Source organism: Pseudoalteromonas sp. TB64 (assembly GCF_000498095.1).
In the GTDB taxonomy this organism is placed as follows: Bacteria; Pseudomonadota; Gammaproteobacteria; order Enterobacterales; family Alteromonadaceae; genus Pseudoalteromonas.
The window spans coordinates 1-44,901 of the sequence record NZ_AUTQ01000061.1; the positions used below are offsets into that span (position 1 = coordinate 1).

Annotated in this window: 44 protein-coding genes and 2 pseudogenes; 18 read left to right on the forward strand and 28 right to left on the reverse strand. The window is 39.5% G+C overall.

The features are described from left to right. The 5 genes from L647_RS0102280 to L647_RS0102300 all read right to left on the reverse strand — a co-directional run. The coding region (locus L647_RS0102280; protein ID WP_024609746.1) for an IS4 family transposase at positions 1–840 on the reverse strand (840 nt) is incomplete at its 3' end. A gap of 129 nt (positions 841–969) precedes the next feature. After that, complete coding sequence (gene rluB / locus L647_RS0102285; RefSeq protein ID WP_024609757.1) at positions 970–1,842, reverse strand: 23S rRNA pseudouridine(2605) synthase RluB; 873 nt, start codon at positions 1,840–1,842, stop codon at positions 970–972. Next, the gene (gene scpB, locus L647_RS0102290; protein ID WP_024609758.1) at positions 1,839–2,429 is read right to left on the reverse strand and encodes an SMC-Scp complex subunit ScpB; all 591 of its coding nucleotides are present in this window, start codon (positions 2,427–2,429) and stop codon (positions 1,839–1,841) included. The genes rluB and scpB overlap by 4 nt, the downstream gene beginning before the upstream one ends. Before the next feature lie 151 nt (positions 2,430–2,580). Then, a complete protein-coding gene (locus tag L647_RS0102295) occupies positions 2,581–3,102 on the reverse strand; it encodes a calcium-binding protein (protein WP_024609759.1) in 522 nt (173 codons plus the stop codon). A 266-nt stretch (positions 3,103–3,368) separates the two neighbouring features. Further along, complete coding sequence (locus tag L647_RS0102300; protein ID WP_024609760.1) at positions 3,369–3,800, reverse strand: hypothetical protein; 432 nt, start codon at positions 3,798–3,800, stop codon at positions 3,369–3,371. A gap of 239 nt (positions 3,801–4,039) precedes the next feature. Here L647_RS0102300 and xthA point away from each other — a divergent pair, with 239 nt between their 5' ends. The 3 genes from xthA to L647_RS0102315 are packed head-to-tail and all read left to right on the forward strand — an operon-like array spanning position 4,040 to position 6,313. Continuing rightward, entirely contained in the window at positions 4,040–4,852 is an 813-nt protein-coding gene (gene xthA, locus L647_RS0102305; protein ID WP_024609761.1) for an exodeoxyribonuclease III, read from the forward strand. A 1-nt stretch (position 4,853) separates the two neighbouring features. After that, entirely contained in the window at positions 4,854–5,501 is a 648-nt protein-coding gene (locus L647_RS0102310) for an energy-coupling factor ABC transporter permease (RefSeq protein WP_024609762.1), read from the forward strand. Beyond that, positions 5,498–6,313 carry a putative RNA methyltransferase gene (locus tag L647_RS0102315; RefSeq protein WP_024609763.1) on the forward strand — a complete coding sequence of 272 codons (816 nt, stop codon included), beginning with the start codon at positions 5,498–5,500 and terminating at the stop codon, positions 6,311–6,313. The genes L647_RS0102310 and L647_RS0102315 overlap by 4 nt, the downstream gene beginning before the upstream one ends. On the opposite strand, the gene yfbV is transcribed toward L647_RS0102315, so the two are convergent. Next, entirely contained in the window at positions 6,310–6,756 is a 447-nt protein-coding gene (gene yfbV / locus L647_RS0102320; RefSeq protein ID WP_024609764.1) for a terminus macrodomain insulation protein YfbV, read from the reverse strand. The genes L647_RS0102315 and yfbV overlap by 4 nt on opposite strands. A 283-nt stretch (positions 6,757–7,039) precedes the next feature. Between yfbV and L647_RS0102325 the strand changes: the two genes are divergently transcribed. The 7 genes from L647_RS0102325 (at position 7,040) to L647_RS0102355 (ending at position 13,708) form a co-directional block, all read left to right on the forward strand. Beyond that, positions 7,040–8,254 (forward strand): acetate kinase, encoded by a 1,215-nt coding sequence (locus L647_RS0102325; RefSeq protein ID WP_024609765.1) that lies wholly within the window; start codon positions 7,040–7,042, stop codon positions 8,252–8,254. A 1-nt stretch (position 8,255) separates the two neighbouring features. Further along, positions 8,256–10,409, forward strand: a complete 2,154-nt coding sequence (pta, locus tag L647_RS0102330; protein ID WP_024609766.1) for a phosphate acetyltransferase — start codon at positions 8,256–8,258, stop codon at positions 10,407–10,409. 234 nt (positions 10,410–10,643) lie between these two features. Then, positions 10,644–11,030, forward strand: a complete 387-nt coding sequence (locus L647_RS0102335; RefSeq protein ID WP_024609767.1) for an ACT domain-containing protein — start codon at positions 10,644–10,646, stop codon at positions 11,028–11,030. A 3-nt stretch (positions 11,031–11,033) separates the two neighbouring features. Beyond that, the gene (locus L647_RS0102340; RefSeq protein WP_024609768.1) at positions 11,034–11,531 is read left to right on the forward strand and encodes a PTS glucose transporter subunit IIA; all 498 of its coding nucleotides are present in this window, start codon (positions 11,034–11,036) and stop codon (positions 11,529–11,531) included. 4 nt (positions 11,532–11,535) lie between these two features. After that, positions 11,536–11,883 (forward strand): ArsC family reductase, encoded by a 348-nt coding sequence (locus tag L647_RS0102345; RefSeq protein ID WP_024609769.1) that lies wholly within the window; start codon positions 11,536–11,538, stop codon positions 11,881–11,883. After that, entirely contained in the window at positions 11,880–13,010 is a 1,131-nt protein-coding gene (dapE, locus tag L647_RS0102350; protein ID WP_024609770.1) for a succinyl-diaminopimelate desuccinylase, read from the forward strand. The genes L647_RS0102345 and dapE overlap by 4 nt, the downstream gene beginning before the upstream one ends. Further along, positions 13,010–13,708, forward strand: coding sequence for a M15 family metallopeptidase (locus tag L647_RS0102355; RefSeq protein WP_024609771.1), 699 nt, complete (start codon positions 13,010–13,012; stop codon positions 13,706–13,708). The genes dapE and L647_RS0102355 overlap by 1 nt, the downstream gene beginning before the upstream one ends. A gap of 11 nt (positions 13,709–13,719) precedes the next feature. Here the strand turns inward: L647_RS0102355 and L647_RS0102360 are convergent, their stop codons facing one another. Continuing rightward, a complete protein-coding gene (locus L647_RS0102360; RefSeq protein WP_024609772.1) occupies positions 13,720–14,589 on the reverse strand; it encodes a DMT family transporter in 870 nt (289 codons plus the stop codon). A gap of 515 nt (positions 14,590–15,104) precedes the next feature. On the opposite strand from L647_RS0102360, the gene L647_RS0102365 reads away from it, so the two are divergent. The 4 genes from L647_RS0102365 (at position 15,105) to L647_RS0102380 (ending at position 18,181) form a co-directional block, all read left to right on the forward strand. Next, positions 15,105–16,469: an adenine DNA methylase gene (locus tag L647_RS0102365; protein ID WP_024609773.1), complete on the forward strand. Its 1,365-nt coding sequence runs from the start codon at positions 15,105–15,107 to the stop codon at positions 16,467–16,469. An 8-nt stretch (positions 16,470–16,477) separates the two neighbouring features. Next, positions 16,478–16,903, forward strand: a complete 426-nt coding sequence (locus L647_RS0102370; RefSeq protein WP_024609774.1) for a YcfL family protein — start codon at positions 16,478–16,480, stop codon at positions 16,901–16,903. An 11-nt stretch (positions 16,904–16,914) separates the two neighbouring features. Then, complete coding sequence (gene lpoB / locus L647_RS0102375) at positions 16,915–17,535, forward strand: penicillin-binding protein activator LpoB (protein ID WP_024609775.1); 621 nt, start codon at positions 16,915–16,917, stop codon at positions 17,533–17,535. A 178-nt stretch (positions 17,536–17,713) separates the two neighbouring features. After that, entirely contained in the window at positions 17,714–18,181 is a 468-nt protein-coding gene (locus L647_RS0102380; protein ID WP_024609776.1) for a glycine zipper 2TM domain-containing protein, read from the forward strand. 72 nt (positions 18,182–18,253) lie between these two features. Here the strand turns inward: L647_RS0102380 and L647_RS0102385 are convergent, their stop codons facing one another. Next, positions 18,254–19,471, reverse strand: a complete 1,218-nt coding sequence (locus L647_RS0102385) for a pyridoxal phosphate-dependent aminotransferase (protein WP_024609777.1) — start codon at positions 19,469–19,471, stop codon at positions 18,254–18,256. A 104-nt stretch (positions 19,472–19,575) separates the two neighbouring features. Further along, a complete protein-coding gene (locus tag L647_RS0102390; protein ID WP_024609778.1) occupies positions 19,576–19,920 on the reverse strand; it encodes an Hpt domain-containing protein in 345 nt (114 codons plus the stop codon). Positions 19,921–20,059: 139 nt separating this feature from the next. Between L647_RS0102390 and L647_RS0102395 the strand changes: the two genes are divergently transcribed. Continuing rightward, positions 20,060–20,656, forward strand: coding sequence for a tRNA-uridine aminocarboxypropyltransferase (locus L647_RS0102395; protein ID WP_024609779.1), 597 nt, complete (start codon positions 20,060–20,062; stop codon positions 20,654–20,656). A 24-nt stretch (positions 20,657–20,680) separates the two neighbouring features. After that, positions 20,681–21,466, forward strand: a complete 786-nt coding sequence (locus L647_RS0102400; protein WP_024609780.1) for a CLCA_X family protein — start codon at positions 20,681–20,683, stop codon at positions 21,464–21,466. 143 nt (positions 21,467–21,609) lie between these two features. Here L647_RS0102400 and moaE read toward each other — a convergent pair whose 3' ends face one another. The 11 genes from moaE to L647_RS0102455 form a co-directional block, all read right to left on the reverse strand. Next, the gene (gene moaE / locus L647_RS0102405) at positions 21,610–22,065 is read right to left on the reverse strand and encodes a molybdopterin synthase catalytic subunit MoaE (protein WP_024609781.1); all 456 of its coding nucleotides are present in this window, start codon (positions 22,063–22,065) and stop codon (positions 21,610–21,612) included. After that, positions 22,065–22,364, reverse strand: a complete 300-nt coding sequence (locus tag L647_RS0102410; protein WP_024609782.1) for a MoaD/ThiS family protein — start codon at positions 22,362–22,364, stop codon at positions 22,065–22,067. The genes moaE and L647_RS0102410 overlap by 1 nt, the downstream gene beginning before the upstream one ends. Further along, the gene (gene moaC / locus L647_RS0102415) at positions 22,342–22,812 is read right to left on the reverse strand and encodes a cyclic pyranopterin monophosphate synthase MoaC (RefSeq protein WP_024593775.1); all 471 of its coding nucleotides are present in this window, start codon (positions 22,810–22,812) and stop codon (positions 22,342–22,344) included. The genes L647_RS0102410 and moaC overlap by 23 nt, the downstream gene beginning before the upstream one ends. Position 22,813: 1 nt before the next feature. After that, a complete protein-coding gene (moaB, locus tag L647_RS0102420; RefSeq protein WP_024609783.1) occupies positions 22,814–23,353 on the reverse strand; it encodes a molybdenum cofactor biosynthesis protein B in 540 nt (179 codons plus the stop codon). Further along, a complete protein-coding gene (locus L647_RS0102425; protein WP_050581964.1) occupies positions 23,350–24,072 on the reverse strand; it encodes a molybdenum cofactor guanylyltransferase in 723 nt (240 codons plus the stop codon). Before L647_RS0102425 ends, moaB begins: the two co-directional genes overlap by 4 nt. A gap of 1 nt (position 24,073) precedes the next feature. Continuing rightward, the gene (gene moaA, locus L647_RS0102430) at positions 24,074–25,045 is read right to left on the reverse strand and encodes a GTP 3',8-cyclase MoaA (protein ID WP_024609785.1); all 972 of its coding nucleotides are present in this window, start codon (positions 25,043–25,045) and stop codon (positions 24,074–24,076) included. A gap of 16 nt (positions 25,046–25,061) precedes the next feature. Further along, the gene (locus tag L647_RS0102435) at positions 25,062–27,758 is read right to left on the reverse strand and encodes a nitrate reductase (RefSeq protein ID WP_024609786.1); all 2,697 of its coding nucleotides are present in this window, start codon (positions 27,756–27,758) and stop codon (positions 25,062–25,064) included. Between the two features lie 26 nt (positions 27,759–27,784). Continuing rightward, complete coding sequence (locus tag L647_RS0102440) at positions 27,785–29,308, reverse strand: FAD-dependent oxidoreductase (protein ID WP_024609787.1); 1,524 nt, start codon at positions 29,306–29,308, stop codon at positions 27,785–27,787. A gap of 239 nt (positions 29,309–29,547) precedes the next feature. Beyond that, complete coding sequence (locus L647_RS0102445; protein WP_024609788.1) at positions 29,548–30,741, reverse strand: alginate export family protein; 1,194 nt, start codon at positions 30,739–30,741, stop codon at positions 29,548–29,550. A 9-nt stretch (positions 30,742–30,750) separates the two neighbouring features. After that, positions 30,751–32,508 (reverse strand): bifunctional protein-serine/threonine kinase/phosphatase, encoded by a 1,758-nt coding sequence (locus tag L647_RS0102450; protein ID WP_024609789.1) that lies wholly within the window; start codon positions 32,506–32,508, stop codon positions 30,751–30,753. Between the two features lie 13 nt (positions 32,509–32,521). Continuing rightward, entirely contained in the window at positions 32,522–33,991 is a 1,470-nt protein-coding gene (locus L647_RS0102455; RefSeq protein WP_024609790.1) for a NarK family nitrate/nitrite MFS transporter, read from the reverse strand. A 288-nt stretch (positions 33,992–34,279) separates the two neighbouring features. On the opposite strand from L647_RS0102455, the pseudogene moeB reads away from it, so the two are divergent. Then, a pseudogene (moeB, locus tag L647_RS01000000123515) lies at positions 34,280–35,037 on the forward strand (molybdopterin-synthase adenylyltransferase MoeB). On the opposite strand, the gene L647_RS0102465 reads toward moeB, so the two are convergent. The 3 genes from L647_RS0102465 to modA are packed head-to-tail and all read right to left on the reverse strand — an operon-like array spanning position 35,038 to position 37,484. Continuing rightward, positions 35,038–36,066: an ATP-binding cassette domain-containing protein gene (locus L647_RS0102465; protein ID WP_024609791.1), complete on the reverse strand. Its 1,029-nt coding sequence runs from the start codon at positions 36,064–36,066 to the stop codon at positions 35,038–35,040. 1 nt (position 36,067) lies between these two features. After that, a complete protein-coding gene (gene modB, locus L647_RS0102470; protein WP_024609792.1) occupies positions 36,068–36,745 on the reverse strand; it encodes a molybdate ABC transporter permease subunit in 678 nt (225 codons plus the stop codon). After that, a complete protein-coding gene (gene modA, locus L647_RS0102475) occupies positions 36,732–37,484 on the reverse strand; it encodes a molybdate ABC transporter substrate-binding protein (protein WP_173399984.1) in 753 nt (250 codons plus the stop codon). The genes modB and modA overlap by 14 nt, the downstream gene beginning before the upstream one ends. Positions 37,485–37,529: 45 nt before the next feature. On the opposite strand from modA, the gene glp reads away from it, so the two are divergent. Next, positions 37,530–38,747 (forward strand): gephyrin-like molybdotransferase Glp, encoded by a 1,218-nt coding sequence (gene glp, locus L647_RS0102480; protein WP_024609794.1) that lies wholly within the window; start codon positions 37,530–37,532, stop codon positions 38,745–38,747. Between the two features lie 53 nt (positions 38,748–38,800). Here the strand turns inward: glp and L647_RS0102485 are convergent, their stop codons facing one another. From L647_RS0102485 to L647_RS0102510, 5 genes and pseudogenes are all read right to left on the reverse strand, one after another. Continuing rightward, on the reverse strand, positions 38,801–39,253 hold the full coding sequence (locus tag L647_RS0102485; RefSeq protein ID WP_024609795.1) for a DUF1311 domain-containing protein: 453 nt from the start codon (positions 39,251–39,253) through the stop codon (positions 38,801–38,803). A 127-nt stretch (positions 39,254–39,380) separates the two neighbouring features. Beyond that, a pseudogene (gene prpF / locus L647_RS01000000123520) lies at positions 39,381–40,552 on the reverse strand (2-methylaconitate cis-trans isomerase PrpF). A gap of 14 nt (positions 40,553–40,566) precedes the next feature. Next, positions 40,567–43,176: a Fe/S-dependent 2-methylisocitrate dehydratase AcnD gene (gene acnD, locus L647_RS0102495; protein ID WP_024609796.1), complete on the reverse strand. Its 2,610-nt coding sequence runs from the start codon at positions 43,174–43,176 to the stop codon at positions 40,567–40,569. 188 nt (positions 43,177–43,364) lie between these two features. Further along, a complete protein-coding gene (gene prpC / locus L647_RS0102505; protein ID WP_024609797.1) occupies positions 43,365–44,489 on the reverse strand; it encodes a 2-methylcitrate synthase in 1,125 nt (374 codons plus the stop codon). A gap of 45 nt (positions 44,490–44,534) precedes the next feature. Next, positions 44,535–44,901: isocitrate lyase/phosphoenolpyruvate mutase family protein (locus tag L647_RS0102510; RefSeq protein ID WP_024609798.1), on the reverse strand; the 367-nt coding region annotated here is incomplete at its 5' end.

Sequence of the window (44,901 nt, forward strand, 5' to 3'; positions counted from 1 at the left end):
ATAAAGAACCAGTCTGGCCTGCCAGCACTCAGGAAGCGAAGGGTCTTGTTTTCTGGCATGCGCAGATACACTCATCTCTACTTTGAAGTCATGCTCAGAGTAAGATTCAATGACGGTGTATTGCGTGTTGCTTTTAATCGGGACCATCCAGTGCGACTGTGGGTGTTGCTTACGCCAATTAATCAGTAGCTCAGCGCTGAGATAACATCGGTCAAAAATAGTTAGACTGTTATTACTTACATGACTAAATAACTGCTTTGCGTAGTTCACCTCACCTTGATAACTGGGCCCGAAGGCAACGTGGTGTATCAACCGGCTACGCAAGGAGCTTAAGGCGCATAGGCGTACAATAGGATATTCTGTATGACGGTTTTTACTGTGCTTAATATAGTGAAAGTGCTCAGCAAGAGCAGGTGTATCAGGTGCACGAAATTGCGTTCCATCGACAGAAAATAACCGGAGTCCATACCACGTATCATCAGCATCTTCTTCTTGTGTCCAATGGGCTGCACATAGGTGAAATAAGGCTTGGAGGGGGTCGCTACTGAGGCGCTGTCTCGCTTGAGGAATAGCACTTGGAGCAACCGTATCGCCCAGGGTATCAGTGAGTGTTAAATCTAACTTCTCAACAATGTCACTAATAGAGCGGTCGCGAAAAAGACCCATTGCAATGATAAGCCAGACGACAAGCTCAGCAGGTAACTTACGTTTGCGAATACTTGCTTTATCGGTCTGCTCGAGCACATTAGAAATCCACTCAAGAGGGATATGTTTCTGAAATGTAGATAAAGAGTCAGGAGTGGCGAATATATCCGTATCAAGTAACCAATGACTAAGCATAAAAATACCCTCATAATCAAAAGATGATAAGGGTATTGTGAAGCAACCAAAAGATCGGTCAACCGATCAAAAATACCTTAACTGATCGGTGTTAGCTTTTAAAAGCGGCTTTTCATTTAATTCTTAATACTATTTTCGTTTAGTCGGTTTAACACGTTGATTGTGTTTTTTAACTGCTTTACGAATCTGATTAATTTTAGCACGTTTATCTTTGCGCTTTTCAGGCATAACAGAAAGCTTAGTTTGTGTTTCACGACCTAATTTAACTGTTTTACGTAAATAGTTAACGGTTTCTAAATCGTATTCTACCCATCCGCCTTGTGGCACGCGCTTATCTAATTCTAATTTGCCATAACGGATACGAATAAGACGAGATACTTCAACATCTTGTGATTGCCACAAACGACGTACTTCACGGTTACGTCCCTCGTTTAAAGTTACATTATACCAACGGTTTATACCTTCTCCGCCCATTGGATTAACGCTCATAAACTTAGCAGGACCATCTTCTAACTCAACACCACGGGTTAAGTTTTTAATCGTTTCGGCAGTCACTTCACCAAATACACGTGCAGAATATTCACGCTCTACTTCGTAACTTGGATGCATTAAACGATTTGCTAATTCACCATCGTTGGTAAAAAGCATTAAACCCGATGTATTAACGTCTAGTCGACCAACAGCAATCCAACGCTCGCCATCAATACGAGGAAGTCGGTCAAATACAGTACGTCGCCCTTCAGGGTCTTTACGGGTACTTAACTCACCTTCTGGTTTGTTATACATAATTACACGACAGATTCTGTCTGCTTTTTCTTCAATTTTTACAGTGTGTCCGTCAACACGAATTAAATCAGTTTCCTCAACACGGTCACCTAGCTTTGCCACTTTACCATTTACACTAACGCGGTTTGCATCAATGTATTTTTCCATTTCACGGCGTGAGCCTACGCCAGCACGGGCTAGGACTTTTTGTAACTTTTCACCTTGTATAATACTCATTCGGATGGTTCTCTCACAGAAGGATCACTTAATAACTGGTTTATTTTACTCTGCTGTTGCTCTGGCAAGGCAGGTAAGTTATCTAAACCCATTATCGAAAAATAATCTAAAAATTGCTTAGTAGTTGCATATAAAGCCGGTTTACCCGGAACCTCTTTATGCCCTACCACTTTAACCCACTCTCTTTCGAGTAAGGTTTTAATAATATTTGAGCCGGTTGTTACACCTCTTACTTGCTCAATTTCGCCACGTGTAATCGGTTGTTTATATGCAATAAGCGATAACGTTTCAAGTAATGCGCGCGAATACTTAGGCGCACGTTCTTGCCAAAGGTTATTTAACCATGGGCTTAAACTACTACATGCTTGAAAACGATAGCCACTGCCAACTTCAACTAAGCGAATACCACGGGTTTGAAAATGTACTTGTATTGTTTCAATGGCATCGTTAATTCGCGCCATCGTAATAGCCAAATCAGCTAAAACAGTGTCTTTAAGGTGACGTTTACTGACAGGTTTATCTGCAACAAAAATCGCCGCTTCAATGATTTCAATTAATTGCTCATCACTAATTCGCCGACCCGCCATACACACTCTAAACAAATAAAAATACACAGCCATCTATTATGCCAGAACAACACTAAACTAGGAAAATATATCTATCAATTTACCTAATTTAAAACACAAAAAAGCCAGTGAGTGTCACTGGCTTCTAACTTACTCTTTAAAACAACAAATATTAACTGTGTTTAATCGCTTCTAATGCGTCATCTTCAGCTACTGCGTTACCGTATTTTTTAATGTAACCCATAAACTCGCTCTTGCTGATGCGCTTATCTTGGTTTTTATCCATATAACCAAAATGATTTGAAATATCATCATCATTGCCTTCAACTACAGAGATATAACCATTACTGTCGTTATCTAAGCTTGAAAAGCTGCTTTCAATTTTATCAAATTTAGCAATTTCTGCTTTAAAAGCCGATTCGCTAACCTCAGAATCAGTTGCTACTTTTCCAGTATTAAGCTTCATGTAAGCATTAAATTCTTTGCGGCTTATTTCGTTATCCATGTTGGTGTCAATATTTGAAAAATGACCCCAAATGCTATCGTCATCGGCTTCAACTTTAGAAATAAAACCATCGCTATCGTTATCTAAACTTGCAAAGTCGCTGTCTATTTTCTCAAGACCTTGATTAGATGAACAAGCTGCTAAGCTTAAAGACGCTAAAATAGTGGCTGCTAATGTTAACTTTTTCATAAGACGTATCCTTCGTAATTAATTAAATGTCACTCTATTTAATACAAGTCTGATGCCAATTTAAAATTGGTCAATAAAATCAGTTGGATAGCATTAGTAAGGTTATTTATCAAACAAACTCATATACTTACATAATGAAAGGTTTGCAGAATGTCTTGTAATTTTTGCAAAAAAATACCCAGTACATAAATATATACTGAGTATTGTTTTTATTTAATGATGCTAATTAACTTAAAATCTGATTAATAAATTAATTGGAGCATTTATTAGATAGCAGCGTTATGGTAGCGCTTAACAAAGTCGGTTACCTTTTGACCATTACATTTTAATGAGTCTAAGTTGCCTATTTTTTGACGAACTGGCGCTAGACCTTGCTTTAAAGCAGTCATACATAATTGTGTTTCTTGTTGAGCATCTTTTGCAAACACTTCAACCTTAGTCGTTGTTACTTTATTAAAAGTTTCTTTTTTAGCGATATCCCGAATATCTTCACCGTTACACAAAATGCTTTGTGAAAAGCGTGATAAATACACACCATGAAGAGCAGCTTCTTTACGAGCAGCAGTAAAACCTTCATTTGCGCTCAATACGCATAACTTAGATTCAATTTTATTGTCTTCGCTAAAGTAAGTATTGCTTTGTGCAGAAACAGTCGTTGATGCTAAAAGTGCAGCGGCTAAAATTAGTTGTGTTTTCATGAGAGATCCTATTTGAACGAGCTAACTAAGTAATTTCGCGCATTATATAGCCAACAATTAACATTTCAACTGAATTTTTTATTTATTTAAAATATTAATACTGCATTAACAATGTTTGATCTTTAAACACCATTTGATCAACATTTACGCAGCTATTTCCTCATTTCAGCCATGTTATGTAGGTGTATTTACTGATACAATTTATCTTATTAAATAGAACTAATTTAAAGGTAAATTCTATGAAAGTGATTTCTTTCAATATCAATGGTCTGCGTGCTCGTCTTCATCAATTACAAGCTATTATCGATAAACATCAACCAGACGTTATTGGGTTGCAAGAAATTAAAGTTCATGACGAAGCGTTTCCACTAGAAGATGTTCAAAAAATGGGATATCACGTTTATTTTCATGGGCAAAAAGCGCATTACGGTGTAGCTATGTTATGCAAAAATGAACCTAAATCGGTCTTAAAAGGCTTTGCAACCGATACAGATGAATCACAAAAACGTATGATCAGTGTCACTGTAGAGCAAGAAAATGGTCGTGATTTAACCGTAATGAATGGTTATTTCCCGCAGGGCGACAATATAAATCACGAAACTAAGTTCCCCTATAAACGCCAATTCTATAAAGACTTAATGACACACCTTGAAACCAACCATACGCCAGAGCAAGACGTCATTGTTATGGGCGATATCAACATATCACCTACTGATTTAGATATTGGTATAGGCGATGTAAATGCTAAACGTTGGTTAAAAACAGGTAAATGCTCTTTCCAACCAGTAGAACGTGAATGGCTAGCTACACTGCTTAATTGGGGCTTTAAAGATACCTTTAAAGAACAAAATCCAAATACAGACGATCAATACTCTTGGTTTGACTATCGCTCAAAAGGTTTTGTAGATAACCGTGGTCTTAGAATAGATGTAGTGCTTGCGACTAACGAATTAGCTGCGCGCTGTATTGATACCGGAATTGATTACGAATTACGTGGTATTGAAAAGCCTTCAGACCACGCGCCTATTTGGTCAACATTTAAAAATAATTAATATGTTGAGCTTACAAGTACAAGGACTGCTTTGGGCTGTTGTTGCTATAGCTAGTTTACTCAGCTTTGATAAGGCTACCTATAAAGCACTTTATAGTACACCTGTTCGCCAAACAGGTGTACTTGCGTGCGCGCTCGTGTTTGCCATTTTATGGCGAATAAAAGCAGGCATACTAACAGGGCTAGATTTACATATTTTAGGCGTAACCGCAGCCACATTAATACTAGGCTGGCGCCTAACTATTTTAAGTAGTTTACTTGCCACTGCCCTATTAGCTAGTTTTGGGCAAATTGAGCCCGAATTACTGCCAGTGCAAATACTTATTGGTGCATTTATACCTATAGCATTGAGCTATTTAGCTTTTATTGTTAGCTATCATTATTTACCACGCCACTTTTTTGTTTATATTTTTGTTTGTGCTTTTATAACAGCAGGATTCATAGCATGTATTAAAATTGCTTTAGGTGCGTTATTTTACCTTTCTATTGGTCAATATAATTGGCAAGAACTTACAGATAACTACGTTTATTTAAGTGCAATAATCTGGTTTCCGGAAGCGATGTTAAATGGAATGGCTATTACTATAATGATCACTTATCGCCCGCATTGGGTAAAAACTTTTTACGATAAGGACTACCTAGACTCATGAGCCTTGAATATCGCTGCCCTCTGTGTAGCAACCCTCTTATAAGAACAAGTAACACACTTAGCTGTGAAAACAGACATAGTTTTGACTTTGCAAAAGAAGGGTATGTAAATTTATTACCTGTGCAACAAAAAAACTCTAAACAACCAGGCGACTCACTAGAAATGGTTCAGGCTAGGCGTGCATTTTTAGAATGTGGCTTTTACGCATTTTTACAAAGTGCACTAGGTCAAATAATTAATACACTAAATGCCGACAATATTATTGATTTAGGATGTGGTGAAGGATTTTATACTCAAGCAATCGCAGCAAACACACAAGCTAATGTGTATGGTGTAGACATATCAAAGTCTGCAATTAAATACGCCGCAAAACGCTATAACAATTGCCATTTTAGCGTTGCATCAATAAGCCAAGCTCCGTTTAAAAGCCAATTTGCTGATGTATTAATAAGTGTGTTTGCACCATTATTTGATCAAGAACTAGCAAGGCTAGCAAAACCAGGCTCAACACTTGTTGTAGCAAGCCCCGGCCCTTGGCACTTAAAAGAACTAAAAAGTTATATTTATTCAAGCGTAAATGAACATACTCAAATAGATATACCAAATGAGTTTATTCAAACTGATCAAATACTACTAACCGAACAAGTAATGCTTAACTTTAACGACGTTAAAAACTTAATTATGATGACACCATTTGCGTGGAAATTTAGACCCGAGCACTGGCTAGCGCTCGAAGAAAAAGGTGAGCACCATGTCACCTTATCATTTTATGTTACTCAGTTTACCAAAACTGCTGGCGATGTAGCTCTCTAAAATTGCTCTTTAGTGAATGCTTTATCCATTTTATCAAACATGTCATTAAGTAAGTTAGCAAGCTCCAAATAACGGGGCTTGTTTTCATTTAGCTGGGTTTGATAGCCATTGGCAACCATTTTTGTATGAAGTTCGTTATACCATTTATGCATAGCAGGCTCTAAGGGAGTTTGCGCCCGTTTTCCCAACCACAATAATCCCTGTAGAGGTAGCGATATAAAAAATAACGCGCTAGCGATCGCTTGAGGTAAAAAATCAGACCCTAAATAATTTAACTGAAAAAATAACGTAAACATGGCTAAAATAGGCATAACTGTAATAGCAAGTTCGGTTGCCTTAATAACTTTAAACTCAGCAAATAAAGGCGCGAGTTCTTTTCGCATAGGCCATTTTTTTGCATACAGTCGACCAGTTTGTACCTGTGACATTACACTTTTTTGAATCATAACTCCTCACCTATACTGCTAAAAACACGATAAATAAAACGGGTTATACTTAAAGTGTAACACAATTTAGCACGGTTTCACTTTCTCTTTAAAAGAGCTTAAATTTACTCTAAAGCATACAATCCTAACTTAAATACCTTAATTAAGGTAAAGTATTTAACATTACGTTAACGGCTTTGCATTTGATCACTTAATTGTTTTAGCTTTATTTAATACCCTAGTTACAGTGATTACGTATTAACTGCTCACTTACTAAATTTTGTTTATGGGAATTGAAACTATGCCAACAACCTATCCTAAATCACAACACGTTTTAGTGCTAAATAGCGGCAGCTCTAGCTTAAAATTTGCCATTATTGATGCAAATAATGGTCACGAAATTATCTCAGGTTTAGCTGAACGCTTAGGAGGCGAAGCGCCCTCTATAAAGTATAAATACAATGGCGCTAAAACCACTATTGATTTAAAAGCAAATCAAGCACACGAAGAAGCAATTAATACGCTAGTAACATTAATAAAAACACATAAATTAGATGAGCATTTAATTGCGGTAGGTCATCGTGTTGTTCACGGTGGTGAAAACTTTATCAAATCAATACTTATAGACGAAGATGTTATTTCGGGAATTACCCAAGCAGCAACACTTGCTCCTCTGCATGGTCACGCTAATTTACTAGGAATTTCATCTGCAAAAACATCTTTTAAAGGGTTACCTCAAATTGCCGTGTTTGACACCGCCTTTCATCAAACTATGGACGAAGTAGCTTATCTTTATGCCCTTCCCTATAAGTTGTATACCGACTTTGGCGTAAGACGTTATGGCTTTCATGGAACAAGTCATTGCTATGTTGCAGAGCAAGCAGCTCAATTGTTAAATCAACCCTTAGAGCAAAGTAACTTTATTAGCGCTCATTTAGGTAATGGCTGCTCTGTATGTGCAATAAAAAATGGTAAAAGTGTTGATACAAGTATGGGTTTAACGCCACTCGCTGGTTTAATTATGGGTATGCGCAGTGGCGATATAGACCCTGGCTTGTTTAATTTTTTAACTACACAACTAAATTATAGTGCGCAACAAATTGACGATTTATTAAATCAAGAAAGCGGTTTACTGGGAATAAGTGGTCTCTCTAATGATTGTCGTACAATTGAGGAAGCATCACTTAATGGCAATCAAAGAGCAACGCTAGCGCTTGATATGTTTTGCTATCGCCTTTCAAAACAAATTGCAGCTTATATGGTGCCTTTACAACGCCTAGATGCTGTTATTTTTACTGGCGGTATAGGTGAAAATTCAGATCTTATTCGTAAAAAAGTAATATCTCAACTTGCCTTTTTAGGCATTGATTGCGACGAGCAAGCTAATCTTAATGCGCGCTTAGGGCAACAAGGTATTATTAGCTCTGAAAAAGCAAGAATTAAAGCTATCGTTATGCCTACAAATGAAGAATGGGTAATAGCAAACGATGCTGCAAACATAGTAAAGGAGCTTTAAAATGGCACGTCGTATTATGTTAATTCCTGTCTCTACAGGTGTAGGTTTAACTTCTGTGTCTGTTGGTTTAGTGCGAGCGCTTGAGCAAAAAACCGTTAAAGTTAATTTTTTCAAACCAATTGCTCAGCCACGCTCAGGTGAAACCGGCCCCGAAAAATCCACACAAATAGTAACTCAAGGCTCATCAATTAACCCTCCTACACCCTTCGCACTTGATTATGCAGAGCAAATGATTGGCGATGGTAAAGGCGATGATCTGTTAGAAGAAATTGTTGAACGTTTTGAGAGTAAAATAAACGACGACGAAGTAGCCATTATCGAAGGAATGGTAACTACTCGACGACAACCTTATGCTGGGCGCGTTAATCGTGAAATAGCACAAACACTCGGCGCCGAAATTGTATTTGTACTTACACCGGGTAATTACAATATTACACAAATAGAAGATCGCCTTGAAATTGCCGCCGGTAATTATGGCGGTATTGACCATCCAAGAGTTCTAGGCTGTATTTTTAATAAAGTAAATGCACCACTTGATGAAGAAGGCAGAGCTCGCGCCGATTTAGTCGATGCGTATAAACCAGAAGAGCTTAAAAACGAATTAAAGCGCTTAGCTGCTTTACCTATTTTTAGGAAAAATTCGTTTATGTTACTTGGTGCCATCCCGTGGGACTTTGACCTTGTAGCACCTAGGGTAAAAGATTTGAGCGCGTACTTAAAAGCCACAATTATAAACGAAGGCGATATGCTTCACCGCCGCCTGCGTCGTATTACTTTTTGCGCTCGAACTGTTTCAAATATTTTGAATTACTTTACGCCAGGCGCGTTGTTAGTTACCCCAGGGGATCGCTCAGACATACTTGTTGCAGCGTGTTTGTCAGCAATGAACGGTACAAAATTAGGCGCCATATTATTGACCGGAAGGTATGAGCCTGAGCCAAGAATTATGGCGCTTTGCGAGCAAGCTATGCAAACAGGTTTGCCTGTACTTGCAACCGAAGCCGACACTTGGCGTACGTCGTTATTGCTGCATAACTTTAATATGGAAGTACCAAGTGATGACGATCAACGTATTGAAAAAGTTAAAAACCATAATGCAGAACATATTAATTCAAACTGGTTAGATACATTAGCTAAAAATGTAGGTAAAACACGTAAATTGTCACCACCCGCATTTCGTTACTTATTAACAAATAAAGCACGCAAGGCTGGTAAAACAATAGTCCTGCCTGAAGGAAACGAACCTCGCACTATAAAAGCCGCCGCTATATGTGGTCAACGTGGTATTGCTAAAACGATATTACTTGGCGATCGCGAAGAAATAATGCGCATTGCTGAACAACAAGGTATAGAACTAAACGAACATGTAAGCATTATTGAGCCTCAAAGCATTATTAATGATTATGTTGCCCCAATGGTCGAAATTCGTAAAAGCAAAGGATTGACTGCGGTTGTAGCACAAGAGCAACTACAAGATAACGTAGTGCTTGGCACTATGATGCTCGAGCAAGGAAAAGTAGATGGTTTAGTATCTGGCGCTGTTAATACCACTGCCAATACAATACGCCCGCCATTACAGTTAATTAAAACAGCACCGGGCTCATCGCTTGTATCATCTATATTTTTTATGCTGCTACCCGATCAAGTATTGGTATACGGGGACTGTGCTATCAACCCAGACCCAAATGCCGATCAATTAGCTGATATAGCAATTCAATCTGCTGACTCAGCTGCAGCATTTGGTATTGAGCCACGCGTTGCCATGATCAGCTACAGTACAGGCACATCTGGCACAGGTGCCGATGTTGAAAAAGTACGAGAAGCCACAAAAATAGCACAACAAAAACGTCCTGATTTAATTATTGATGGTCCACTTCAATACGACGCTGCTATTATGGAAAATGTAGCACTCAAAAAAGCACCTAACAGCCCTGTTGCAGGCAAAGCAACTGTATTTATATTCCCAGATTTAAATACAGGTAATACAACCTATAAAGCCGTACAACGTAGTGCCGACTTAATAAGTATTGGTCCAATGCTGCAAGGTATGCGTAAACCCGTTAATGATTTAAGCCGTGGTGCTTTAGTAGATGACATTGTATACACAATCGCGCTAACAGCTATTCAAGCGGCTCAAGCCGAAGCACTTAATTAAGCGCCAACACTAACATGTGTTTTTTATAGCCTAGCTGTTATTTATTTAATAATTAACTAGTTAGGCTATTTATACCCAGCAACCCCCACAGTTATCCACAGAAATTGTGGGTAAGTTTTTACTCCCTTCTTTTATCTACTTATTTACTGCTGAGTTAGTCGTTGTTACACCTTTAATTTAAAGCCAATAATCTATACTATAAAGCTATTAATATTGCTGTTTAGCAGGTTTTTAATGTCAAAACAAACATTACAATTACACAGCACCATTTTATCTATACATAGTTTAGATATAGATGCAGACATACCTGCGGCACTTTTAAAGCAATCTCTGTTTTTTATTTCTAAAACCCACGATGAGCTTTCAATTGTGTGTCCGAGTAGTTTTGAAATAAAATGCCTTGATACCGAACCAGACTGGCAAGCCCTGGAAGTTGTAGGTCCACTGGGTTTTTCGTTAACCGGAATTATGGCTAATATTTCAGGAGTATTGGCACGCGCTAAAATTTCTATATTTTCTATTTCAACTTACGATACTGATTATATTCTCATTAAAAAACACACAGTAGATAATGCTATTACCGCATTAAAAAAAGAGGGTTATAACGTGGTGGTAAATTAGCTTATGAAAGCAAAAAAAATTGACTATTTAGCTCAAAATAAAACACCTCTTAGCGCAATAAATATTACCAGCCCGTTTTCAGGTAAAGTAATTGAACTAAAAGAGCACCCAGAGCCTTTTTTTCGTTTTGGAACACTGGGTCCTGGCATTATGGTACAGCTAACAAGTCATAAAATTTTAGCACCGTTTGACGGTACTTTATTACAAGTAAAAAACGCGGGCACTGAGTTTATTTTACAAGCTAAAAATGGTTTAAAAGTTCTGATAAACTTAACTATTCCTGATTCGCAATCAATTACGCACACCCACATAGCCCAGCTAAATGGGAGTAAAATAAATAAAGGTCAACGCCTTGCTTACTTTGATTTACGTGAATTAGATGCCCCAATGCTAGCAAGTTTAATTTTACTTAACGGACACAACCTCGGCACATTTCATTACTCACATTCGCATGTAAATGCGGGTGTAGATACTCTATTAACTATTATTAAGAAGAAGTAGATATATGATCACTCTATACGGCATTAGCAATTGCGATACGATAAAAAAAGCTAAAAAATACTTAACCGATAATAACGTTGAGTTTACCTTTCATGATTACCGCAAAGATGGCGTAAATGAGCAAATGGTGAGTGATTTTGCAGATAAACTCGACTGGGAGCAACTTGTTAATAAGCGCGGTACTACTTATCGTGCATTAACAGATGAGCAAAAACAGAGTCTAACTAAAGAAAGTGCAATACCACTTTTAGTGGAACAACCAGCAATGATCAAACGCCCAGTACTCGTAAATAACGGCAGCTACCATTTAGGCTTTAAAGCAGCTCAATACGATGAGATATTTAAATCATGAAAGATGACGTAATTAAACTCGCTCAAGCACTCATTCAGCGAGAATCGGTAACACCAGAAGATGCTGGTTGCCAACAAATGATGAACGACCGCCTTGCTGCAGTTGGCTTTAATATAGAGTCGTTATTTTTTACTGATACATTAAATACATGGGCACGAAAAGGCACACAATCACCACATTTCTGTTTTGCGGGTCATACTGACGTTGTACCAACAGGTCCTGAAAAAAACTGGCAACACCCACCATTCTCAGGGTTAATAAAAGACGGCTTATTACATGGTCGTGGCGCTGCTGATATGAAAGGCTCATTAGCGGCAATGCTTGTAGCAACCGAGCGTTTTGTGACTAAAAATCCAGATCATAAAGGCTCGATTTCTTTTTTAATCACCTCTGACGAAGAAGGACCGTTTATAAACGGCACAACACGTGTAATAGATACACTAGAAGCCCGTGGTGAAAAAATAGATATGTGCCTAGTAGGCGAACCCTCTTCTCGCGATGTATTAGGTGATGTTGTTAAAAATGGTCGCAGAGGATCACTTACTGCTTACTTAACAGTTAAAGGCATACAAGGTCATGTTGCCTACCCGCATTTAGCTCAAAACCCAATTCATTTAGCAACGCCAGCACTTACTGAGCTTAGCCAAACAGTATGGGATAACGGAAACGAATATTTTCCTGCTACTAGCTTTCAAATTTCGAATATAAATGGCGGCACTGGTGCTGGTAATGTGATTCCGGGGGAATTAGAAGTACAGTTTAATTTTAGATTTAGCACCGAAGTAACACATGAGCAATTACAGCAACGTGTGAATGACATTTTACAAAAGCATAATTTAAATTATGAATTAAGTTGGATAGTAAATGGCTTACCTTTTATTACCGAACACGGTCCACTTGTTGATGCCACAGTCAATGCAATTAAATCTGTAACCGGTTTAACCACTAATCTAGAAACCACGGGTGGTACATCAGACGGTCGCTTTATTGCGCAAACAGGCGCTAAAGTAATTGAACTTGGACCACGTAACGCCACTATTCATAAAATAGATGAATGCGTAAGTACCGATGACTTAATAGCCCTTGGCGACATTTACGAGCAAATACTAGAGCAACTTTTAGCATAATGGATTTAAACCAATCAACACCAATACTGTGTATTACAGGTCAAAGTGATACACATTTAACTGATATACAAAATCATCGTTTGCATAGCAACATTATTAGCGACTTTTTAGCGTTACAAAGTGCAGCAAAAAATGCGGGATTTGAGCTCACGATTGCATCAAGCTTTCGTGACTTTAATCGTCAATCAATTATTTGGAATAATAAATTTTTAGGTATTCGACCTGTTTTTAATAAACAGCAAGAAATTGCAAATTTGAGCGACCTAAGCGATATAGATAAATGCATTGCTATAATGCTCTACTCTGCATTACCTGGGGCAAGCAGACACCATTTAGGTACCGATTTAGACGTGTTTGATAAAGCAGCCGTGAACGACGATTATAAACTACAGCTAACACCCGATGAATATCAGCAAGGCGGTCCATTTGCTCCTTTAAGTAACTGGTTAGATGACAACTTGGGTAAGTTTGGTTTTTATCGTCCCTATCAACACGATTTAGGCGGCGTAGCACCGGAGCTTTGGCATATAAGCCATATTGAGCAATCACAGTTATTAGTGAATAGGCTTAGCGAACAAGTACTTTTTGAATGTATAAAAAAGAGTGAATTGCAGGGGAAGCAGGCAATACTTGATAACTTACCTGCAATTTATGCACGCTTTGTAACTAACGTAAGCCCCCCACAAAAGGAAGGCTGACGTAAATAATATTAAACTTTCTTTTTATTTAAAATAAATACCAGCACCGCGCCTAATATTAACGAGCTTGCTACAATAAATTCCATTGTTACTTGCTCTGATAAAAACAACACACCGGCAATGGCTGCAAGTACAGGTACACAAAGCTGCACTACAGCAGCTTGTGTACTTTTAAGTAATGGCATTGCCACGTACCAAACGCTATAGCCAATGCCAGAAGCTATCGCACCTGAGGCACACGCAAGCAATATGCCTTCAATACTTACATTTGGTAAATGGCTCATACCAACTAATAATAAAATAGGTATAGCAACTAAGCTTCTTATAAAATTAAAACCTGTAGTGCGCAAAGGCGATACACACACTTTACCTCTAATGCTATAAATGCCCCATGCCACACCACTTAATGCCATAAGCGATGCACCCAGTAATGAAGGCACAGCTGCAGATGGCAGCATTAAATACACAAAACCACCCAGCGCGACTATAAATGCACACCATTGAAGCACACTTAACTGCTCTTTTTTATATATTCCCCAACCAATCATGGTTAACTGCACCGCAGAAAATAAAATAAGTGCACCGGTGCCTGTATCTAGCTCTACGTATGCAATCGAAAAACAAAGCGCATAAATAAGGAGGCTAATACTGCTTCGCCAGCTTCCTTTATCGCTTAAAATTGCAGAGTTAAATGCACCTTTACGCTTTAAGTTATGGGTATAAATAGCCATTATGATACCCAAACACGCAGCACCACTTAGCAAACGAATAATAGTAAAATTCCAGGCATCTATATAGCCTTCGGCTAAAGCCATTCTGCAAAAAAGAGAGTTTGCGGCAAATGCAATTAAAGCAATGATTGTATACAGCGTAGCTTTCAAAAAAATTCCTTAACAACAAAACGGATAACAGCGTTATTTAAGTTACCTAAGCAAGTAAATGCTATCTAATTATTGAACAATTATAGTAATTCAAACCCAGTAAACTACTTACTGGTGAGCTTATTTAAACAGGATTATCATTACTGTGCAAAGAGTGTGTTTTGTTTTGATAAATTAAGTAATATTTTTAAAATTAATACTTAATTATTGAACGTATTTTTCAATATAAAGATCTAAATCTCAAACATTTAGTACTTGTATCATCTAAAACAATACAACCTATACCGAGTAATATACCCATTAACACACCGATGAAATTGTTCATTATGTATTCTTTTTAGGTGTACCGTATTTAACAAGACCAATAAAGCCATTTAAGTATTTCAACTTAGTTTATTAAAATTAAAAATTCACGTTTTGTTCACCAACGTTACTCTACGATTTCTTACAATGTTTCGTACATTAAACCCAAAAATATATGTTAATGTGTGAAAGTAAATTAAGAGGAGTGCTCAGTGCGCCGCAGTATAATTTTAAGCTTTTGTTTTATTTTAAGTGGTTGTAGCACCATAGGCTTTAGTGACCTATTTAACGACTATGCCACCCAAATGACACCGGTAAGAAATGCGATCGAGAAAAACAATATCGAAGAAGCACAGTCCCTTATTGCTAAAAATAGCACTATGCACAGTAGTTATCTTTTAAATCAGTTAGAGCAAGCTCGTATAAACGACTTAGCCAATAACCCTACTGATTCACAAAGTAAATTTGAAAACGTATATACGCAAATGCAAACTAAGCGCGAAGCAGCAAAAATACAGTTAAGTGCTGGGCTTGAACAAAGCAATGCACTGTTTACCAATGATTCAGCTATAACCTATGTGCCACCAGCTTATGAAATGAGCATGCTACATAGCTACAAAGCACTTAATTATGTATACAAAAATGACGTTGAAGGCGCTTTAGTAGAGATTCGCAGAGCAAATAAAGTACAAGTTGATGCGCGCTCAGAAAACCAATCAGCAATAAATTCAACGGTTCAAGAAGCACAACAGCATTATCCAAGTATGGGCAATGTTACCCGAGACGTAAAAAATGGCTTTCAAAATGCTTATACATTTTATTTATCGGCTTTGCTTTACCAAAGCGTTAAACAATATGACGACGCTTACATTGATTATAAAAAAGCGTTAGATATTCAGCCAAACAATATTTATTTACAACGTGATGTAATGCGCCTCGCTAAAAAACAAGGGTTTGACCAAGACTTAAGTGAATTTAAAAAACGCTTTAGCGATGCACCCAGCATACCGGTAAATCAAGGCGAAGTTATTGTTTTATTTGAACAAGGTTTAGTACCAAAGCAAGATGAATTTAAACTGCGTTTACCAATATACACTTCACGCGGTGATGCTCGTTTTTACAGCCTTGCTATGCCTGTATACAAAGATAATGCGTATATAAGACGACTCAATAACATAAACATAGATACAAACAGCTTAGAATTAAACCCACTTGTTCATATTGAAGCACTTGCAGCAAAAACATTAGAAGATCAAATTCCTGCCAAGGTGGCACGCCAAATTTTGCGCCTAATCGCAAAAGAGAAAGTTCGCGCAGAGCTAGCACGTAGCGCCGGCGATGTTGGGAATATACTCGCAAATATTTATAATTTAGCATCGGAGCAAGCCGACACTCGCAGTTGGCTTACGCTTCCAAATCAAATTAGTGTTGCAAGGCAAAGCCTAGATATAGGCGAGCATTCGTTACAAGTAGGTACTCAAGCGCCTATAAATTTTACCGTTAGTAAGCAAGGGTTAACGTTAATTTACCTAACCTCTGTTAATAACTACTTTAACTACCATGTAGTTCAACTCTAGGAGTCACCATGAAATACATAGTGCCATTATTTGCTGTTTTAATGCTTAGTGCATGTAGCAGCAAACCCGTTACATCAGGTATTGCCGTTGAACAAAATACAAATAAGTTTAACGAACAACTACGTGTTGATAATTCAGATTTAGGTAATAAGCTGGCTATTACTGACGTAAAAACACGTCAAACCAATCAGCTAACCGACGTGGTAGTCACACTTTCGAGTCAATATAAAAAATCGCAGTATCTGCAATATCAATTTAATTGGTTTGATAAAGATGGTTTTGTAATTAAAGGCAACCACTCGCCTTGGCAAGCACTTACACTATTCGGCTTTGCAAAAACACAATTACCGGGTTTAGCGCCAAGCTCTGATGCGGTCACCTTTTCTTTAGCAGTAAGAGAAGTATCTACCGAGTCACAAGAATTTAAAGATTAAAGGAAACAGCCATGATCATTAGTAAAAAATTTAAAACAGCATCAACTTATGCTTTAGTTGGTTTAAGTGCTTTAGTATTAAGCGGTTGTGCAAACAAAGCAGTAGTAAGCTACGGCGACGCACAAGCAGTAGAAACAACCGATATAAATTTTGGTTCTACCGACTTACAAAAAGTAGCGAGCCAAATGACCGACTCATTACTAAGCTCACCCGTTGTTGGCACAATGACCGCTAATAAACGCCCTATTGTATTTGTTGAGCGTATTAAAAACAAAACCAGTGAGCATATAGACACAGAGTCAATTACCGATTCTATATCTACACAAATGCTACGCAGCGGTAAGTTTAGATTTGTTGATATGACTCGTGTTGAATCAGTACGTGAGCAATTAACGTTTCAAAATGAAGATGCACTAATCAACCCAGCAACAGCCGTTGCATTTGGTAAACAGATTGGCGCGCAATATATGTTATACGGCAACCTATCAAGTATCGTTAAATCTAATGCCGATAAATCAGACGTGTACTACAAATTTACCATGCGTTTAATGGATATGGAAAGCGGCCTAGTTGAGTGGGCAGACGAAACTGAAATTCGTAAAACTAAAGAAAAATCAACCTTTGGCTGGTAGCTAATACCAATCTGCTTATATATGGGGTCTATTTAACGTTAAGAAAATTACGCTAGTACTAGGCAAAAATTTTTGTATTTAGTTGTTCTAAATAAAAAATTTTTAACGACGTTATAGCGCAATTTAATTCGTTAAATTGATCAAAGATTTATACAGGTTGGTATAAAAGGAGCAAGTTATGAAAGCAATTACTGTATTAATGTCCGTATTACTTACAATTAGCGCACCTACATTTGCTAAATACGAGCGCAACAAAGCAGTGCCTGTTCAGCAAGTTTTATTTGGTGACGTAAAATCGGTACGCAATATTACCGAACAAGAAATCATTCAAGACAAAAACAACGGCTGGAAAACCTTTGGCGGCGCATTACTGGGCGGTGTTGTAGGTAATCAGTTTGGTGGCGGAAGCGGACGCACTGTTGCCACCATACTTGGTTCTATCATAGGTGGTAACGTAGCGCATAATAGTCAGCAAAAAAGTCATTACGAACAAAGTCATTTTGTAGAGTTGTTGATACAAGTTGAAAATGGAGATCAATTTATGGTCGTTCAAGATCAAGACCAATCAATGCGTTTTAGCAAAGGTGACAACGTAAGATTAGTATACTTAACCGACAACACTGTTCGAGTAGATACCGCGTATTAAATAGTTATGTCTATTGACGTTTAAAACAAAAACGAGCCTAAATTGGCTCGTTTTTGTTTATTTATTTTTAAATTAAACTTGGCGGTAATCTTTAAAAAAGCGTTTCATTTTTATCATCGCATCCGACAAATCATCTTTGTTTGGCAAAAATACCAATCTAAAGTGATCAGGTTCTGGCCAGTTAAATGCCCTGCCATGCACAAGTAATATTTTTTCGGCTTTGAGTAAATCAAACATCATTTGCTCATCATCTTTAATATTAAAATGTGCTGTATCTACCTTTGCAAACGCATACAACGCCCCTTTTGGCTTTTTACAACTTATGCCCTCAATTGCATTTAGCCCGCGCCATGCAATATCACGCTGCTCGTATAAGCGACCACCAGGGTTAATTAAATTATCAATAGATTGCACGCCACCCAACGCTTGTTGTATGGCGTATTGAGCAGGTACATTAGCGCACAAACGCATAGAGGCAAGTATTTCTAAGCCCTTGCGTAAATCGTCCATTACCGAGGTACGCCCGCTTAACACCATCCAACCCATTCTTAGCCCAGCAGCTCGATATGTTTTAGCCAAACCGTTAAAGGTAATAATTGGTACATCATCGCAAAGCGAGCCAATCGATGTATGGGTTACACCATCGTATAAAATCTTTTCGTAAATTTCGTCACTCAACAACAATAATTTGTGTTCGCGCGCTATATCAATCAATTGCAGTAACAAATCATCACTGTAAACCGCACCAGTTGGATTATTAGGATTAATTAATACCAAAGCTTTAGTTTTTGAGGTGATTTTACTTTTTATATCTGCAATATCCGGAAACCAATCTTGTTCCTCATCACACAAATAATGAACCGGGTTACCACCAGATAATTTAACAGAAGCAGTCCAAAGTGGGTAATCAGGCGCAGGAATAAGTACTTCGTCGCCATTGTTTAATAGCGCCTGAGTAATCATTTGAATAAGTTCGCTAACGCCATTACCAATATAAATGTTATCAACATCTAAATTGTGTAATCCACGTTGTTGGTAATGCTGATAAATAGCCACGCGGGCTGAGTAGAGGCCTTTAGAGTCACAGTAGCCTTGGGCTGAGTATAAATTGCGGATAATATCGCGGTGCATATCTTCAGGCATATCAAAACCAAAGGCGGCCGGATTACCTATATTTAACTTTAAGACTTTTTGACCTTCGTCTTCCATTTTTTTAGCTTGTGCTAAAACTGGTCCGCGAATGTCATAACATACACCTTCTAATTTGTGACTCTTTTTAATATCAGACATTTTTACCTCTACTAGTGAGTCTTTAGACTAACCTAGTAAAGGCGTAAAATGCCAGCCTATTTAAGCGCTTAATACTGAAATAAATTCACGTTTAGCTTATATTTTTAACGAGATGCTAACCATTCATTTAGCTTAGTTTGAGAGCCAGTTACTTGCGCCATCAAACTATTAGACGCATCGATAGCTTCTGATAAGTTATCCATATTTAAATTTTGCTCAATAACACGAGAAACCTCAGCAAGGCTTGAAGCCCCAAACTGCGCCGCGTTAGACTTTAAGCTATGAGAATGACGAATAGCCGCTTCTCTGTCTTTACCAATGGTTGCCAAAACTTCAGACCCTAAACGTTCAAACTCTGTACAACAAAATTCAAGCGTATCAGCAAATTGTTCACCCAATAACGATTCCATACTTTCTAATGCTGATGTATCAATATTTATTTCTGTCATATTTAAAGCCCTTAAAAACAATCCATGTAAATTACAGTTTAATAGTACTACTTTATATTGATGCGTAAAAAAAACCAACTTAATTACCTTAAAAATGTATAATTATGAGGATCATACTGGCAACTAAAAAGTTTATTAAATGGCACGCACACTTTGTAATCAGTGTAACTTTGCACTCAACACCTGTATTTGCAATGCAATTACAAACACAAAAAACAAAGTCACGGTTATTATTCTACAGCATCCTAGCGAAGAAAAAATAGCAAAAAACACCGCTAAGTTATTGAATTTATGCTTAACTGATTGCCAAATAATCAAAGGTGAAAATAATAACGACTTTTCTATTCTTAAAACACTGCCAGTAAACTCTACCGTTTTACTCTACCCTAATGAAAGCGCTGTAAATTTAGACGACAATAATGTGCAGCCAAGTTTAAAAAATATTACGCACTTAATCGTTGTTGATGGCACATGGAAAAAAGCCTACAAAATTTTGCAGCTCACCACATTGCTAAATCAATTTAAAACGGTCAGTTTTAAACAGTTACCTAAAAATCGTTATGCAATTCGTAAAGCCCCCCGCGCCGACAGCCTATCCACACTTGAAGCCGTAGCGCATAGTTTATTTTTAATAGAGCAGCTAAATCCCGCACCACTTTACAATGTGCTTGATGAATTAATACAAAAACAAACCCAACACATGCCCGAGCACGTAAAAGCACGTTACTTAGATTAAATTCGTTACTATATGAAACTTGCAATGCGTAACTACCCAAACAGATTAAAGCGTGGATTTACTCGCCAAGGTCCCGACTATCGATTTGACGACCAAGTCGACTTTAGCGATATAAGAGACACCTTTGGTTTTAGGTCAATGGTGGTAGGTAAATGGGTAACTAAAGAAGAGCGCTATATTAGCGCCAATTTAATTTACGATGCTCTGGCCGACCTTGCACAAATACTGCATTTACCACCTAAAGCAATTGGCCTGCGCGGGAAGCTTAATTTTGCATTTGGTCATGGTGGTCAAAAAGGCGTGCAAGCGCATTATAATGCAGCCTCTCAAACGCTTGCTCTTGCAAAAAATGCAGGCGGAGGCGCACTTGCTCACGAATGGTTTCATGCGTTTGACCATCATATAAGCGAGCATTTATTTGCAGCAAAACCACGATTTGGTTTTGCCTCAAAACTATGGCTTTCAAACACACCTAATTTATCGCACCCACTTAATAATGCTTTAAACAGTTTTTATAAAAATGTATTTTTAGATGAGCACGGCGTTAATGCTAATAGCTTTGTACAAACATGCATAGAACACGATAAAGCACAAAACATGAATTATATGAGCATGCCAGAAGAACTTGCAGCACGTTGTTTTGAAGCGTGTATTGAGCAGCATTCAAATATAAAAAATAGCTTTTTGGTGGGAGGCTTACAAAGTAGTAATTTAATATACCCAAACGCTGAGCATATTAATAAAGCAAATGAAGCGCTTAACCAGTATTTTGAACTACTAGGTTATGCGCTTCATAAAATAGACGAGTAAACAATCCTAACCTTACAGCAAAAAAATCGTTTCTTCAACCATCCTTGCTTTTCAGCAAAACTGTGACGCTTCATTTAATCCTTATATACGCGAACGGCTTCTACAAAATCAGTTGACCATTACAACTTCAAAATATGTAATTACTAAGTCCATTTACCCAGCGCTTGTTTGTCACTTTGTTTAAACTCAACCCAATTTGATGAGTCTTTAAAATGCTCTTTTTTCCAAAACGTGGCGTGGTTTTTTAAATAATCCATTATAAATTGTGCGCCTTCGAACGCGGCTTGGCGATGGCGGCTGGTCACACCTACAAATACAATTTGCTCGCCAAGTGCTAAGTAACCAACGCGATGAATAATGCATATTCTCGCCAGTTGCCAGCGAGTTTGTGCTTGCTCTGCAATAGATTTAAGAAGTTGCTCGGTCATACCAGGGTAGTGCTCAAGCTCAAGTGCAATAACGTTGTCACCACTGCTGAACTCTCTTACCAAACCTGTAAAGGTGACAACAGCGCCATCGCTTTTATTATTACTACAAAGCGTATTGTGCTCGTTACCTACATTAAAATCATCGGTTTGTACTTGAATATGTATGCTCATTAGCCACCTGTAACCGGCGGGAAAAAGGCAAGCTCATCCCCTGCTTTCACTATTTCGTCGCTTGATGACATAGTTTGGTTAAGCGCTGCAAGTAGCTCACGCTCCTCAAGCCACGGTTGCCAATGCGGGTATTGGCTGACTAATCTTAATTTAAGCTCTGAAATACTAAGCGGCTGCGTAATCTCAAGGCTTAATTTACTGCACTTCAAGCGCTCTTTTAGTTGCCCAAAAAACAATAACTCTACTTTTCCGGCGCTAGATATAGCATCGTTTGGATTAATCGCGTTGCCAACTGCCATTTTTTCCCCCTGCTTTTTGAGTAACACGCATGCCACTAATTTCCATAAGTGGGTCGGCTGCTTTACACATATCAAACAAAGTAAGTGCAGCAACAGATACCGCCGTTAGCGCTTCCATTTCTACGCCAGTTTTACCGGCAAGTTTGCAGTAGCTGGTTATTTTAATTTGGCTGTTTGCTTCATCAAGTTCAAAATCAACAGCTACTTTAGTAAGTGCTAATGGATGACAAAGCGGGATTAAATCGGCGCACTTTTTAGCACCTTGAATACCCGCAATACGTGCCACGCCTAACACATCGCCCTTTTTGTTTTGATTAAGCATTACTTGCTCAAAGGCAAGCTTACTCATGCTAATAAATGCTTCAGCTGAGGCGTCGCGCAGGGTTACGTCTTTGAGCGATACATCAACCATATTAGCTTGGCCGTTTTCGTCAACGTGGCTTAACATACTATTGTTCACGCGATTCACACTTTTTACCAATGGTAATGTGCGGTGCAAAGTTACACGGTTTATGCATTGAGTTAAGTTGATCTTTTATAATGCCTGTCCACGCTGTTTTACATGCGCCTGTAGAGCCTGGCATACAAAAAATAACGGTGTTGTTAGCAAGCCCTGCCAGTGCACGTGATTGAATAGTTGAGTTACCAATTTCACCGTACGATATATGTCTAAATAGCTCACCAAAGCCGTCTACGCTTTTATCAAACAGCGGCGCAAATGCCTCAGGTGTTGAATCACGTTCGGTAAATCCTGTACCACCAGTCACTAAAATAGCGTGAATCGTGTCGTCGGCTATCCACTGCGATGCAATAGCGCGCATTTGGTAAACATCATCTTTTACAATTTCTTTATCCGCTAAGTGATGACCCGCCTCAGTTAGCGCTTTAATTAAGTAATGACCAGAAGTATCGGTAATCGCATCGCGCGTGTCGCTTACTGTAAGTACGGCAATGTTTAGAGGTATTTGTGTATCGCTTGTGTGGCTCATAATGTTCTTCTCAATTGGTTAATGCTTAGGTCAAAATGCTCATTTACAGCTTTAAATTGCGCCGGTGTATTGGTGTTTATTAATGCATGCGCTTTATTACATAAAAGCGTTTGCACACCAATGCTTTGGGTAAACTGTTTTATTGATTTATGACTGTTTGCGTTTGTGAGTATGTGTTTTAAATGATTTTTTACACTGCTTGTATTACGAATATACAGCGGTAGCGGTTCATTTTCAAAGTGCCAAGCATGTATTTGTGACTGATTTAATTGATTGCTCACACTTTGTACGTTATTTGTCTGAGAAGCCAGCACTATTGTGCTTAACAAACTACTCGTAAGCAGTGGCATATCTACCGCAGTAATAAGTAAATCGTGATCGGTGGCTATTAATGTTGAGTAAATTCCGCCAAGGGGTCCACTGTTTGGGTATATATCTTTAACGTACTTTTCTGAGGGATAATCGCTCGGCGAGTAATGGCTCGATGACTTGACTGGATTTGTAATATTGCGGCTTATCAGTATGTTTTTAGCGCCTGCGTCTTTTAATAAATCACACGCATTGTGCAATAGCGTTTTATTTTTTAAAACTAAATCGGCTTTGTCTGTGCCCATTCTTGATGACTTACCACCAGCAAGCACAACGCCTGTAAAATCTCGCTTAACTTTTATATTAGATTTTATATCAGCTTCTATATGACTATTCACATCAACTCCCATATTAGCCACCTAACATGGCTAAGTGAGTTGTCGCACCTGTTAAGCGTTTATCAAGCTCATGACTTATTTCTTTATTGCCCATAGCAGCTTGAATTGCCTTTACGGTCGCTGCAGTATCATCCTCGTTTAGCAGTTCGCGTAAATCTATACCTTGCTCGGCAAACAAGCATAAGTGTAATTTACCCAGCGCCGACACCCTTAAGCGATTACAACTTTTACAAAAGTCTTTACTGTACGGCATTATTAAACCAATACGACCATCGTAATCAGGATGACAAAATTCCTCAGCGGGTCCATTTAATTTCCCTCTAACTACTTGTAACCAACCTTGGTCGAGTAATTGTGCTTTAACCATTTGCCCACTTAAGTGGTTTTCTTCAAAAAAGGTTGCGCCGTCACCGGTTTCCATTAATTCTATAAAGCGTACCGTAACTTTGTGGTGCTTTACCCACGCTAAAAAATCCTTCAATTGGTTTTTATTAAACTGCTTGGCAAGCACTGCATTTATTTTTATATCTTTTATGCCCAGCTCTACCGCGCGTTCAATCCCTTTTAAAATAAGGTTAAGTTTGTCGTGCCCTGTTATGAGTTTAAACATACTCGGATTTAAACTATCAATACTGACATTAAGCGCATCAAGCCCTGCTTCAGCAAATTCATCAATTTTCTTTAATAAATTAAATCCATTGGTAGTAATGGCTACTTTTTCTATACCTGGTGTATTTTTACAGAGCTTTATAATATCGGTTACGTCGCTTCGTAAGCATGGTTCGCCACCTGTAATACGCACTTTTTTGGTACCTAACTCTGCAAACGCATTTACCAACGTGCTAATTTCGTTTTTATTTAAAAAATTACGCGGCGTATCGCACTGATACCCGTTTGGTAAACAATAACTACAACTAAAATTACATACATCGGTTATTGAGAGGCGCAAATAGTTAAACTGCCGACCAAATTGATCATTAAGCATATGCTTCCTTTTTTCTTTACATTACAACCGCAACATCAATGCTGCTAGAACCTGCTTTGTAATGTTGTTTTATTAATTGGCTTAATTGTGTTTTACACGAACCGCAGTTCGTCCCACATTTAAGTTCAGACCCCAATTGCTCGACTGTGTTTGCACCGTTTTTAATGGCGTTTATAATTGGCTGCTCTCTTACTTTAAAGCAGCTACACACTTGTGCACCTTGGGTAAATTCTTCATCGGGAGTTGCATAAAGCAAAGACTGTAACTGTGTAAAGGTCAGTAATGGCTCTGCAAATAAATGGTTTATCCACTCAAGTGATATTTCTTTTTGCTCATTAGAAATAATACCAACAAACGCTAATTGATCGTTTTGAATACACTGCACATGCATGGCTTTTGCCGTATTCATAGCCGACCATTGCCCTTTTAGACCAGTTAAGGTTTGGCAGTAATACAGTAAATCACTTTGTGGCTCATTAAGCGCCAATTGGTAATTAAAGCAATTGCTTGCATTAACTTTGAGCCAAAAATCACTGTTTATAACAAGCTCGTTTTTAGCAAACAGCTGCATATATTGCACAAAGGGTGCTTTAACTATATTAACAGCGCCGTGTTTGCACTCAGCCTGACCAGATAGAGGGTCAACTACCGATTGATACAACCCACTTACTGTTGCTGATGACGCAAATTGCTTGTTCCAATGAATAGGCATAAAGCATTCACCTTTTCGCACGGCATCGGTTACTTTTGCATGCGCGGTAACCTGCCCAGTTTGGGCAATCGCACTTATTAAATCGTTTTGTTTTATTGCTAATTTACTGGCATCAAGCGGATTAATTTCAATGTACGGGCGTGTAATATGCGATGAAAGCGCAGTGCTTTTACCCGTGCGGCTCATAGTATGCCATTGGTCTCGTATACGACCCGAGTTCATTACAAACGGGTAATCACTTGATGTTTTTTGCACAGGTAATTTCGGCGTTATGGGTATAAAACGCGCTTTTTTATCAGCGGTGCTAAATTGGTTATCTGTAAAAACCTGACCGTTTTTATAAGGCTCGTTTTTAACAACAGGCCACATAATGGGTTTTAAATTATCATACTGATTTTGTGTGAGCCCAACTAAACCTGAGAGGTTTAACAATCGGCTGCCGTTATTTTCAAAATCGGTTAATTGTGCCCATTCTTCAAAAATGCCACTTGGGTCTGTAAAATCAAACCCTTCAAAGCCCATTTTTTTAGCAACATCGCACATAATTTGCCAATCGTTTTTAGCTCCTGAATAAGGCGCTACTAACGGGCGCTGCCTTGATATTCTGCGCTCTGAGTTGGTTACTGTGCCGTTTTTTTCGCCCCATCCGGTTGATGGAAAAGCAACATCGGCAAATTTTAATGTATCACTTTTTGCAATACAGTCAGATACAACTACCAGCTCGCAGGTCTCTAATGCCTTTTTAATAGCGGCGTTATTGGGCAAGCTCACCATTGGGTTTGTTGCCATTATCCACACTGCTTTTATTTTACCTGCGGCTATTTCATCAAACATATCGATGGCATTGCTGCCTGCTTTTTTAGCAATAGTTGGCGAGAGCCAAAAACGTTGCACAAGTGATTGATGCGCTTCGTTTTCAATATCTAAATGCGCCGCTAACTGATTAGCCAAACCACCTACTTCGCGCCCACCCATCGCATTGGGTTGCCCCGTAATCGAAAACGGACCACTGCCTGGCTTAAGTAATTTACCTGAGGCTAAATGCGCATTAATAATGGCGTTGCATTTATCTACACCCGAGCTTGACTGATTTATACCCATTGAATAAAAGCTAATCGCACTTGGGCTGTTAGCAAATAGCGCGTAAAACTCAGTAACTTGCTCAATTGCTATATCGCAAAAGTCGCTAACAGCCTCACAGCTCCATTTTGTTGCCTCTTGCAGTGCGCTTTCAAAGCCGTTTGTGTGCTGAGCAATAAATTGCGCATCGAGGTGGTTATGCTCATTTAAATAATTAAGTAAGCCGTTATAAAGTGCGGCGTCACTGCCTGGTTTTATATTTAAAAATGTGTCGGCAAGCTCAGCGGTGTCGGTTTTACGCGGATCAATAACCACTACTTTCATATTTGGGTTAAGCTGCTTTGCACGCTCCATTCGCTGATACAAAACCGGATGAGTCCACGCTGCATTAGAGCCAATTAAAATAAGTAACTCAGTTTGCTCTAAATCCTCGTAGGTACACGGCACTACGTCTTCACCAAAAGCGCGTTTATAACCTGCCACAGCAGACGACATACACAGGCGCGAATTTGTATCAATATTGCCTGAGCCTATGTAGCCTTTCATTAATTTATTCGCGATGTAGTAATCTTCAGTAAGTAACTGCCCCGATACATAAAAAGCCACCGCATCGGGTCCGTGCTTTTGTATTATGTCGTTAAATTTATTGGCGACATGGTCGGTTGCTTCATCCCACGTAACGGATTGGTTATTAATAAGAGGCGACGTTAAGCGATTATCACTGCCTGTTGTGTCGAGCAAATGCGTGCCTTTTACACATAAACGACCAAAGTTTGCGGGATGCTCTCGCATGCCTTCAAGCTTGGTTGGCACATTATTAAAAAGTGAAATATCAACACCACACCCTACACCACAGTAAGCACATGTTGTTTGTTTTAAACTCGTTTTATTTATAGTTGGTGACGTGTTTGCGGTTGCCATACTGCTCTCTTTTAGTGTGCTTTAATTTATGCGGGCTGTTTAACAGGCTCATTAAGAGTAACTACGTTAATAGTGTTACTTGCTTTAGCGAGGGCGCTGTTTATTACGTTTTGAACGAGCTTTTCACAACCTCCACAGCCTGTACTGGCTTTGGTGCTTTGCTGCACACTTGCCAAATCTATGCAGCCTTTAGCGACTGTTTGTTCAATGGTGTGTTTAGTTACTTTATGACAAGCGCAAATAATAGCGTCATCAGGCAAGTCATCGGCGCTTAGCTCTGCTATGTCGCCAGCAAGGGGCATAATGAGCGCTTCGGGAGCGGTGGTAAGTTCAATGTCGTTTAAATGATATTGCAGTAAATTATCGTAATCGCTGGTATCGCCAACAAGTACGGCGCCAATCAGCTTATTACTTTGTGAATTAGTGACTACTTTTTTATAAATGCCATTGGGTTGATCCTCAAAATAATAGCTTATTGCGCCTTCGCTGCGTGCATGCGCATCGCCAATAGAGCCCACTTCAACACCCATTAATTTAAGCTTAGTGCTCATATCGGCACCGCTAAATTCATCGGCTTTATTGTCTAAGCCAGTACTTTGCAAAGTATCTTGCTGCGTATCTTGTAAAATATGCCCAACTGCTATTTTAGCCATGGCGTAACCTGGTGCTACTAAGCCAAAAATAAAGTTATTCCATAGTGCACATTCGCCAATAGCGTATATGTTTTTATCGCTCGTTTGGCAGTAATTATTAATTACAATACCGCCGCGCTCACCTAACTCTAAATTAAACTCGCGGGCTAAATTATCATAAGGGCGAATACCCGCCGAAAATACAATCATGTCGGTTTCAAGGGTTTTACCACCTTTAAAACACATTTTGTAACGGCAACTTTCACCTTCTACTATTTCCTCAGTTGCTACCGATGTATGCACACTAACGCCTAAATCTGTAATTTTGTTTTTTAGTAGCCGACCGCCCCCAACATCAACTTGTACGCCCATAAGTTGCGGTGCAAATTCTATTACGTGAGTCTGTAAACCCAGTTGCTTTAATGCGTTTGCAGCCTCAAGACCCAATAAACCGCCACCAATTACCACGCCTACTTTACTGCCGTGGGCTGAGTTTTTTATTGCGTGTAAATCGTTAATAGTCCGATAAACAAGGCAATGCTCACGATCTTTACCCGGTATAGGCGGTACAAATGGGAATGAACCTGTAGCAAGCACAAGCTTGTCGTATTCAAACAACTCCCCTTTAGCGGTCGTTACAGTTTGTGCATCACGATTTATATCAACCACTTTAGAATGAGTATGAAAGCGTACTTGCCAATCGTCATAGGTTTTATTGCATGTAAGTGCGAGGTCGTCTGCGGTTTTGCCTTTAAAAAAAGACGATAATTGCACGCGGTCATACGCTAAACGGTCTTCACCGCTAAGTACCGTAATCTCAAATTGCTCATCAGCCTGATTTTGAGAAACCAGCTGCTGCACAAAATGATGCCCCACCATTCCGTTTCCTACTACTACAACACGCTGCTTGCTTAGCATTTACTCACCTTAAAATGATATCTACTTTAGTAATTGACTAAAATTGAAATCGAATGATTTGTTATAGGTTTGTTATAGCAATATGTAAGCCAAATATATAATCATTTAAAATCAGCAAGTTGCCTACATTGGTGTAGAGGTGAAAAGCGTAAAGCCCCACAAGATGGTGCAACTGCACCATCTTGTATCGCTATAAATTAATGAAGAAAGTTAGAAGGGAAATTAAATACAACAAGGTATTAAAACTTAGCGCTCATCCATACCCACAATTTTTGGGTATCGACTTTATTAGCAGCAGTATCACCCGCTGAATAATCGGCATATTTAGCACCTACCGTGTAGGTTTTATTAATCGGTTTAACGTATTGCACGTTTAGCTCACGACCTAAATCGTCAACCTCATTTGATTGCTCATTGGCATCAAAACTGTGATATGCCACCAGCCATTTACCGTCAAATGCTTTACCGTTTAAGCTTATGTAGGTGTCGTCCAAACCTTGTGTGGGTGTGCTCAAAAACATATCTGCCCAACCATTAAATTTATGCATTGTGGCAAGTGGTGCTGCAAACCCGTAATCGCCGCTGTCAGAGCCTAGTGACTCTATGCCAACTTTTAATGTTACTGTTTTTATACCCAAACCATTTAAATCAACAGCGCCTTCAAGTGCATAGTAATCGGCATCAAAATCACTCACGCTTGTTGACGCAGACTGCGTTGCATACTCCGCTTTGTAATAAAACGTTATGTCGTTTAGAGTTTTATTACCGTTAAAAGAAACGCCATAAGTGTCTAAGCTGTCGTCTTGTATAGCATCCTCACTTAATAAGTAACTGTATAAAACCACTTTACCGTAGTCTGTTGTAAAGCTGGCATTAATTAGATGATCGGACGATTTAATGTCTTTATCGTCAGCAAATATGCGATTGCGCTTATTTAAATAACTGTATTGTAAATCTATGTTATTAAATGCGTAGTTGAGGCTTGCTGCATCAAAAGTTTGCCTGTCTTGGCGCCAGCCGACGTGCCCAACAAAGCGTTGACCATCAAGTGCAATTACTTGGCGTCCTACTTTTAGCGATAAACCATCGCGGGCATATTTAACAAAGCCTTGGTCAATTTCAGTGGTTTCGGGGTCGGCTATAACAGAGTAATCGGTATTTTTACCCACCGTATTGTTGTAATCGTCTACGCCAAAAAGGCTGCGAGTGTCTTCTACTTCAATTAGACCTGAAAAACCATTTACCTCATCTGTTTGATGCGTCAAGCGGGTTCTAAGTGTTAACCCACTTGCATCTTTTAAGGCATTGTTTTGATCAACGCTTTCAAAACGCAGTCTAAAATCAAGATCGGTTTGCGAAGCTTGGCTTATTGAAGGCGCAGTGAAGCAACCCAGTATAAAAATAATAGGTAAGTTGTTCTTATAGTTAAGCATTTTGGTTCTCTACGTTTTAATTATTAATACACACACCAAAGCAATAAATAAACATAGCGAAATACATTTCCACACCATCACTGGATCGCGTTTCATTATTGAACTTTTATTAGCGGTACTTTCTAAATAAGGGTTAGGTTTATTGATATCGTTTATAAACTCAGAAAAGGCTTGGTATCTGAGCTCGGGTTTAGGGGCAAGCGCCTTCATAAGGGCTTGATCTAACCAAAACGGAATATCGGCTCTGTATTTACGTATACTTGTGTAGTGCCAATGGCTGTAATCTTTTGGCGCTACGTGGTTAAGTGGCAGTGGTTTGTAAGGCAATTTTGAGCACAATAACTCGTATGCAATAACGCCAAGTGAAAACAAATCACTTTTAAAATCGGCGTGCATAGTAATGAGTGTTTCGGGTGCAGTATAATCGGCAGTACCTTGCGGGCAATCATCCGCAATTTGTTTAACCGACTCGTCCATAGCCGCAACACTTACTGTGCCGTAATCAATGAGCGTTACTTTTCCGTGCGCATCTATCATTACATTATCGAGTTTTAAATCGCGATGTACCATATCGAGTCGCTGAAACGCCCTTAGCGCATGTACTATTTGTTCAATAATACTGCGTACTTGGGTTATTTCTGGGTGCGGCACGTCGTGCTTCCAATCACTAAGTGTTTGCCCGTCCATGTACTCACAAATATGGTACAAAAAACGACTCTGCGATTGCGTACTCAATACTTTCATCACGTTTAAATGGTTTATGCGTTGCCCTACCCAGCCTTCTCTTATAAAGCCTTGAAGGTAGTGCACATCGTCTTCAAAATTAACCGAAGGTGCTTTTAAAACCACTGGCGGTATATCGGGCGCTTGTTGCACTAAATAAATGTGCGAGCGACTACTGGCATGTAATTTACGAATAACCGTGTAGTCATCAATTTTTTGCCCAACATTAAGCGCAGGTGGAATTTTTCGTCGTGTTAGCGAATGATAAAGCTCATCTAGCTTTTGCTCGGCAATATTTTCTACTTTTACAAGCAAACAACTTACGTTGTCGTCACTGCCTCGCGCTAATGCAAGTTCGGTAATTGCTTTAGCTGCATTTTCTAAATTAGTGTGATCTAAATTAACGTATTCATTAATTAGTTTAGCTATATCGCTGTTTGGGAGCACATCGTGTACGCCATCGCAGGTTAATATATAAATATCGTCTGCTTTTAGGTCAACTTCGTAAACATCTATTTCTTGATGAAGTTGTGCGCCTAATGCACGTGTTAGCGTATCGTTTACTTTGTGATCCCGTGTTATTGCCTCTATTTTATTTTCTCGCAAGCGGGTAATACGCGTATCACCTAAGTGAAATATATAACCCGTTGCCGACTTTAAAATAAGTGCTGTAAAAGTCGTCATCCAATCGGCTTGGCGCTGACCAAGGTGATTGTAATTAACTGATTGCGAATAAAGCCACTGATTTAAACTTGCTAACACCTTCGACACTGACTTTTTAACCGCCCAACTTTCGGGGGTATTTAAATACTCATTTATAAAATGAGTAACCGAAAGTTGAGACGCTTGTTTAGCATTTTTTGCTGATGAACACCCATCGGCTAAGCAGGCAATAACGCCTTTAGACTCTTTTTCTTGCGCTTTGGTATTAAGAGCTGCAAACGCATCTTGGTTTTCTGCTTTTAACCCTTTAGCACTGTGCCCACCAAATGAAACGTTGAGTTCATTTTTTAGCGCTTTAGCGTGGAGTGTTTCATCAAACATGGTCAATAATGCCTTAAGTCACTGAAATAAGTTCAACGGTGCCGTCTTCATTTACTTCGGTAATATGTCCATCTGGTTCTTTCATAAAAAACAGTGCGCCTAAGCCAAGTAATGCACTACCCGCAATAATGAAAAAGAAGGTTTTATAATCAACAAGTGATAATGCCGTTAAGTAAACTACTGCGCCTACATTACCGTAAGCGCCTGTCATACCTGCAATTTGCCCAGTTAAACGGCGCTTAATTAGCGGTACTGCGGCAAATACAGCACCTTCACCAGCTTGCACAAAGAACGAACACGCCATAGCAGCCACAACAGCAAGCCATAAAGGCCACGATGCATCAACCAAGCCCATTACAAAATAACCAACAGCAAGACCCATCGTAAGTACAATAAGTGTTATACGGCGACCTAATTTATCTGAAATCCAACCGCCACCAGGGCGAGATGCTAAGTTCATAAACGCATAAGCAGAGGCTAAAATACCGGCATACACCATATCAAGCGCAAATACATCCATAAAAAACAGTGGCAACATAGATACAACCGCAAGCTCAGAACCAAAGGTTGTAAAATATAAAACATTTAAAACAGCCACTTGTTTAAACTCATAACGATGCGACTCAGGTACTGGCTCTTTAAAAATATGACCATTTACGTCAAAGGTTTTATACACTTCGTAAATATAAAGTAGAACTAAAAAAGCATACACAGCAAGTACAAAATTAGCCGAAATTAAGTTAGCACCGGTTGGCGAAAGCTTCCAAGTAAGTAATGCTAATGCGCCGTACATAGGGATTTTCATAATAAGCAGTAATACAAAGTCGCCTTTACTGGTTACTTCCATTGCGCCTACTTTTTTAGGCTTAAAGTATGTACCGCCTTTTGGCGTATCGGTTACATTTAAGTACCAAATAACACCAAATATAACGCTTAATACACCGGTTAAACCTACTGCATAACGCCAGCCATCTTCGCCGCCAAACATTAGTGCAATAATTGGCAATAACATAGCCGCAGCTGCTGAACCAAAATTACCCCAGCCGCCATAAATACCTTCCGCTATACCCAACTCATTAGCAGGAAACCATTCACTCACCATTCGAATGCCCACAACAAAGCCAGCACCAATAAAACCTAAAGCAAAACGCGCCAGCGCCGCTTGTTCAAATGTAGTTGCCATAGCAAACATAAAACACGGAATGCTACAGGTAATAAGTAATGCTGAATAAACAATACGAGGACCAAATTTATCGGTTAACATACCCACCACAACGCGGGCAGGAATAGTTAACGCTACATTTAAAATGAGTAACGTTTTAACTTGTGCCATGGTGATCCCAAGCGAACCCGCAATTGCACCTAGTAAAGGGGCATGGTTAAACCATACAAAAAATGACACAAAAAAGACCATCCAACTCAGATGTAATACTTTCATTTTTCCTTTAAAGGATATTAGGTTAAACCCAGAACTCGGTTGCATGTTTATTTCCTCGTAAACGTATTATTGTTTTACTAATGCCCCACTCTTTTAGATGAGTAGCAGCCCAATGTTTGTTAAATTTTAGTTAACCTACTACAGCAATTACTGAGCCACTAATTAAAAGCCATCAATTTCAGTTGGTTATATGTATTTACTGTTTTAATACGTTATAGTTGCACTATATGAGTGAAGGGCTATGGACTGTTACAGTGCAAATAAAAAGCGTTACTACTTGCTCTAGGATTTAACAACTTGGTATTGTTCAAAAAAAGTATGAGAAGTCTAAAAATGCAAAAGCCACCATTAACTTACCAGCAGCAACTGCGCTATTCTCGGCACATTATGCTCCCGCAGCTTGATATAGACGGACAAGAGCGACTATGGCAATCGCATGCTTTAGTTATTGGTGTGGGTGGGCTTGGGTGTGCGGTAGGTCAATACTTAGCGGCATCTGGCGTTGGGACCCTTACCTTAGTTGATAACGATGAAATAGACGTGACCAACCTGCAAAGGCAAATACTGTATAAAGAAAGTGATATTGGTAGCTCAAAATGCAGTGCTGCTAAAAAACAGCTTAACGCGCTTAATAGTGAAATAGACATAAATACTATTGAGGCATTTTTTGATGCAAGTACCTCCACAGAACAGCTATTTAATAACATTGATATAGTAATTGATTGCTCAGATAACCTAGCAACGCGTAATGCACTTAATAGCGCCTGTTTTAAAGCTAAAGTTCCGCTGGTGTCAGGCTCTGCAATACGTATGGAAGGACAAGTCGCGTGTTTTACTATGGATGAAAACANCACTGTTATGGCTGTTTATCACAATTTTTTAGTGAACAAACACAAAGCTGCTCTGAATCCGGCGTACTTTCCCCAATTGTGGGGCTAATAGGCAGTATTCAGGCTACTGAAGCGCTAAAAATGCTTGCAGGTTTACCCAGCGGCTTAAGCGAACACTTATTGCTGGTGGATGGCTTAAGCATGGAGTTTAATCGTTTTAAAATAGCTAAAAATAGTCAATGTGCGGTGTGCAGCATTTAGTTATTCTAGATTACTGATTGTTGTATAAAGCACATCGCCCACTTTAAAGTCGTTTTTGTCCCACACTCGCCTTGAAGCCAAGCAATACAAAGTTTGCCCATCTACATTAAGTGTTAACTGCCACTTATTATTAATAAGCTCAGCCTGAATTAATACCGACTTTAAAACATTGCTATGCGTTGTTTGCTCAGGCTTTAACGCACTAAACGACATTTGCTCACTTTCTATAATTAGCTTATTACTGCTATCTACAAGTGCAGGAAGCACAAAAAGCGGCTGCTCACTTTGCTGTAATTGCAGTTGATATAGCCCGTAGTCTTCATCAAATTTAACCACATCGTAATTAATTAAGCTTAGCGGTGTTTGCCTATCGTTTGCATAAATAGCTTTTGCAACGTGTGCACTTGCACCTTGGTTTATCACCTTGCCTTTATCAAGCTGAATAAGGGTATCGCAGCAAAATAGCAGCTCTTTTAATGAGTGACTTACAACTATAAATTTAATATTAAACTTAACGGCAATCTCATTGAGTTTAGTGAGTGTTTTAAAACGCAATGACCAATCAAGCGCGCTAAAAGGCTCATCAAGCATTATAAATTTTTGACCTGCTAACAACGTGCGCGCAAATACGACACGCTGGCGTTCGCCGCCCGATAAGCTTTGTACATCACGGTTTAGTAAGTCTTGTAATTCAAGGGCTTTAACAACGTATTGTAGCGTTAAGCTGGTTTGTTTATTCCCGCAGTGTTTTTGTGTAAACGCTAAATTACCTGCCACATCTAAATGAGGAAACAACGGGCACGATTGCAACTGAAGCGTAATACCGCGTTTATCGCTTGGTAACTCATGCACTGGCTGATTGTTTACATAAACATTTTTTGCCGGCTCTAAACCGCTAATACAACGCAGTAATGTTGACTTACCCGAGCCAGAAGGCCCGTAAACACCCAATACATTAAACGACTCAAGCTCAAGGTTTATATCTAAATCAAAGTTATTGAGTGCTTTAAAAAGGCTTAACTTAATCATGTTATTGCTTAACCCCTACAATGCTTTTATTAAACTTAAATAACAGCACTAAACAGGCAAACGAAATAGCCAGTAAAATAAGTGAAAGCTGATGCGCCGCCGTATAATTTAACGATTCAACATGGTCGTAAAGCGCAATAGACACCACCTGTGTTTGCCCCTGAATATTGCCGCCAATCATTAATACCAAACCAAACTCACCCAATGTGTGCGCAAAGCCTAAAGCAAATGCGCTACCAATACTGGGTTTTAAAAGCGGAATAATTAAATGCACAAAGCGTTTAAACGGGCTTAACCCAAGCGCAATTGCAGCTTCGTTATAGGTTTGATTAATATGTTTAAACCCCGCCACAAGAGGCTGCATTACAAAAGGCAGCGAATAAAAAAGCGAGCCAATAACCACGCCCTGAAAACTAAACGCCAGCTGTGTACCCGTTAGCCAAAACCAAAACTGCCCAAAAGCGTGATCAGGCGAAAATAAAACAAGTAAATAAAACCCTAACAACGTAGGCGGTAGCACTAAAGGCATTGCAATTAATGCCTCTAAAAATGGTTTAAATTTACCGTTATAGCCAGCGAGCTTGTAAGCAACCGGAATACAAAAAACAAGAAGGAGCACTGCGGTTATAAAGGCAAGTTTTATAGTTAACCACAGCGCGGTTAAATCACTTTGAAGCATTGTTGTCCTTTATTCTGTAACCTAATTCAATTAACTGCTGCTGCGTAGCCTGCGTCATTAAAAATTGCATGAGTTGCTTAGCGCTAGCACGCTTTTTAGTCGAGCTAATAATAACGCCTTGTTGAATTATATCGGGATATTGATTGGTAGGCAGCACGGTATACTCTAAATATTTTTGATCTTGCGTGTTACTGTAAGCCGCCTTTAGTGATGAAACAGCCACCAGCCCTACTCCTACATTACCGCTTTCAACAAACTGAAACGCATGCGTAATATTATTACCGTACACATAATTTACTGGCTTTTTAAAATGGTTATTAGCGTAGTGCTCTGAGGCACGCCCGTATGGTGAAAAGCGCGGATTAGCAATGGCTACTTTATCGTTTACTTTTTCAGCTTTGGGTTGCCACAAAGCAAGTTCGCCTAACGCGTAAGTGATTAAGCTACTTTGCTCGGCATAGCCTTCTTTAATAAGTGATTGCGGTCGAAAATCATCAGCCGATAAAAACACATCAAATGGTGCGCCATGCACTATTTGCGAATATAAAACACCGCTAGAAGCGGCTGATATTTTCACGTCAACATTAGGTAATGGGGATTTTTTTAGTAGGGTTTGCAATACAGTTTTAAAATTACTCGCTACGGCTACTTGCAGCGTTTCTTTTGCGTTTACGCCGCACGAAAGCATGCATGCTATAAGCAAAAAATAACCCAACCATGTATTGTAAAGCTTTGACATTATAAGTATTGTTTCAAAATAAAATGATTTAAGTAAGCAATATATATGAACGATGTTTGCAATGCACCCGGTTTATTGCCAATTGAAACTGCAATACAAAATATACTTGGCTCAATAACGCCAGTTAAAGACGTTGAAACCATCACTATAATGCAAAGCGTTGATCGCGTTTTAGCAAGCGATGTTAAATCAACTATAAACGTACCAGCTCATGATAACTCCGCAATGGATGGCTATGCGCTATGTATTTCAGATAAAAGCTTAACCTATACACAAGTAGGTAGCGTGTTTGCGGGGCAAGTTTTTGAAAAAACGCTTACCCCAGGGCAATGCGTAAGAATAATGACCGGCGCCGCAATTCCACCCGGCGCTAACGGCGTTGTAATGCAAGAAAACGCCTCGGTTGATGGCGATAAAATTACGTTTACTGCGCAACCAGAGCTAAATGAAAACGTGCGTTTTGCTGGCGAAGATATTGCAATCGACGATGTTATTTTAAAAGCAGGCGATAAATTAAAAGCCGTTGATGTGGGGTTACTTGCATCCTTAGGAATTGCCAATATAGACGTGGTAAGAACCCTAAAAATAGCCGTGCTTTCTACAGGCGATGAGCTAATTGAACCTGGTCAGCCGCTTAAGCAAGGCGCTATTTTTGAAAGTAACCGCGCTGTTATTATTAGTGCGCTGCAACAAAAAAATATCGACGTGATTGATTTAGGGATTATTCCTGATGACAAAGAACTCATTACTAATGCATTTTTAAAAGCGAACGAACTTGCCGATGCCGTAATAAGCTCAGGCGGTGTATCGGTTGGTGAAGCCGACTTTACTAAAGAAGTGCTCAACGAAATTGGCGAAATTCACTTTTGGAAAATAGCCATGAAACCAGGCAAACCTTTTGCCTTTGGTAAACTAGCTAACAGTTACTTTTTTGGCTTGCCAGGTAACCCTGTGTCGGCTGCAGTTACGTTTAATCAGTTAGTAGAGCCGGCACTGCAAAAGCTGTCGGGTCTTGGTGAAGTAAACCCTAAAATGCGTTTTAACGCTGTTACTACATCCGTTATTAAAAAGCGCCCAGGAAGAGCCGACTTTCAACGCGGTACAGCAGCAACAAACGAGCAAGGTGACTTAGTAGTTGCCCCGTTTAATAAACAGGGCTCGGGTGTACTTTCGTCGCTTAGTAAAGCTAACTGCTTAATTGTAGTGCCAGCACAAAGCGGCAATATCGAAAAAGGCGCAACAGTAAGTATTGAGTTGCTATAAAGCCTAAAATGCTACAGCTAACTGTATAATTTAGCTGTAGCGCTATGTAGACCTTAAAATATTTTTATATTTAATGTTTGAATTAAACAATTTAACTTTTCGCTACGCCCTACAAACTCTTCTTTGCTCAATCTATTAACACACTTTAGCGCATTTTTAGTCGCAAAGTATCTATCATAACTTAGGCTTCTTTCGCATTTAACACTATATGTTGAGGGCCACGAGCCACCGGCCCCCGTTGCTATGCCAACAACGTTACATGTAGCATCTATATACTGCTCCCATGCTTTTATTTGTGCTTTAACTGCATCTACTTGGTAATCGTCATTTAGTTGTGGGTAGATTTCATCCATCATTTTACTGATTTTAGTTTTGTATCTATTGCCCTCTAAATTATAAGTAATGCCGGTGTGCATTGCACCACCTTCTGGCCAACCATCAGTGCTTTGCGCAAGTGCACCAAATGATGAAATAGCAAAAGCAAACCCAATAATAATTTTATTCATTTTTAAATCCTTTTAAAGTTTGAAAAAAAGTCCTTAAATTAAAAAAAAGGGCTTGTTTATATTTTACAAAAATAATAAATAGATTCAATGTATTAATGCTGTAACTTGGCTAATTAGTGTTAAAAGTTTACTGAGGGACCCTTACAACGCCTTCCATAAGTACTCGCGCACTGCGGCTCATACTTGCTTTAGTTACTTGCCAGTCACCGTTTATATTTTTAGCCTCTGCGCCTACTTTTAATGTGCCCGATGGATGACCAAAGTTCACTTCACTCAATGCGCCGCCTCCAGCGGCTACATTAACNTAACCAGTGTGCCTTCGATAGCTGCGGCAGTACCAATAGCAACAGCAGCTGTGCCCATCATGGCGTGATGCAGTTTACCCATCGACATAGCGCGCACTAATAAGTTAATGTTTGCAGATTCAATAAGCTTTCCGCTAGACGCTTTATAATCTAAAGGCGATGCAACAAACGCAACTTTAGGCGTATGTTGGCGAGCTTGTGCTTCACTAATATCAGTAATTAAGCCCATTTTTACAGCACCATAAGCGCGAATAGTTTCAAGCTTTTTAAGTGCAACAACATCGTTATTAATATCATCTTGCAGCTCGGTGCCGGCATAACCAATATCAGCCGCATTAATAAATATGGTAGGTATACCTGCGTTTATCATTGTTGCTTTTAAAGTGCCAACGCCTGGTACTTCTAAGCTATCAACTACGTTGCCAGTTGGAAATAAGGCGCCATCACCATCAGCTGGGTCAATAAACTCAAGCTTTACCTCGGCTGCAGGAAATGTAACGCCATCGAGCTCAAAATCACCGGTTTCTTGTACTTCGCCATTAGTTATTGGTACATGGACTAAAATACTTTTTTTAATATTAGCCTGCCACACACGCACAATAGCAACACCGTTATCGGGTACTCTGCTTTTATCGACCAAACTATTACTAATGGCAAAAGCACCCACTGCTGATGTTAAATTACCGCAGTTACCGCTCCAATCAACAAAGGGCTTATCTATCGCCACTTGACCAAATAAATAATCAACATCGTGATCGGCTTGCTCACTTTTACTTAAAATGACTGTTTTACTGGTACTAGACGTAGCGCCACCCATACCATCCGTTTGTTTGGCGTACGGATCGGGACTGCCTATAATACGCAGTAATAAATTATCGCGTGCCTCGCCTGCTACTTGAGCAGACTTTGGTAAATCAGTTAAATTAAAAAACACACCTTTACTAGTGCCGCCTCGCATATAGGTTGCAGGCACTTTAATTTGCGGTTTAAACATAAATAACCCTTTCCTTATGCAGTTTTAGTGGCTTCTAAAAAGTCTTGTGCAAAGCGCTGTAATACACCGCCAGCAGCATAAATAGAAAGCTCTTCTTGAGTATCTATACGGCACTTCATGGGTATATTTAACACTTCGCCATTTTTACGTGTGATAGATAAATTAAGCGTACAACCAGGCGTTGGCTCGCCTGTTACATCATAACTTTCACTGCCATCAAGTTTGAGCGTTTTACGGGTTGTGCCTGCTTTAAATTCAAGTGGCAATACACCCATACCCACTAAGTTAGTACGATGAATACGCTCAAAGCCCTCTGCTGCAATAACTTCAACACCTGCAAGCCTTACACCTTTTGCAGCCCAATCGCGCGACGAACCTTGTCCGTAATCGGCTCCGGCTACAATAATAAGTGGTTGTTTGCGCTCCATGTACGCTTCGATTGCTTCCCACATGCGTGTATTAGTACCTTGTGGCTCTAGTCGTGCATACGAGCCTTGTTTAACTTCGCCGTTTTCATCAAGTACCATTTCATTAAGTAGTTTAGGGTTTGCAAATGTTGCACGCTGCGCTGTTAAATGATCGCCTCGGTGCGTTGCGTACGAGTTGTAATCTTCCTCTGGGACGTTCATTTTAGTTAGGTATTCGCCAGCGGCACTACTTGCCATAATTGCGTTTGAAGGCGATAAATGATCGGTTGTAATGTTGTCACCAAGTACAGCAAGTGCACGCATACCGGTCATTGTGCGCTCACCCGCTAATGCACCTTCCCAATAAGGCGGACGACGAATGTACGTACTTTGTGGTCGCCACTCATACAATGGATCGTTATCTTCACCGTAATCTACAGTTAAGTTAAACATTGGCTCGTATACTTTTCTAAATTGCTCAGGCTTAACGCTTTGCTTAACTACTGCGTCTATTTCTTCATCAGATGGCCATAAATCTTTAAGTGTAATATCGTTACCCTGCGGATCTTGCCCTAAAATATCTTTTTCAATATCAAAACGAATAGTACCGGCAATCGCGTAAGCAACAACTAAAGGAGGAGACGCTAAAAATGCTTGCTTAGCATAGGGATGAATACGCCCGTCGAAGTTACGATTACCTGAAAGTACAGCCGTTGCGTATAAGTCACGCTCAATTACTTCTTTTTGAATAGCGGGGTCAAGTGCCCCACTCATACCGTTACACGTAGTACAGGCAAAACCCACAATGCCAAAGCCCAGTTGCTCAAGCTCTGTGAGTAAGTTTGCGTCTTCAAGATACGATTGAACGGCTTTAGAACCTGGCGCAAGTGACGTTTTAACCCAAGGTTTACGCGTTAAGCCTTTTGCATTTGCATTACGTGCAAGTAATGCAGCGGCAATAACATTGCGCGGGTTACTCGTATTAGTACAACTGGTAATAGCTGCAATAATACATGCGCCATCTGGCATTAAGCCTTCTTCGTTTTCAACAACGCCAGAAATGCCCTCTTTTGCTAAATCACTTGTTGATACACGGCGATGCGGATTAGATGGTCCTGCAATATTACGACCCACGCTTGATAAATCAAATGTAAGTACGCGGTCGTATTTAGCTGTTTTTAAGCTGTCACTCCATAAACCTGTGGTTTTAGCGTAGTTTTCTACCAGTGCAATTTGCTCTTCTTCACGTCCGGTTAAACGCAGGTAATCAATTGTCATTTCGTCGATATAGAACATGGCTGCTGTTGCGCCAAATTCTGGCGTCATGTTCGAAATTGTTGCTCTGTCGCCAAGGGTTAGTGCATCAGCACCTTCACCATAAAATTCTAAATAAGCCGATACCACACGTTGCCCACGTAAAAATTCGGTTATGGCAAGTACAATGTCGGTGGCTGTAATACCTGGTTGACGAATACCCGTAAGCTCAACACCTACAATATCTGGCAGGCGCATATAAGAGGCGCGACCAAGCATTACGCTTTCGGCTTCAAGCCCACCTACGCCCACCGCTATTACACCTAACGCATCTACATGAGGAGTATGGCTATCAGTTCCAACTAATGTATCGGGGAATGCAATGCCATCACGGTTTTGAATAACCGGCGACATTTTTTCAAGATTAATTTGATGCATAATCCCGTTACCCGGCGGGATCACATCAATGTTTTTAAAGGCTGTTTTAGTCCAATTTATAAAATGAAAACGGTCATCGTTGCGTCTATCTTCTATTGAACGGTTTTTTTCAAACGCATCGGGATCAAACCCAGCATGCTCAACCGATAATGAATGATCAACAATTAACTGTGTTGGTACAACTGGATTTACTTTTGCCGGATCGCCACCTTTAGCAGCAATTGCATCACGCAAACCTGCTAAATCAACAAGCGCCGTTTGCCCTAAAATATCATGGCACACTACTCGCGCCGGATACCACGGAAAATCTAAATCTTGTTTGCGCTCAATTAGCTGCTTAAGTGCATCGGTTAACATTGCAGGGTCGCATCGACGTACTAAGTTTTCAGCAAGTACGCGCGATGTATAAGGTAGTGTGGCATATGCGCCAGGCTTAATTTCATCAACCGCTTCTTTAGTGTCGTAATAATCAACATTTGAGCCAGGTAGAGGTTTACGGTATTGGGTATTATTAATTATGGTCATAATAAAAGTTCGCTAATTGGTGACGGGGTTATTAAGAAAGGCTTTAGGTTTGCAGGTTTTTTATTATATAAAGCATTAAAGCCGTAAAAGGTGAATATAGAGTTCACCTTAATTCACTTACCAACTCTCATGTGTGGTCATATTTAACCAGCTAAATTATTCAAATATACATGAGAGTTGGTAACTTATTATCTTGATTCGATTGGTGTGTAACTACGTGCATCAGGTCCTGTGTAGTCAGCGCTTGGGCGAATAATACGGTTATTTGTGCGCTGCTCTTTAACATGCGCGGTCCAACCTGTAACACGGCTCATTACAAATATTGGCGTAAATAACTTAGTCGGAATATTCATAAAGTGATAAGCAGATGCATGGAAAAAATCGGCATTACAAAACAGTTTTTTCTCGCGCCACATAATTTCTTCACAACGAACAGACACAGGATAAAGCACATGGTCGCCCACTTCATCGGCTAGTTTTTCAGACCACTTTTTAATAATAACGTTACGCGGATCAGACTCACGATAAATAGCATGACCAAAGCCCATAATTTTATCTTTACGCTCCAGCATGCCCATTACTTCTTGCTCTGCATGTTCAACACTTGTAAAACCTTGAATCATATCCATTGCTGCTTCGTTAGCGCCACCATGTAATGGACCACGCAGCGTACCAATTGCACCCGTTACGCAAGAATGAATATCAGAAAGCGTTGACGCACACACGCGAGCCGTAAACGTAGAGGCGTTAAACTCGTGCTCTGCGTATAATATTAACGATACATTCATCACTTGAGCAAACAATTCACTTGGGGCTTTATCATGTAACAGCGTTAAAAAATGCGCACCAACTGAGTCATCGTCAGTTTGTGTTTTAATACGTACGCCATCGTGAGTAAAACGATACCAATAACAAATAATACTAGGGAATACCGCAACCATTCGGTCGATTGCATCGTTAGCTTGGCTAAAATCATTTTCTATTTCAAGATTACCCAACATAGAGCAACCCGTGCGCATTACATCCATTGGATGCGCGTCTTTAGGAATATTTTCAAGAACGGTTTTAAGTGCACTCGGTAAGCCGCGTAAGCTTTTTAATTTAGCTTTATATTGCACAAGTTCGCTGGTAGTTGGTAACTCACCACGAGAAAGTAAAAACGACACTTCTTCAAACTGAGCTTTTTCGGCAAGTTCGCTAATATCGTAACCACAATACGTTAACCCCGAACCGCTTTGCCCAACTGTACATAATGCTGTTTGCCCTGCTACTTGTCCGCGTAAACCTGCGCCGCTCAATGCTTTATCGACCATGATCTTCTCCTATCTATAATTTGTGTGTGTTTTATTAGTGTTTATTTACTTGTCAGATTTTGATGAAAAAAGGGTGTCGAGTGTGTTCTCGTACGTGTGGTAATCTAAAAAGTCGTATAGCTCTGCACGTGTTTGCATATTTTCTATTTGGCTTTGTTGCGAGCCTTCATTCAAAATTGCTGAATACACATTTAAAGCAGCTTTATTCATCGCTCTAAAAGCACTTAGCGGATAAAGCACCATTTTAACGCCCACATCACTTAACTGCTCTTTGGTATAAATAGGCGTTTGACCAAACTCGGTAATGTTTGCCAAAATTGGAACGTTAATCGCTTTTGCAAATGCTTGATAATCAGCAAGGTCGTGTACGGCTTCAGCAAAAATAGCGTCAGCCCCTGCTTCTACACATGCC

What these genes read in the sequence shown, in the direction of transcription:
- rluB (WP_024609757.1), bottom strand. Translation starts at nt 1,842, where the DNA reads ATGAGTATTATACAAGGTGAAAAGTTACAAAAAGTCCTAGCCCGTGCT.
- scpB (WP_024609758.1), bottom strand. Translation starts at nt 2,429, where the DNA reads ATGGCGGGTCGGCGAATTAGTGATGAGCAATTAATTGAAATCATTGAA.
- L647_RS0102295 (WP_024609759.1), bottom strand. Translation starts at nt 3,102, where the DNA reads ATGAAAAAGTTAACATTAGCAGCCACTATTTTAGCGTCTTTAAGCTTA.
- L647_RS0102300 (WP_024609760.1), bottom strand. Translation starts at nt 3,800, where the DNA reads ATGAAAACACAACTAATTTTAGCCGCTGCACTTTTAGCATCAACGACT.
- xthA (WP_024609761.1), top strand. Translation starts at nt 4,040, where the DNA reads ATGAAAGTGATTTCTTTCAATATCAATGGTCTGCGTGCTCGTCTTCAT.
- L647_RS0102310 (WP_024609762.1), top strand. Translation starts at nt 4,854, where the DNA reads ATGTTGAGCTTACAAGTACAAGGACTGCTTTGGGCTGTTGTTGCTATA.
- L647_RS0102315 (WP_024609763.1), top strand. Translation starts at nt 5,498, where the DNA reads ATGAGCCTTGAATATCGCTGCCCTCTGTGTAGCAACCCTCTTATAAGA.
- L647_RS0102325 (WP_024609765.1), top strand. Translation starts at nt 7,040, where the DNA reads ATGCCAACAACCTATCCTAAATCACAACACGTTTTAGTGCTAAATAGC.
- pta (WP_024609766.1), top strand. Translation starts at nt 8,256, where the DNA reads ATGGCACGTCGTATTATGTTAATTCCTGTCTCTACAGGTGTAGGTTTA.
- L647_RS0102335 (WP_024609767.1), top strand. Translation starts at nt 10,644, where the DNA reads ATGTCAAAACAAACATTACAATTACACAGCACCATTTTATCTATACAT.
- L647_RS0102340 (WP_024609768.1), top strand. Translation starts at nt 11,034, where the DNA reads ATGAAAGCAAAAAAAATTGACTATTTAGCTCAAAATAAAACACCTCTT.
- L647_RS0102345 (WP_024609769.1), top strand. Translation starts at nt 11,536, where the DNA reads ATGATCACTCTATACGGCATTAGCAATTGCGATACGATAAAAAAAGCT.
- dapE (WP_024609770.1), top strand. Translation starts at nt 11,880, where the DNA reads ATGAAAGATGACGTAATTAAACTCGCTCAAGCACTCATTCAGCGAGAA.
- L647_RS0102355 (WP_024609771.1), top strand. Translation starts at nt 13,010, where the DNA reads ATGGATTTAAACCAATCAACACCAATACTGTGTATTACAGGTCAAAGT.
- L647_RS0102370 (WP_024609774.1), top strand. Translation starts at nt 16,478, where the DNA reads ATGAAATACATAGTGCCATTATTTGCTGTTTTAATGCTTAGTGCATGT.
- lpoB (WP_024609775.1), top strand. Translation starts at nt 16,915, where the DNA reads ATGATCATTAGTAAAAAATTTAAAACAGCATCAACTTATGCTTTAGTT.
- L647_RS0102380 (WP_024609776.1), top strand. Translation starts at nt 17,714, where the DNA reads ATGAAAGCAATTACTGTATTAATGTCCGTATTACTTACAATTAGCGCA.
- L647_RS0102385 (WP_024609777.1), bottom strand. Translation starts at nt 19,471, where the DNA reads ATGTCTGATATTAAAAAGAGTCACAAATTAGAAGGTGTATGTTATGAC.
- L647_RS0102390 (WP_024609778.1), bottom strand. Translation starts at nt 19,920, where the DNA reads ATGACAGAAATAAATATTGATACATCAGCATTAGAAAGTATGGAATCG.
- L647_RS0102395 (WP_024609779.1), top strand. Translation starts at nt 20,060, where the DNA reads ATGGCACGCACACTTTGTAATCAGTGTAACTTTGCACTCAACACCTGT.
- L647_RS0102400 (WP_024609780.1), top strand. Translation starts at nt 20,681, where the DNA reads ATGCGTAACTACCCAAACAGATTAAAGCGTGGATTTACTCGCCAAGGT.
- moaE (WP_024609781.1), bottom strand. Translation starts at nt 22,065, where the DNA reads ATGAGCATACATATTCAAGTACAAACCGATGATTTTAATGTAGGTAAC.
- L647_RS0102410 (WP_024609782.1), bottom strand. Translation starts at nt 22,364, where the DNA reads ATGGCAGTTGGCAACGCGATTAATCCAAACGATGCTATATCTAGCGCC.
- moaC (WP_024593775.1), bottom strand. Translation starts at nt 22,812, where the DNA reads ATGTTAAGCCACGTTGACGAAAACGGCCAAGCTAATATGGTTGATGTA.
- moaB (WP_024609783.1), bottom strand. Translation starts at nt 23,353, where the DNA reads ATGAGCCACACAAGCGATACACAAATACCTCTAAACATTGCCGTACTT.
- L647_RS0102425 (WP_050581964.1), bottom strand. Translation starts at nt 24,072, where the DNA reads ATGGGAGTTGATGTGAATAGTCATATAGAAGCTGATATAAAATCTAAT.
- moaA (WP_024609785.1), bottom strand. Translation starts at nt 25,045, where the DNA reads ATGCTTAATGATCAATTTGGTCGGCAGTTTAACTATTTGCGCCTCTCA.
- L647_RS0102435 (WP_024609786.1), bottom strand. Translation starts at nt 27,758, where the DNA reads ATGGCAACCGCAAACACGTCACCAACTATAAATAAAACGAGTTTAAAA.
- L647_RS0102440 (WP_024609787.1), bottom strand. Translation starts at nt 29,308, where the DNA reads ATGCTAAGCAAGCAGCGTGTTGTAGTAGTAGGAAACGGAATGGTGGGG.
- L647_RS0102445 (WP_024609788.1), bottom strand. Translation starts at nt 30,741, where the DNA reads ATGCTTAACTATAAGAACAACTTACCTATTATTTTTATACTGGGTTGC.
- L647_RS0102450 (WP_024609789.1), bottom strand. Translation starts at nt 32,508, where the DNA reads ATGTTTGATGAAACACTCCACGCTAAAGCGCTAAAAAATGAACTCAAC.
- L647_RS0102455 (WP_024609790.1), bottom strand. Translation starts at nt 33,991, where the DNA reads ATGCAACCGAGTTCTGGGTTTAACCTAATATCCTTTAAAGGAAAAATG.
- L647_RS0102465 (WP_024609791.1), bottom strand. Translation starts at nt 36,066, where the DNA reads ATGATTAAGTTAAGCCTTTTTAAAGCACTCAATAACTTTGATTTAGAT.
- modB (WP_024609792.1), bottom strand. Translation starts at nt 36,745, where the DNA reads ATGCTTCAAAGTGATTTAACCGCGCTGTGGTTAACTATAAAACTTGCC.
- modA (WP_173399984.1), bottom strand. Translation starts at nt 37,484, where the DNA reads ATGTCAAAGCTTTACAATACATGGTTGGGTTATTTTTTGCTTATAGCA.
- glp (WP_024609794.1), top strand. Translation starts at nt 37,530, where the DNA reads ATGAACGATGTTTGCAATGCACCCGGTTTATTGCCAATTGAAACTGCA.
- L647_RS0102485 (WP_024609795.1), bottom strand. Translation starts at nt 39,253, where the DNA reads ATGAATAAAATTATTATTGGGTTTGCTTTTGCTATTTCATCATTTGGT.
- acnD (WP_024609796.1), bottom strand. Translation starts at nt 43,176, where the DNA reads ATGACCATAATTAATAATACCCAATACCGTAAACCTCTACCTGGCTCA.
- prpC (WP_024609797.1), bottom strand. Translation starts at nt 44,489, where the DNA reads ATGGTCGATAAAGCATTGAGCGGCGCAGGTTTACGCGGACAAGTAGCA.